The organism is Pusillimonas caeni, from assembly GCF_003545815.1.
GTDB classification, from domain to species: domain Bacteria; phylum Pseudomonadota; class Gammaproteobacteria; order Burkholderiales; family Burkholderiaceae_B; genus Pusillimonas; species Pusillimonas caeni.
The window spans coordinates 171792-228493 of record NZ_PDUW01000003.1 but is presented as its reverse complement, the minus strand read 5'-3'; the positions used below and the strand labels follow the sequence as shown (position 1 = coordinate 228493).

Genomic DNA, 56702 nt, shown 5'->3' with positions numbered 1-56702 from the left:
CGACGGCGTCATCGTCGGCATCGGAGACAACCGGCTCCGCGCCATGCTGCAGCAGCGCCTGCGCGAGGCGGGCGCGCCCTTGGCCTGCGTCATCCATCCCACCGCCATCGTCAGCCGCTACGCCAGCCTGGGCGCCGGATGCGCCGTATTCGCCCGGGCCATCGTCAATGCGGGCGCGCAGATAGGCGCCGGCGTCATCCTGAACTCCGGCTGCACGGTCGAACACGACTGCGTGCTGGAAGACTACGTGCACATCGGCCCGAACGCCGGCCTGGGCGGCGGCGTGCACATCGGCCAGCGAAGCTGGGTCGGCATAGGCGCCAATATCAATCACCTGATCCATATAGGCAGCGACAGCACCATAGGCAGCGGGGCCACGGTGATCCGCAACGTGGCGGACGCCATGGTCGCCGTCGGCACGCCTGCGCGTTCCCGGCCCCTGCGACATCCCGCAGCGCCCGACAGCCTTGGCGCCGCGCCCGGACACCCCTCCCGACACTCTTGAACATCAGCGTAAAGACCATGCTCAATACCTCTTTTTCGCCCTGGCCCAGCTACACCGACGAGGAAGTGCAGGCCGTCGGCAACGTACTGCTTTCCAACAAGGTCAATTACTGGACCGGCCAGGAATGCCGCCGGTTCGAAACGGAATTCGCCAGCTGGGCCGGCTGCGCCCACGCCGTGGCGCTGGGCAACGGCACCCAGGCACTCGAAGCCGCGCTAATGGCGCTGGACATCGGCCCGGGCGACGAAGTCATCGTCACCCCGCGCACCTTCCTGGCTTCGGCGTCATGCATCGTGCACACGGGTGCGACACCCGTGTTCGCCGATGTCGACCGCGATTCGCAAAACCTCACGGCGGCGTCGATCGCGGCCGCGCTCACGCCGCGCACGCGGGCCGTCATCTGCGTCCACCTGGCCGGCTGGCCCTGCGACATGGACCCCATCATGGAGCTTGCCCACAGCCACGACGTGGCCGTCATCGAGGACTGCGCCCAGGCCCACGGCGCCCGCTACAAGAACCGGCCGGTCGGCTCCATCGGCGACATCGGCGCCTGGTCCTTCTGCCAGGACAAGATCATGACGACGGGCGGCGAAGGCGGCATGGTCACCACCAACGATCCGGCGCTATGGCGCAAGATCTGGGCGTACAAAGACCACGGCAAAAGCTGGGATGCCGTCTACGAGCGCGAGCACCCTCCGGGCTTTCGCTGGCTGCACGAGAGCTTCGGCACCAACTGGCGCATGCAGGAGACCCAGGCCGCCATCGGCCGGATCCAGCTTCAGCGCATGCCCGAATGGCACGAGCGCAGGCTGGCGCACGCCCGGCGCATATGGAACGCGGCGCGCCGCATTCCGGGGCTGCGCGCGCCCAGGGTGCCGGGCTACTGCCAGCATGCCGCCTACAAGTGCTACGTCTTCATCGAGCCCGAAAACCTGGCCGAAGACTGGAACCGCGACCGCATCATCCACGAGATCACGGCGCGCGGCGTGCCCTGCTATCAGGGCTCGTGCTCCGAGGTCTACCTGGAAAAAGCCTTCGACGGCACGGGGTGGCGCCCGGCCCAACCCCTTCCGGTGGCCCACGAACTGGGGGAGACCTCGTTGATGTTCCTGGTGCATCCCACGCTCGAGGAACATGAAATCACGCAAACCTGCGTGGCGCTGGCCGAAGTCATGCGCCACGCGTCGACATCGGAAATCCACCATGGACAGTGAACGAATCCTGCACGTCCATAGCCATGCGCTGCGGGAACGGCTGCTGCGCCTGTCCCCGCGCAGCAAGCGCATGCTGCAGATCGCCGTGGACGTGCTGCTCATCTGGCTGGCGCTGTGGCTGGCCTTTGTCATACGGCTGGGCGATGCCCGCATCGTCCAGCCCTTCGGCGCCCACGCCTGGCTGTTCACCGCCGCGCCGCTGACCGCCATCCCCCTGTTCCTGCGCTGCGGCCTGTACCGCACCGTCATGCGCTACCTGGGCCCCCAGGCCCTGACCGCCATCGGCCGCGTCGTGACCGCCGCGGCCGCCTTGCTGGCCGCCGTCGTCTACCTGTATGGCGATTCGCCCGCCATCGTGCCGCGTTCGACCATCGTCATCTACTGGCTGCTCAGCCTGCTGTTCATCGGCGGCCTGCGGGTGCTGGTGCGCCACTACTTCAACAATGTGCAGTTCGGCGAAGACACCCTGCCCCTCATACCCAACGGCGGCCGCCGCAAGGAAGAACGCCCCAGGGTGGTGATCTACGGCGCCGGCGCCGCCGGCAACCAGCTGCTGCAGGCCCTGCGCCTGGGCGGCGAACTGCTGCCGGTGGGCTTCCTGGACGACAACAAAGAATTGGCCGGCCGCCTGATGGCCGGCCTGCAGGTGTATTCGCCGGACCAGCTCGACTTCATGCTGCGCGACACCGACGCGCAGGAGATCCTGCTGGCCATTCCGTCGGCGTCCCGTACGCGCCGCAACGAGATCATCGACATGCTGGCGTCGCATTCGGTGCCGGTCCGCACCCTGCCCGGGCTGATGGACCTGGCCTCCGGCCGAGTCCAGGTCGAAGACCTGCGCGAAGTACGTGTCGACGACCTGCTCGGGCGCGAGCCCGTGGCGCCGGACCAGACCCTGTTCGGCCGCTGCATAGACGATCAGGTCGTCATGGTGACCGGAGCGGGCGGCTCGATAGGTTCTGAATTGTGCAGGCAGATCGTGCGCCGTACGCCCCGCGCCCTGATCCTGTTCGAGCACTCCGAGTTCGGCCTGTACGCCATCCAGCGCGAGCTCGAAGAGCACGTCCGGCATGCCAAACTGGCGATACGCATCGTGCCCGTGCTGGGTTCGGTGCGCAACCCCAGCCGCCTGCTGGACGTCATGGACGCATGGCATGTGGATACCGTGTACCACGCCGCTGCCTACAAGCACGTGCCCATGGTCGAGAACAACATCGCCGAAGGCATCGTCAACAACACCTTCGGCACCCTCTACGCGGCGCAGGCCGCGCTGCGCGCCGGTGTAAGCAACTTCGTGCTGGTCTCCACCGACAAGGCCGTGCGCCCCACCAACGTCATGGGCGGCACCAAGCGCATGGCCGAACTGGTGCTGCAGGCCCTGGCCAAGGAAGCACGCCCGGTCCTGTACGGCAAGCGCGACGACGCCGTCGACAACCGCACCCGTTTCACCATGGTGCGCTTCGGCAACGTGCTGGGCTCGTCGGGCTCGGTCATCCCCCTGTTCAAGCAGCAGATCCGCCAGGGCGGACCCGTCACCGTCACCCATCCGGAGATCACGCGCTACTTCATGACCATACCCGAGGCCGCCCAGCTCGTGATCCAGGCCGGCTCCATGGGCCGGGGCGGCGACGTCTTCGTGCTGGACATGGGCGAGCCCGTCAAGATCGCCAGGCTGGCCGAGAAGATGATCCAGCTGTCGGGCCTGAGCGTGCGCCACGCCGGCAACGCCGACGGCGACATCGAGATCCGATACACCGGCCTGCGTCCCGGCGAGAAACTGTATGAAGAACTATTGATCGGCGACAACGTATCACCCACGGACCACCCCATGATCATGCGGGCCAACGAAAAAGACCTGTCCTGGGAGGCGCTGAAGAAATCCCTGGCCGAACTCGACGGCGCCATCCGCAGCGACGACTACCCCCGCTCGCGCCAGCTCTTCTACCGGCTCGTGGACGGCTACCAGGCCAGCGGCGAGATCGTTGATCTGATTTATCGGGAGCGGGGCGTGAAGGCGGCGAGCGCCGCGGCGGATTGAAGGAGTTAGCGGCCGCCTGTGCTTTCGCGTTCCGCGAACTCAACTCGGGCGGCTTGGTCCGTAACCGTTTTGAATGTCGGCTCTCGCAATGGCATTAGTCCGCATTCCCTACGCAAGGCGAGCACCTCGTTCCATCCATCCGTGGAAACCGCCAGATCGGATACGGCAAACTCTATTCTCCGCTGAGCTTCAATCATGGAGTAGCCCGCTTTCACAAGCGCGGAAACCGCCAGATTTTCATTATCGCTGGATAAGGCCCAACGATTGGCCATCAGAAGTGCCGACACATAGCGACGTACGAGGTCTCTGTTGGAAGCGACCCACTCCCGTCTCGCGACAACCACTTGGCCGGGATAATGCGGTGCGATGTCGACGCCCCGCCAAAGCACGTTGTACCCTTCTTTTTCGGCAAGAGAGTCGAAAGGAGGTATGAGAATTGTGGAGTGCGATTCGCCCCGCATGAGCGATTCGAATCGATGCCGGACTCCGCCGGCCTCGGCAAAGCGACAAGATCTCCAATCGATTCCAATCGTGGTAAGAGCCCGATAGAGAACCAAGACAAAGCCATTGGTCGTGGCGTCGACCGCAATAGGTTCTGTCGCCGCTTGCGCCAAAGTGCCAATATGACCAGTAGAAACAAAGCTCAATTCAGTAGAGCGCTCTAGCTGCACAAGCATGACCAGGTTTGCATCGTATTGGTCATTCCATGCAATGACATTGTCCATTACGCAGACACCCACGTCCCAAGTTCCGTCGGCGAGTCCTGACCCGATCTGTTCTGAGGAGACCGTCTGAGTCATGTCCAACGACAGCGACTGATCTTGAAATGAACCGATGGCTTGAGCCCAAACTAGAGGAGCAGGGGAAACAAATTGGATTTGTCTGATCGAATTATTCATGATGCGCCTATCTCGTTTAATTGGCGGCCTGAGAATCGATTGGCCAGCTCACAAAAAATATTTCAAGCCGCGTAAGCAGCGCATTCGTCACCAAGCCGATCACACCGAGTACAAGTATTCCGCTGAACACTTCCGTACTTTGAAAAGAGCGGGCTCCCATGAGCATCAGGTACCCGACGCCAGGCTGAGATGACAACATCTCAGCCGCGACGGTGACGATCAGAGCAATTGAAATTGAAACTCTTACACCGGAGAAAATGTGAGGTAAGGCATTCGGCAATTGCATCTTTATCGCACGTGCCAACGGCGCCATTTGAAGCACCGCGGCGACTTCCAGCAACCTAGGGTCAAGTGATCGGAAGCCATGGATCGAAGCCAGCAAAATCGGCCAAATTGAGCCGAGAATCACGACGACAATGATCATCCTTTCAGAATAGCCAAGCACCAGTATGACTACTGGTACCAAGGCAGAGGCCGGCAAAGGCCTTAAGAACTCAACCGTCGGCTCGAGGAGTTTTCGGAGCAAATCGGAAGAGGCTATTGCCCCGCCGGCCAATACCCCAGCAACGCAAGCAATCAGAAAGCCAGTGATCATTCTGCGCAGTGTTTCTGCTACAGAGACGATCATTTCTCCCGACAAAACAAGCGACTGTAATCTCCGGAGCGTATCCAGAGGGCTTGGAAACCAAAGCGGGTTAATCAATTCGTACTGCGCACATAGCTGCCACATTAAGGCAATGAGTACAAGAAAGGTAAAGCTGAAAGCCGGCCAACGCAGCTGTTTCATGCACGCACCTCCCAATACCAACTCAACCAGCGCCTTTCGGCGCTTGCAACTGAATAATTGAATAGCCAGCCGATCAAGCCCAGCCAGATTAAGGTAGCCCAGACGAGAGCAGCTTGAAGCGATTGCTGCGCCACGGTTAAGCCATAACCGAGTCCTATTGGATTAGCCACGACCTCAGTGGTGACCACCACCACTACGGCAATCCCCGCAGCCACACGAATTCCAACCATGATCCCCGGCGCCGCCGCGGGTAATGTAATTCTTCTTGTACGCTCCAGGAATGAGAGCTGCAGAAGCGCGCCGACTTCCTTCAATGTTCGATCCGTTGAGCGAATCGAGTCCGTCGTCATGATCAGAATTGGCCATACACTCGCAAATGCTGCGGTAAATGCGCTCATTCGATATCCAAACCCAAATATCAAAAGGCTCAAGGGAATCAACGCTACTGAAGGTATAGGTCTCAGCAGCTCAATGGTGAGCGATGAAATTTTTTCTAGTGAACGGGACAATCCCAGCAGCACGCCGCCAGTCACCCCTATGCAAATAGCTATAACCAGCGCCAATAACATAGAGGCCACGGTTTGCATCGTCTGGACAATAAGCTGTCCGTTCAGGATTGCTTTTATCCACGCAAGAATTATCTCGCTTGGCATCGAGAAACTCTCGGGAGGTAGAGCACCAAGCCTTGCCATTATTTCCCAACCCACAATAGCAACGGTGGGAACCAGACTGCCCAGCAATATCTGACTCAATGGTGAAGATGCTTGTATAGGCATGTTCGATATTCCAGAAAGCGAGGATTCTCGCGCGTGGCCAACTGATTTCTAGGATAAGGCAGGTCAATGTCGACGATCTCGGCGATACGCCCTGGGTTCGCGGCTAAAGCGATGACCCGGTTGCTTAGGTAAATCGCCTCCTCAATATCGTGTGTGACGAACAGAATCGAGCGCCCCTCTTCGCGTGACAACCGTAGAAGTTCATCTTGCAGATCCTGCCGGGTAAATGCATCTAGTGCTCCAAAGGGCTCGTCCATGAGGAGAACGCGAGGCTCCTGAGCCAGACAGCGGGCGATTTGAACGCGTTGTTGCATACCACCCGACAGCTGCGATGGATATTTTTGGGAATGCTCCTCGAGCCGCATCTTCCTGAGAAGCACGTTAATCCGGTCTCGATGCTCCGACTTCGGTACCGCGCGAGCCTCCAGTGCGAGACTCACGTTTTCGGCAACCGTACGCCATTGCAGTAGCGCCCTTCCATAGTCTTGAAAAACAAAAGCGATATCGAGCGACGGCGTGTTGATTTCACGACCGTTAAAATTTATCGTCCCCGATGTTGGCTCCATCAGACCTGCCATAGCCCGCAGAAGAGTCGTCTTTCCACAGCCCGACGGCCCAACCAGGCAAACAAACTCGTTATCCTTCACAGAGAAACTAGTTGTGCTTAGTATCTCTCGCCGGCTTTTACCTCCTCCGACTTCAAGAGTGATATCACATGCTTCCAGAATTGAAGTACGCATGGCTGTCATTTTGAGTCAGCCGGCGTTAGTATCAAGAATCTTGTCGGGCTTAACGGTTCCTTTTATTAAGCCTACTTCTTTACTCACGTCGATCCAGAACTGCAAATCTTCCCGTGTGACTTCCAAGCCTAGTGTCGATAATGGAATAGTCATTGCCAACTCTTCAGGGAACTTGAGATAGCCGACCTGTGTTCGACGCGCGGCAGCCTGGTTTTCCTTCATCCAAAGCATGGCCTCGCCAATGGCAGCTTTGAAGCTCTGGGCTGCTGTAGGGTTACGCTCAATGAACTCCTTGGTCATTGTGTAGAACGACTCGACATACCTGGGAGAAATGTCGGCCGTGTAAGACGCTACAAGATAGCCGGAGCCACCGCTTATAATGCGCCCTAGAAATGGCTCTACGGGCAATGCCGCATCCAACTGGCCAGCCCGAAGTAAATCAGACATTTGAGGAAAGAATGCCTCGACAAACCTGATCTGTTTACTGTCCACGCCGCGATCGGAAAGCCATTTCACAAAAGCAATGTGCTGCAGCGCGTTGATGCCTGGCACGCCCACTCGTTTACCAATGAAATCCTGGGCGCTCTTAATTTCGCTTTCGTTTCGCGCGACAACGCCCGCTGTGACATGATTCTTATCCTGGAATGAAGCGCCAGCGACAATCCTCAGATCGATGCCTCCTTCCTGGGCTACAAGCAAGGCCGACGGCGTGAGTGTTCCAACTTGCAACGAGCCGCCAGCCATTGCTCCGGCGATGGTGGAACCGACAGGTACGAGTTGCATGGTCACGTCCAACCCATGCTTCTCAAAGAAGCCCTGATCTTTGGCGACAAAGGCAGGAATAAATGCATTTGCGCCCGTATATCCCAATACAATCTTCACACCCGCATAGGCTTGGGACGTTGCGATTGACGCGCACAGCGCAATCAAGCCGGCAATCTGATGGATTTTCATTCGATTCCTCGATACACATAAGGGCAGCAGGCCAACGCCTGACACATTTACCGTTTGCTTAAGATAGGTTGCTATGCGCGATCCATGGGACTTCCTCGGCTTGTAGACCGTCATCGTGTGAAAGGCGTGGTCTCTCAGATTGAGCCATTTCCAAATTGCTCGGAGTGCTGTCCCGAACGCGCGAGTCAGCTACGTTGATCAGGAGACGATGATCTTCTGTAGTGAGCGCAACCTGAAAGACATCCGGGCGGTTGTAATGCCCCGCGAAATCATGGATAAGTTTCGGGATAATTACATCTTGAGTGTCGACATCGGCGTACACAATGCCCTCGCCGGGCTCCATCTCGGCTAGTATCTGACCCTTCGGGCCGATGATGGAAGCCCCCGCCCTCTCTTTTGCTTTCATTAAATAATCCCGGTCTTTGGCCGTAGCCGCATAGCGCTCGATCAACTCATCGTTGACGACGGCACAAGAGTTGATCACGAAAGACTTTAATGAGTACGCCAGCCCACGAGTCGCGACCAGAATAGACTCCTGCATGACGTAACTTGCATTGAAGTGAGCCGGCCAGGATGCAACATGCACCACTGGATAATGAACGGCAAGGGCGAAGGTCGCGAGTGGATTAGAGTTCTCGCCGCAAAGCATGCCGCTAATCGCCCCGAAGTCCGTTTGAAAGGCCCGCATAGTGCTGGCTTGGCCACCAGCATGAACGAGACGCTCGCCATTTGTAGGAACCATCTTCTGATGCTTGCCCAAGATCTGGCCCGATCTGCTGATGAACAGCTGCGTGTTGTACATCGTTCCCGTTGTACCGGAAATCTTCTCGTTGATTCCTACAACAGCAATTATGTTGGCGTCTCGACACGCGCGGCACAAAGCATCTGTGGACGGACCTGGTACCTCCACAGCGTTCTTGAACAGCTCCCGCGACATCAGAAGCGCCTCGTCGCCCACGTCCGGCAAGAAATTGAACCAGCCCGGATGCGTTGGAATGAAGCCTTCGGGGAAACCAATGAGATCGGCTCCATTTTCCCCAGCCTCGCGGATAAGCCGACAAGCTTTCTCGACGGATGCGTCTCTATCGAGGAACACGGGTGCTGCCTGTACAGCCGCAAGACGCAACTTCTTATATGTATCAGCCACTATGTCTACTCCGATGTCAAAAGAAATGCGCAGACAGGAAAAGGATCCATCTGCTTCTGGTCTGTCCGAGTTTTGGCGTCGAATTACGGCACCTCGAACATTACGGCGTCTCGAACGACTTCGGAACAGATTAAGTTGCGATCAAACTCCAGTCAATAGTGAATGCCTTTCATTTTTCAAAAAATAGACTAGCGTTTTCCCTATTAGTTATTTCACCAATAACGAATACCATTCACCTATAATCAAGAATGCCGTTTAAGAAGAGCAGTGAACGGAAATTAATTTGAATAGAAACACCGTACCTTCCTGTACGGTGTTTTCGCTAATTGGAGGTTGCAGCAATGTCACAGAGGAAGAAAGAAGGAGTTCGAGAGGCAATCTTGAGCTCAGCGTTCCGACTGTTCTCTGAAAGCGGTTATAACGAAACCTCAATCCCGGCCATTGCCCGCGCTGCAGGCATGTCTACGGCGAACGTCTATATCTACTTCAAGTCGAAACTTGACATTCTGTTCACGCTATATGAGCCGTGGTTAGTGAATTTTCTCGATCGACTGGACCGTTCCTTACAGCGCATCGAGGCCGAACCCAAGAAAATTGAACGCCTTCTCAAGGGACTGTGGCTTGAGCTTCCAAGGGAGTCCAACGGCTTTGCCAACAACATCATGCAAGCGCTATCAACAAGCCGTAGCGACCAATATGATCCACGCCTTCGGCTTTTACTGGAGCAACGCGTATCAGGCTGGATTACCGACTGTCTCGACGTTACACCGAGTACCGCATCCGCGATCGCTGAAGTAGTATTGGTGGCGTTTGATGGCTACGCAATGACCTACCATCTGGAACAGGGAGTGACATGCAATATGAAGACAGTACGGTTGTTTGCTCAGTATTTGCAGGATAATTAGCACAGCTACGCCTCGAAAAAAGCTCCGATCGCTTCCCAAGGGGCTTAAGAAGCTTTGCACCGGTTCGACGCGGACCCAGCACTTCTGCCAGCGCGCCTTGCTACGGCATGCCGTTGTACTTCTGAAACATGTCGTGAACATGAAGGGAAGCGCCATAATGAAAGAATGAGGTACTCGTTGCGGAAACATGGCTGTTGTTCCTTGCCGGGTTTACTACGCGGGCCGAACAGCCCCGCAAGCCCATCGCTCCTTTATCCATACAGTATCCCGACCTCAGTGAAGCGGACGCCTATCGAATCTCCGCAGCCAGGCTTCAATTGCGAAATCGCAAGACGACAGGCTCGCAATCCGATTGCATGAGGACTTGGCACTAGCGCCCAGCCGCTGGCGCGAAGCCGCACGTTCGACAGTCGTTTTCCGCTTGGCGCCTGCGGCCGCCGAACAGGCAAAGGCACGTCCATCATTCGCGCCAATGCCTGCCGGCCCGTAAACCGTCGAGCGAGCGTTGCCGCCCGGGGCCGTACAGGCCCGACAAACTCGTGATCCAGGCCGGCTCAATGGGCCGGGGCGGCGAGATCGTGGATCTGATTTATCGGGAGCGGGGCGTAAAGGTGGCGAGCGCCGAGGCGGATTGACGGTCTGCCCCGACCCTTTTTTCTCCAGAGGCGCAAATATTTGCAAGAGGCTATTATAAATAATAGAATAAGGGTAAACCCTAGTTTTGATGAAGAAGAGTCACATGGAACGCCAGGAAACCCTTTTAAACCCTGTTTTCAACCGCAAGCAAGCAAGGCAGCCGGAGGCTTTGTCCCAGGCTCCCGCCGCGACATCGACCAAACTGGCCGATTTCTGCGAGCGCCTCCACGCCATCCGCAGTAGCCGTCCCCAGTACGTCCGCTATCTCGAGACGATCTCCCCTCTATAGCGCGGCTGTCCTGCGGCGCGCTTCCGCGGGCCGCGCTACTGCGCCATTTGGCGAGGCAGCCAGAGAGCAAGATCGGAAAATGCGATCACCAGCCCCATGACCACCACGTTGCACAAAATAATGGGAACGGCGGCTTTGATGATGTCGCGGAACGCTATGTTGGGCAGGATTCCCTTCACGACGAATAACAAGATGCCAAACGGCGGGGTGATCTGTGCCAGTTCGACGTTGATCAGCATGGCGACGCAGAACCAGATGGGATCGTAGCCCAGCGACTTCACGATAGGAATGAAGACGGGTACCGTCATCATGATGAGCGGCACGCCTCCGATGGGCCCGCCCAGCAGCAATGTGATCAAGTGCATCAAGATGACGAGCAGCAGCGGCGAGATGCTGAGGGCCGACGCCCACACCACCAGCTCTTGGGTGGCTCCCGTGTAGGCCAGCAGCTGGGTGAACGCCTGCGACGCGGCCAGGATGGACAACACCATCACCGAAGTGCGCATGGTCGACACCAGCGCTTCTTTCATGGCCGCCCAGCTGCAGGCGCCATAGACCACCGTCAATAGAAAAGCTCCCAAGGTGCCCAAGGCGGCCGCCTCGGTGGGCGTCGCGATGCCGATAAAGACCGTGCCGATCACGCAAAAGATGACGATGGACAGCGGCAATACATATTTGCAGGTCAGAACCAGACGCTCTTTGATGGGTATCCTGTCCGAGTCGTACTTGGGCGCTGCCGTTTTATCCAGGGTGCAGCGCACCACGACATAAATAATGAAGGCCATCACGAGCAGCAGTCCGGGTATGACGATGGCGACCAGCAGCTTGCCCACCGACACTCCGGCGATGACCGCCAGAATGACGCCCAGTGCGCTCGGCGGTATCAAGATGGCGATGCCTCCGCTGCCCAATAGCGGGCCAATAGTCATTGCCGTGCTGTATCCACGCGATTGCATCATGGGGGCGAGCGTGCGGGTCAGCATGGCGGTCGAACCGATGCTCGCACCCGACAGAGTGGCCAACAACGCTCCCGAACCGACCGAAAGCAGCGACAGCCGGCCCGGCACATCGCTGAGCCATGTATCCAACGTCGCAATCATCCGGTGCGCAATTCCGGTCCGAAACATGATTTCGCCCATCAGGATAAACAAGGTAATGGGCAACAGCACAAAGTTCGACAGACTGCCGTACATGCTGTCTATAAAGAGCTCGAAGCCGGCGCTTCCCATGAAGTAGCCGAGGAAAACGATGTTGACTCCGAAGAACGAGAAGACCACCGGCACCCCCATCAGAACGAGGGTGAAGAAACTGCCCATCAACAAAAAAAACGCGGTATACCACTCCAAGGTCGTCTCCTTATCTATCGTGGTTGTGCTGCATTCAGTGTTTGCTTTGCGATTCTGAGACGAGTTCGCGGACGATCTGCAACAGCCACAAGAAACCGCCGAAGGGGATCACGACATACACGGCATAGAGCGGTATCGATTCCAGCTTGAAGAAGTCGTAGGTGTTTTTCTCGTACAGTTGCCACACCACGTAAGCACCGTAGACGAACAGGACACCGCAGGAGGCGATGGCGAGAATGACCCCGATCGACCTGAAGAACCTGCGGACGGAGGCCGGCAGCAACGAAGCGACCGAATCGTCCCCCACATGCCCTTTTTCCCGCTGCAGCCACGCCGCGCCCAGAAACGTCAGATAAACCAGGCCCCATTCGTTGATGGGCGTTACCCACAAGAACGAGATGTTGAAAAAATACCGGCTGAAGACATCGGCGGAGACGCTGAGCACCTGGAAGACCATGATCACGCAGCCCACGGCAAGAAAGAAATCAAGCAGGCGGTCGAATCCCACACCGAACTTTGAACGTTTATCCATCATGGTCCCTTGTCGCTTCTGAAACGCACGCACGCCCTCGAAAAACCGGAGATTCATTCCGTGGCGCGCGCGCCATGGGCGGGATTATTCGCCCATCAACATGGTCTTGATCTTGGCCAGCTGTTCCGGCGGCAGCTTGTCTTTCAAATCGTCGAAGCGCACGTCGACCGACAAACGTTCCCATTCCTTCGCCTCTTCGTCGGACAGCTTGGTAAAGGTAATGCCGGCTTCTTCCAGCTTCTTGCGCTCCTGTGCTTTCATCTCAGCCACGATTCCCGCCATTTCGGCTTCGTTCTCGATTTGTGCATCGATCAAGGCCTTCTGGGCGTCCGCCGGCAGGCTGTTAAACTTCTGCTTGTTCATCAGGATCATGGTCGTATGCGCCTTCCAGAAAGGATCGTCAAGCACATACTTTGTCACCTCCGCAATACCCATGTCGTGAACGAACAGGTTGTAGGGCGCCGCATCCACCAGTCCCCTTTCGAGCGCACCGTATATTTCGCTGATGCCTATCCCCACCGGATTGGCGCCGAGGGACCTGAAGAAAGGGTTGTAGCCGGTGTGGGAGCGGATTTTCATGCCTTTGAAATCTTCAAGGGAATGAATCGGCTTGCGCGAAAAAATATAGAAGCCGGAATTCGTGCTCGCCCGGCCTATATATTTCATATTGATCTTGTGATGCGCCTTGTCAAACAAGTCGGTATAGCCGTTTTCCCTTTCTTGCTGCGGCGTGACCTTGGACAGGAAAATCGTTTCCACCTCGGGGACGGCGGGAGCGTGCGCGGTAAAGGTCAGCACAATGTCGACCAGACCCTTGCTGCCGGCATTGACCTGGTCGTTGACCGGAAAGACTTCCGGGCCGCCGACGATCTTGATGTCCACCTTTCCGCCGGATTGCTCCTTGACCTTCTCTATCCACGACTTGAACACCGCCATGGAGTCTTCGAACTTGCTCGGCGGCATATAGGTTATGGCTTTGAGCGTAATATCGGCGGCCACGGCCGACGACGCGCACAACCAGGTCAGGGACGATACAGCTGCGGCGCGGATAAGCGCCTTGCAAATACTCGCGTTCATGCCTATCTCCATAAGTTCAGATACGCCTATGATTGGCGTATCTCAAAAAACGAGCCGATATTGGCTCTGACCGCACGATGAAACGCCTGGGCGGCGATAACGATATCGACACTGGCGATTCCACAAACCGCGACAAAGACTCTTCCTTGCGGGGCGCGTGGCGGACCATCGTGCTCCGCAACGAACTCCTGCGTATCGAGAATGGCCGTGTCAGGCATGTTCGGGCGTCCCACCTTCTTTTCCAGCAAAGCGCGAAAGTACGGAACGTTGTCCGCATAGAATGCGTTGAACTCGCCGACCACTGCCGGATCCCAGGAAAAGTCGACGTCCAGGGGAATGAATACGCTGTGGTCCTTGAGCATGCCCGCCTGCACCGGCGGAATGTCCACCGGCGGCAAAGAAGTCACGACCACATCGGACTCGGCCAGCAGCTGTCCGACATCGTCCACGGGCACCACACGACAAGAGTCGCTATCGAACTCCGCGCAGAACGCTTGCCGCGACTCTGCCTTTTTCGACGAAACGTACACTTGCTTCAATGAGGGAAACACGTGCCGCATCACGGCAAGGCTGGCCTTGCCCAACCCGCCGCAACCAATGAGCCCTAGCACTTGGGGCTGCGCCACCAAGCGTTTGGCCATGACCGCCGCACACGCCGCCGTGCGCAAGAACGTGATGTACATGCCCTCCATGAAGCAAACGGGCTCGCCTGTCTCTGGATCGTTGACCACAATCACGCCCCAGGAATCGGGCAGCTTGTGCTCGAGGTTTCCCGGGTGATAGGAAATCCACTTGACGCCCAGGGCAGGCTCGCCGCCTCCCACCCAGGCCGGCATCGCATGAGAAAAGCTATTGGGGTGATCGGGATGAACCCCGATTTTCGTGGGCACTTCCGCAAGGCCTCGCGCACTTTGCCGGTAAGCATGCTCCACCGCCGACACAACATCATTGTGCGTCAAGCCTAGAGTTCTCAAGTCCGCTTCACCCAGCAATCGAATGTATGCCATGAATCTTTTCCTTCTCTACCCGATCACCCGAAGGCGGTAGTCGCTGGAATCAGAGAGCAATTCGGCGCCGTCCGGCCGAATGACGACCTGCTCCTCCGGATTGACCAGGCCATCGACGCTCTCTATCTTGGGTTCGGGAGTCAGCACCATGCCCACCTGCAGCACGGTGTCGTCTACCCCGGACATGGAGGGAGGCTCGTTTTCCAGACCGATGCCGTGTCCGATGCGCAACGCCGGATGGGTCGAATAGTTCTTCCACTCGGGACGTTCGCTCAAGCGCTTCTGCGAATAGTCGAACAGCTCTTTCACCGGCACGCCCGGCTTCATGCGATCGATCACCTCGAACATGATTTCCCACATGCCGTCGTGTTCTTCCTGCTGACGCTTGGAAGGAGGGCCGAATACGCCGCGGCGCGTGTAGTCCATGCGATAGCCGAGATAGCCCGGACCGCCGTCCAGGTACAGCACATCGCCCCGTTGAAACGTGTTGTTGGGTCCCGTCGCCCCCAGCACGATCGGAGGTCCGGAGTTCAGGTCGGCGCCCTCTTCCATGTAATAAGCCAGAATGCGCTTCTGCACCGAAGCCAGGCTGTCCCCCTCTTTGACTTCGTTGAAAATACGGTCCCATGCGCGGCCGCCCATTTCGCAGGCCTTGCGCAGGCAGTCGATTTCCCACTCGGACTTGATCAGGCGGCAAGACCAGACCACCGGCCCTGAATCGACAAAGGTCGCATGGGGCAGCTCTTCCTTGAGACGCTCGAAGTCGACCAACGGAATGCCCAGCCAGCTTTCGCGGCCCAGCTCGATGCCCAACTTGGCATCGGTCAGCTTCCGTTCTTCGAGCACGCCGCGAAGCCCCCAGTCGACCCTCTCATCGCGCGTAAACGGCACGTCCGGATAGATGCGGCGGTCGTCGACCCACGACGGGTAATCGCGCCCGTAGAGCCGTGCGAACATACCCGGCCCCGACCAACTTATCATGGCGGGCTCGCCTTCCAGGGGCAGCACGAAGATGGACGCGCGGGACTTCATCCAGGCGGGCGTAGGCTGCCCCGTAAAGTACTGAAAGTTCAACGGATCGGTAACAATCAACCCCGCCATATCGAGCTCGCGCATTTTCTCGCGGGCCCGTGCGACGCGATTTTCATGTTCTGATCTGGGTACACTCATCATGGTCTCCTTGCCCTGTAAATTCATCGACGCTCCTCGGGCGCGGGCGCGTCCCGGCGTCTCGCATGCGGCTGTGGCCTCGCGCTGGGGGCCCGTCAAACGCCTTGTTCGTATACGCTCTCGCCGCCGATAAACACGCTGCGAATATTCTCCTGCTGGCTGAGCACCGAGATGTCCTTCAAGGGATCGCCCCGGACGACGATGAAATCGGCCAGCTTCCCTTTCTCGAGACTCCCGATCTCGTTTTCCCTCTGCAACAAGCCCGCCGAATGCAAGGTGGCCGTCATGATGGCCTGCATCGGACTCATGCCCATCTCGACCAGACAAGCGAGCTCCTCAAGATTCCGGCCGTGGCGCGTGAACGGCACGCCGGAGTCGGTTCCCATCGCCATCTTTACTCCTGCCGCGAGGGCTTTGCCAAAGCCCTGGATGTGCTGGTCGATAGCCGAACTCGCCTTGCGCACGGAATGCTCGGGAATGCCGGCATCGACGCCATGCTTGACGACATTCCTCACCGCGATCGAGGTCGCAACCAGGTAAGTGCCCCGGTCGACCATCATGTCAATGCCCTCATCGTCGATGAGATAGCCGTGTTCGATGGAATCGACGCCGGCCTGGATGGCGTTCTTGATGGCCGTCGCGCCATGGGCATGGGCGCAGGCCGTTTTTCCGGCCCGATGCGCCTCTTCGACGCCAGCCCGCATTTCCTCGACCGTGAATTGGGCGGCACCTATTTCGGTGCCCTGCGATAGGATGCCGCCGCTGGCCACCAGCTTGATATGGTCCGCGCCTTGCTTGAGCATCTGCCGGGCCGCCTTGCGCACGCCCTCGGGACCGTCGGCCTCGATGCCCGAGCCGACCCCGTGTCCACCTGTCATGCAGATCATGCAGCCGCACAGCAGCATGCGGGGCGCCACGCACAGTTTTTCCTGGGCCGCCCTTCTCAAGGCGAAATCGACCCCGTCGCGCGAACCACAATCCCGTACGGTGGTGATGCCCCCCTGGACCGTACGCATGGCATTCCTGGCCGCCCTCAGGGCGGACAAAGGCGCCGGCTCTTGCCGCGTGGCGGCCGGGTTGGCATCGCCGTCGCTATACAGGTGCACGTGACAATCGATCATTCCAGGCAGTAAGGCCAGGCCGCTCAGATCGCGAACCGAATCCGCCTTCATCCCTTCAGGCAGCTTGCCCGGCCCTACATCGAGGATGCGGCTGTCTTGGACGACGAGGTAGCCGGTAAACGACTGTCCCGTGCCGTCGATGATGTGTGCGTTGTGGTAGGCATTGATCATGTTTTGCTCCTTTTTTCGCCGACTAGAAGCCGACAGCCATGCCGTCTTTGCGATGATCCGATCCGGCAACGTAGCCATCGGCCGTACGCCGGATGATCTGGGCCCCGCCAAAAGAAAACACCGCCTCCCCCTGGTCGACCGACACTTCGTGTCCGCGCTGCCTGAGCCCTTCTACGACTTCCGCCGGCATGGCGCGCTCGACCAGCACTTCTTTGCCTGCCCGGTATTGCCACCGGGGCGCATCGATGGCCGCCTGCGGATTCTGTTTGAAGACGAGCGTACGCAGCGCGACCTGCATATGCCCCTGGGCCTGCATGGGGCCGCCCATGACGCCAAAGGCCATGAGAGGCGAATTGCCCTTTGTGGCAAAGCCCGGGATGATGGTGTGAAAAGGCCGCTTGCGCGGGCCGACGCAATTGGGATGCCCTGCCTGCAGAGAGAACCCCATGCCACGATTCTGCATGCTGATTCCCGTTTCCGGCACTACGACGCCCGAGCCGAAGCCCTCGTAGTTCGACTGGATGAACGACACCATCATGCCGTTCTCGTCCGCGGCGCATATATAGACCGTGCCGCCTTGCGCGGGCGCTCCCGCCGCATAGGTCTTGGCTGACGCCGGATCGATCAACGCGGCCCGGCCGGACAAGTACTCATCGGACAGCAGTGACTGGACGTCGAAAGAATTCAGATGCTGATCGGCGATGTAGGCTTCGGTATCGGCGAAGGCCAGCTTCATCGCCTCAATGCATAGATGAATGAACTCCGCGCTGTCGGGAGCGTATTGCCCCAAATCGAAGCGGCTCAGAATGCCAAGGCCGATAAGGGTTGCAATGCCCTGGGTGTTCGGCGGAATTTCATGGATGGTTGCGCCGCCCAGGTCCTTCTGTATGGTGCCGCACCAGAAAGGCTCGTAACCGGCCAGGTCCTCTTTGGACAACAGGCCGCCATGCAATTGGGACCACGCCAGCAGCTTTTCCGCCAAACCGCCGCGATAGAAGGCGTCGGAGCCTTCGCGGGCGATCATTTCCAGGGAAGCGGCCAAGCCGGGATTGGCGAACGCCTCGCCGGGCGCCGGGGCCCGGCCCGCGGGCAGGAAGCATTCCCGGAAGCCGGGCTGGTCCTGGTACTTGTGCGCGATCGCCGCCCATAGCGTCGCGATGACGGGGCTGACCATGAAGCCGTCGCGGGCGTAGGAGATGGCCGGTTCGAAAAGCCGCGCGAAGGGAAGCCTGCCAAAACGCCGGCTCAACGCTTCCCACGACGCCACCACGCCAGGCACGGTCACGCTGGCCCAGCCCCTGGACGGCATCTTCTGCAGGCCCTCGAAGACGCCGGCCTCCCAGCGCGCCGGGCTCGGGCCCGAGCCATTGAGTCCGTGTACTCTGGATCCGTCCCATACGATTGCAAATGCATCGCCGCCCAGGCCGCAACCGGTGGGCTCCACGACGGTCGCCGCCATGGCGGCGGCAAGCGCGGCGTCGACCGCGTTGCCGCCCGCCGCCAGCATTCGGGCTCCTGCCTGGGCCGCCAATGGCTGGGAGGTGGCAACAATGTTCTTCGCACAGACTATCGGACGCCGAGATGAGTATGGCAGGGAATAGTCGATGTCTGCGTCCATGCACTCTCCTTGGCTCTGGCCATGACGGCCGTTGAAACGTTGAAAAAACGCTTTATCTGCTCTTGTTCACCAGTGCCCGCCATTCGGGATGGGTGGCGGTATTGCCCCGCACCAGGTCGAAATAGATCTGCTGCAGCTTGCGGGTAAGGGGACCCGGCTTCCCGTCGCCGATCGGCCTGTCATCGAGCTCGACCACCGGAGTCACCTCGGCCCCCGTGCCGACGAAAATCATTTCGTCGGCCACATATACATAGTCGCGGGTGAAGAACTCTTCGCGCACGGCCCAGCCGTTCTCACGGGCGATCTTGATGACCGTATCCCGCGTAATGCCGTCGAGAATATGTGTGAGAGGCGGGGTGATCAGCTCGCCGTCCTTGACGATAAAGACGTTCTCGACAGAGCCTTCCGCCACATGGCCCTGTGCGTCGAGCAGCAGCGCTTCGTCATAGCCTTGCTGATGGGCCGTCACGCGCGCCATCTGGAACAGCATGTAATTGCCCGCCGCCTTTGCCTTGGACATATTCGAGTTGATGTGGTGCCGGGTAAAGGAAGAAGTCGCAACGCGTGTTCCTTTTTCGAGCTTGCCCTTGCCCAGGTACTCGCCCCAGAACCACGTTGCGATGCCGACGCTGACGTCACAGCCTTCCGGCGACAAGCCCATGCCTCCAGAGCCTATATACGCTACCGGCCTGATATAGCATTCGTCGAAACCGTTTTCCCGGATAGTCGCCAGGCACGCTTCGATAATCTCGCCTTGGGTATACGGGATTTTCAAGCCAATGATTTTTGCAGACTTGAACAAGCGCTCGATGTGCTCTTTCAGCCTGAAGACGGCGGGCCCCTTGTCGGTCTTGTAGGCCCTGATGCCTTCGAAAACCGAAAAGCCGTACTGGAAACTGTTGCTGATGAAGTCGACGCGCGCATCCCGTTCATCCACGAAGTTTCCGTCTATCCAGACTTTGGTTCCCGCTTGCTTCAATGTCATTTTGCCTCCAATGAATTCTCACCTGCTTGTGTTCAAAAAAGCGCCGAGTGCCGCACGCCGCCCGTCATTTGATGGGCGATTTCTTCAAGTTCGACAGCATTTTCTTTAGCGTTCGATGCATGGCCTCGAGATCCTTTGCATCAATGTCCTGAATGGCCCATTGGTATTGCGCGGCCGCCGACGGCAGAATCTCCGCCAAATGCTGCTCGCCTTTGGCGGTCATCGTGACCCTGAGCGCGCGGGCATCCCCCTCGTCGGGCTCGCAATGGACGCTTTGTGTTTGGCGCAGCAAGTCGACCGTGCGGCTGAGAGTTGAAGGCACCAATAAGGTCGCTTCGCCAAGATCTCGCATGCTGGACGGGTTCTGTCGCGCGAGTGCGATCAATACGCGATAGGCGCTTCTATTAGTTCCGAACGGCTTCAAGGCTTGCGCCAGGCTTATCGAAAGGCGTTCGGCAACCTGCCGCAAGTAATAGGCAGTGGCCACTTCGACAGGGCCATTTTCAGTCTTGGTTTCCATTGTTTTTCTTTAATTGCTTCAACGAAAAATTCCATAATACATGCCAAATATTGTCCCGTTTGGAACGATTTGTGCATACTATGGTTTTCCCGTAGGTAGAGCGGGAGGCGATATTACGGCCTGTCGATGTTGCCTAGGGAGCCCAGTACTTCCGCCAGCGCGCCTTGCTGCGGCATGCCGTTGCCCGCCGTCAACATGAAGGGAAGCGCCATAATGAAAGAATGAAGTGCTCGTTGTGAAAACGTGGCTGTCATTCCTTGCCGGTTTCGATCTGCCCGAAACGGCGCAACATCTTGTCTTTGAGACTGGGCATCGTGATCTCGCCCAGGTGCGAATCGACCAAACGGCCCCGCGCATCGTAGAAAAGCGTGGTTGGCAAGCCATGCGATCTCACTGCCAGCATGGCCTGGGAAGACGGGTCGAGCAGCACATCGGCCAGGCTCAGGCTTTCGCGCTTCAGAAAATCCTGAGCCTGCTCCGCACTCTCGCCCTGGTTGATCATGACAAAAGCGACGCCGGGGAAGTCTTTCTGGGCTCGTTCGAACACCGGCATCTCGCGCCGGCACGGCGGACACCAGCTCGCCCAAAGGTTGAGCACGACCGGGCGCCCCGCATATGCGTTCAGAGAAACCGGGCGTTCATCCAGTGTTGCCAGCTGCAAGTCGGGCAGAGGCTCGGCAGACCGAAGCGTCAAGCTGAGCGCGCTGTTGGCAAGCACCCAGATTACGACGCCGGCGGCGATGCCGGACAGAGCTGGGATTCTCATCGTCTTGGCCGAACGGGTTTCCCACCAGACGACAGCCAAGGAAACGGGTATGCCGGCCCACCAGGCAAACCCGCCGTCGCCAATAGCAATCATGGACATCGGTGCGGCCGAGTACTCTTTCCACCATAAAGCGATATAGCCCAGACGCGCGGCGACGAAACCCCAGAATGCGGCATCGAACAGCGCCCCGCCCGCCGCTTTGGGCGGTGTAACGGATAGCATTCGGGCAGTACTCCGGGCCATCGCCCATGCGCAGAACAAGGCGATCGCGACGATAATCACCTGGATGGAGAATGGGCCCACACCGATCATGATGTGTCAGCCGCGTCCAGCCAGACATTTCAGGGATCCATCCGCATCCATCTCGCTCACTACGCGCAGATCGCAGCGCTTCGTGCCGTCGGGCCCCACGAGTATCAGCGTAGGCGGCCCCATGACCCCCCAGTGCTCGAGCAGCGCGCGGTCCGTAGCGTCATTGCCCGTCACATCCGGCCGCACGAGCTGCATGCGAGCCAGATGTGGGCAAGACGCGCGCACCGAACACCGCGATCGCCAGCAGCGGCAAACCCATGCAGGCCAAGGGCGAACAGGGCCAGGCCCCTTGAACCGCACTGCCGGTTTGACGTCTTCGTCGGGTAGCCCAAGGTCCAGTATGCAGACGTCGAAATGCGAGGATATCAAGGCAGCATCCGCCAGGCTGGCGGTATCGACATGATCCACGGTGAGACCGTGCAGCCTCAGTCCCGTCACAATGCCGCTGGCCACAAGCGGGTCGTCTTCGACAAGCAGAACGTGCACCTAGATACTCCCTGACGTTGCCGGCACCGCGTTCAAAAAACCGCGTACCGCTTGCTACAGCGCAAATATCTTAGCAGCCTTTTCAGGCGCGAACCGCACTGCGGCCTCTTAATGCTGCCTTGGTTCGGTGCTCGGCGTCATTGCGTCCTTGAAACCGCACTGGCCGGATCGGCAAATAACATCGACCGAAACATGGAAAACCGAATAACATGAGAGGGACAGTCGTTGAGGAGCTCCCCGTGACCTTCGATTCCAATCGCATCCATCAATTGGCCCAAGCCCTTTGGCGGGCCGAACAGACCCGCAAGCCCATCGCCCCTTTATCCATACAGTATCCCGACCTCAGTGAAGCGGACGCCTATCGAATCTCCGCAGCCAGGCTTCAATTGCGAAATCGCAGGACGACGGGCTATAAGCTGGGCTACACCAGTGAAGCCATGCGGCGGCAAATGAACATTTCGACGCCGAACTACGGGGTGTTGACGGACGACCTGTTGGTCTGTGGCGGCGAGTTGCCTCACGACGCGCTGATTCATCCATTAGTCGAGCCCGAAATCGCAATCCGACTGCATGAAGACTTGGCGCTAGCGTCCAACCACGACAAAAACTCGGTGATGGCAGCCCGGCCCGAGTTTATGCTTGCAATCGAAGTGTGCGATACACGTTATCTAACGTACAAGTTTGCCGCCGTCGACAACATTGCCGACAACAGTTCCGCCTCTCGTTACGTGCTGGGGGCGTCGTCTCCTATAAGTCTCCGCACCGATCTGGAAACCTTGAGTATCGAGCTTTGGATAGACGGCGAAGCTAAAGACCAAGGGATCGGGGCCAACGCGTTGGGCAACCCCTTGCTTGCAGTAGCGTGGCTGGGCAACCGTCTGAGCCTCGAGAACACGACGCTCAAAGCCGGCGACATTATCTTGACCGGCGGGCTGACCAAGGGATATCGGGTGCAACGAGGCCAGACCGTGACCGTGACTAGCAAGGCCTCGGAGATCGCCGGCGTCTCGGTGCAGTTCACCTAAGGAAGATTGCGTTGCCGATATGGGCACACAGCCATGTGGTGCCCAGCCCACATCTACGCCGCAGAAACACGATGGAAAAGGCGATCGAAATACACGAGGCCGTCCCTGCTGTCCGAATGCAGGCCGATCTCGAGGGCCTCGACGAGCATAACGGTGTGGCTGCCCACTTCGTCGGCGCGCACAATCTCTCCCTGGAAAGTGGCAAGCGCGCTTTGCAGTATGGGCAGCCCCAAATATGAGCCGACCCAGTCGTCGTCCGCGAAACGATCGGCCATCGGTACGCCGGTCAGGCCGGCGAAGTCGCGAGCAAGCGCTTCGTGGTCGGCACTCAACACATTGACGCACAAGCGACCGTTGGCTTTGAAAACCGCGTTCATGGCGCTGGACCGGTTCAGGCAGACCAGCAGCGTGGGCGGCACGTCGGTTACCGAACAGACCGCCGTCGCGGTAACGCCGCAACGTCCCCCCACACCATCGCTGCTCACTATCGAGACGGCCGCGCTCATGCGGGCCATGGCGTTGCGGAACACCACGCGCCGCGTGTCCGTGGTTTCCATCAGCCCCTCTGAGATTGAGCGCTTGCGTACTGATCACGCAAGCGGCCCAGCACATTCAGGTCGTCATTGTTATGCAGATGCGGCACGCGCCAGCCGTCTTGATCGTAATCGGACAGGCACTGATCCACGAGTTCCGTCATTTTCCCGAGCGTTCCCGAGCCCTGCGCATGCCTCAGGCACTGCATGCGAACCTCGTCGTGGCTGCCCGCGTAGTTGATCTCGTAAAGCTCGTGGCGCCCGCCAAACTCGCTGCCGATGGCGTCCCACAACAACTTGAGGACCTTGATCCGCTCGACGTGGTCTATGCCGCCGGACCCGCGCACGTACTTCGCCAAATAGGCATCGATGGTTGGGTTCCGGATGTCGCGCGACCCTGAAGGCAGGTAGATCAGGCCGCTGGCCACGATCTCTTCGATGCTTTTCTTGATGGCGGGATAAGCCTGCGACGACAATACGCGGTAGCTGTGCTGCGCGGCCTGGCATGGCGTCCAGCTGCCGTTGTGCCACGAGTCGGCATTGCCCACCATGGCCTCGGTCAGGGACCAGAACATATTGCGCCAAGCGAAGATCTCGCCCACCGCGGCCTGCACACCGCGGAATTCCAGCGTGCCCGTGCACTTGAGCGCCTTCACCAGCAGGCCGCAGATGAAATCGAGCTTGACCGCGAACCGGGTGCACGCCTGCATGGGAAACAATCGGCCGAACCCGCCTTGCGGAAACCAGCTGCGGCATCGCTCCAGGTCGCGGTAGATGAGCACGTTCTCCCAAGGGATGAAGGCATTGTCGAATACAAGAATAGCGTCGTTCTCGTCGAAACGGCTTGAAAGTGGATAGTCGAAGGGCGAGCCCATGGCCCCCGCCGCCAGCTCGTACGAGGGCCGGCAAATAAGCTTCACTCCCGGCACGTCCATGCCGGCGATGAACATCAATGCCATATCGGTGTTGTCGCCCAGCAAGCCGGCCGAGCCCTGGCCGATGAAGTTGTAGTGTGTCAGGGCCGAACCGGTGGCCACCACCTTGGCCCCGCTTACATATATGCCTGCATCGGTTTCCCGGTCGACGGAGATGAAGACGTCCTTCACTTCTTCAACCGGTTTGTCCCGGTCGATGGGCGGATTGACGATGGCGTGGTTCAGGAACAGGCATGACTCTTGTATGCGCTTGTACCAAAGCCGGGCGTTGTCCTCGAAGGGGCCATAGTATTCGGGCACGATGCCCAAGGCGATACCGAAGGCCGCCTTGTAGTCGGGCGTGCGCCCCATCCAGCCGTAGCTCAAGCGCGACCAGTCGGCAATCGCATCGCGCTGTTCGCGCAGCTCTTGCACCGAGCGCGCAAAACGGAAGAATTTGTGGGTGTAGCCGTTATTGCCGGTATCGGTCGGGCAGCATAAAGCGTCTTTGTGCGCGGGGTCGTGCAGGGCGTCATAGATGCGCGCCATCGAGGCTGCCGAATTGCGGAAGGCGGGATGCGTGGTGACGTCGTCCACGCGATCCCCATAAATGTATATTTCGCGGCCATCGCGCAATGATTGAAGGTATTCGGCGCCCGTGAACGGGCGCGTCTTGTCGGCCCGGACGTCCTCGGGCAGCGTCTTGGGCAGCTCGGCTGGCTTCATGCATGTCTCCTGTTTTTTTAATGGAATATGGCTACATGATGCTATCGAACGGGCCAAGGCCCAATGCACACAAGCTGGAACCTTTGGTACTTTTCATGGATTTCGGCCTCGCATGCGGGCGCGCCAGGTTCCGGGCGGCAGCTGTGCATGCTGACGGAAGAAGCGGCTGAAATAGGACACGTCCCTGAACCCGAGGTCGTAGGCGATCTGCGTGACCGGAGCCGAAGAGAACAAGAGCAGGCGCTTGGCCTCCTGCATCAGGCGATCATGGATAAAGCGTTTGGAGGGCAAGTCGCCCACCCTGCGGCATATGTCGTTCAGACGGGTTTCAGTCACGTTCAGGGCTTGTGCGTAGCGGCTCAGCTGCCAGTGTTCCCGGAAGTTTGCTTCGATCAATTGGTTGAACTCGCGGAAGATCCGTACGTCCACATGCCGCAAGTCGCGGCTGGGCATCGCCCGTACCGCCGCGCTCGACAGGCGCGCCATGGTCACGAAGGCCAGCCGCGCCAAGGCCAGCAGATTCAGCTCGCGCACTGCCTCAGCCCCGGAAAACTCGGCGCGGATCAACTCGAAATAACCGAACAGGCGACGTACCTGGGGAGCGGACTCGTCGAGCTCCATGCAAAACGCCTGATTCAGGCGCTGCTCCACCATGCCGCCCGGGTCTTCGCTGAACAGAGAATGGAGCACGTGCTGCCGCACTGAAAGCACATGCCCCTCGGCATCGTCGCTGAGCACAAATGCATGCGTCATCGCGGGCGGGGTGAGGAAGAACGCGGGCGCCCGGGCGTAGTAATGCAGCTCATCCAGGCGCAGGCGTACCTCGCCCCTAAGCATCAGATGAACCTGGAAGACCCCGGCATGCCGATGCGCCGCCATATTGTGGCCAAAGAAGTCAGCCAACCGGCCCAGCCCCTCACAATGCACGTCGGCGTCTTCATCGCGAAGGTCGAAGACACGGCCGAAATCGATATTGGGAATGGAGTTGGCCATTACGACATCGGGCTTGCCCTGCTCTTGCCGCGGCGAACGCCGGCGGGGCCTCGCCTGCCGGCGGGATTGACGGGAGGACGCACGGCGGACTCCGGTAGATCCACCTGCGCCACCTGGCCATTGTCATGGGCAAGAAAGAGGTCCAGCGCTTCGTACAGATTGCGCACGGCGTCGATGCCCACGCTCTTCTCGAGATTGGCGTACTGCTGCTCGACCAAGGGGGCGATCGCAGCGATCAGGGCGCGGCTGTTGTCGGTCAATGCGACCAGGATGCGCCGCTGGTCGGTATCGACCCGATTGCGGTCGACCAGTTGCATTGCCTCCATGCGCGCCAGTACGCCCGCCAGGCTTGGGCTCAAGATGTGGCAGGTGGCGCAGATTTGCCACTGTTCCATGGGCGCCCCGTTATCGTAAATAGCCCGGATCACCCGCCACTGCTGTTCCGTCAAACCATGATGGTTCAAGATGCGGCGGAAATTTCCCATCAAGCGCTCGCGCGCCTGAAGCAGCAGCAAGGCCAGGTTACGGTGCTTCAGGGCGGGGTTGAATTCAGGAGTATTCATTCGTTGGGTCGCTTGCGCCATTGACAATCTAATATATTAGCAATTAAATTAAGGAACATATTAGTTAATTAACACACTCACCGCGAGGAAGACAAGCTTCATGCACGCTCCCAGAAACCCGGCGCTTCAAACGGGAACCGTCTACGGCGTCGTATTGAACGACCGCGGATCGGTCGAGCGCATGGGCGCCGCGCTGATCGAAGCGCCCTACAAAGCCGAACCCAAGGCTCCCATTCTGTACGTCAAGCCCGCCAACACATTCGCCGCCGACGGGGCGCAGGTGAGTCTTCCGGACGGCGCGGAAAAAGTGGAGATCGGCGCTACCGTGGGCTTGGTCATGGGCAGGCCGGCCTGCCGCGTCGCGGCTCACGACGCGCCGGCCTGCATCGCCAGCTATGTCGTGGCGGCGGACCTCAGCCTGCCCCACGCCAGCTACTATCGCCCCGCCATACGTGAAAAGTGCTTCGACGGTTCTTGCATACTGGGCGCCCCCGTAGCCGCCAGTCGCGTTGTCGATCCTGCCGGCCTATGCGTTCGCACCGTCATAAACGGCGTGGACGCCGATCAATTCGAGTTGGCCAGCCTGGTGCGCAGCGTCCCCGAACTGCTGCGCGACGTCAGCGGGTTCTTGACCCTGTCCGCCGGCGATGTATTGCTGGTAGGCGTGAAATGGCAGGCCCCGACGGCGGCGCCCGGCGATCATGTCTCTGTCGTCAGCGACGTCCTCGGCAAGATTCAGTTTTCCATCGTCCCGGCGCGCCGTCAGGAGACAGCATGAAAAGAGGCCGCATTTATTTCAATGGCGCCGTCCATCAGGTCACGCTTGCCGAAGACGGCGGCGTGCGGCTGCCCGACGGCACCACGTTGGCCGAAGAGCAGGCGCACTGGCTGCCCCCCGTGCAGGCGGGTACCATTTTTGCGCTGGGCCTGAATTACGCGGACCACGCCCGCGAACTGGCCTTCAAGGCCCCTGAGCAACCCCTGGTCTTTCTGAAAGGCCCCAATGCGCTGATCGGCCACCGGGCTCGTACGGCGCGCCCCCATGACGCCGAATACATGCATTACGAGTGCGAACTTGCCGTGGTGATCGGAAAGCACGCCCGCAACGTGTCGCAGAAAGACGCTTACGACTACATCGCCGGCTATACAGTGGCCAACGACTACGCTATTCGCGACTACCTCGAGAATTACTACCGTCCCAACCTGCGCGTGAAGAATCGTGACGGCTGCACTCCCATCGGCCCATGGCTGGTCGATGCGGCCGACATTCCCGACCCCATGAACCTCGCCCTTAGCACGTCGGTCAACGGCAAGGTCACTCAACGCGGAACGACCCGCGACATGGTCTTCGGCATTCCCTGGCTGATCGAATACCTTTCCGCCTTCATGACGCTTTCGCCCGGCGACATTATTCTCACCGGCACGCCCGAAGGCCTGGCCAATGTCGTGGCCGGCGACGAAGTGGCTACCGAAATCGAATGCGTTGGCCGCCTGGTCAATTTCCTGGCCGATTCCCCCACCTCTTCATCTTCTTCAGTCTGAACAGCGGGCCCATCATGATCAAACACCTCATCAACGGCAAAAAGGTCGAGAGCCGCGAGACCTTCGAAAGCCTCAACCCGGCCAACAACGAAGTGGTGGCCGAAGTCGCCCGCGGCGGCGAGGCTGAAATCAATGCGGCAGTCCAGGCCGCCAAAGAGGCCTTTCCAGCTTGGGCCGGCAAGCCCGCCGCCGAACGCGCACGGCTCATGCATCGCCTGGGCGAGTTGATAACGCAGAACGTGCCCGAGCTGGCCGAAATGGAGACCCGGGACACCGGTCAAGTGATCGGGCAGACCAAGAAGGCGCTGGTTCCTCGCGCCGCCGACAACTTCCATTTCTTCGCCGAACTTGCAAAGCATATGGACGGCGAAAGCTATCAGTCGGATACCGGACACCTGAACTACACCATGTGGAACCCGGTAGGCGTATGCGCACTGATTTCCCCCTGGAACGTGCCCTTCATGACCGCAACCTGGAAAACAGCCCCCTGCCTTGCATTGGGCAACACCGCGGTATTGAAGATGTCGGAACTCTCTCCCATGACAGCCGACCGGCTGGGCGAGCTGGCGCTGGAAGCCGGCATTCCGCCCGGGGTATTCAATATCGTCCATGGCTATGGCGCAGAAACCGGCGAACCCTTGGTGCGCCATCCCGACGTGCGCGCCGTGTCGTTCACGGGCAGCACCGCAACCGGCAACCGCATCGTGCAGCAGGCGGGTCTGAAGAAATTCTCGATGGAGCTCGGCGGAAAATCGCCTTTCATCGTCTTTGACGACGCCGACTATGAACGCGCGCTCGACGCCGCCGTGTTCATGATTTTTTCGAACAACGGCGAACGCTGCACAGCCGGTTCGCGCATTCTGGTTCAGCGCGGCATTTACGACAAGTTCGTGGCCGACTTCACCGCGCGCGCTTCGCGCCTGACAGTGGGCGACCCGCTCGATCCGGACACCATCATTGGTCCCATGATCAGCCGCGACCACTTGAAGAAGGTCGCGCACTACATAGAGCTGGGCCGGAACGAAGGAGCACGCATCACTTTCGGCGGCGGCCCGCCCGACCTTCCCGATCATCTCAAGAACGGCAACTGGGTCCAGCCCACGGTGTTCGCCGACGTGGACAACCGCATGCAGATCGCGCAAGACGAAATCTTCGGGCCGGTTCCCTGCCTCATCCCCTTCGCCACCGAAGAAGACGCGCTTCGCATCGCCAACGACACACAATATGGCCTTTCTTCTTATGTGTGGACCGAAAGCACGGGGCGTGCGCTGCGCATGGGCAAGGGGGTGGAGGCCGGCATGGTCTTCATCAACAGCCAGAACGTGCGCGACCTGCGCCAGCCTTTCGGCGGGGTAAAGGCCTCGGGCACAGGGCGCGAGGGCAACCACTACAGCTTCGAAGTATTTGCCGAAGCCAAGAATGTCTGCGTATCGTATGGCAGCCACCCCATTCCGCGCTGGGGCGTCTAGGGTCTTGTTAACAAGCCCCAGGCCCCTTGCAGCAAGCACGCAGTTCAGAACGGAGACACACACCATGGGCAAACTGGCCTTGGCAGCAAAAATCACCCACGTCCCATCGATGTACCTGTCAGAGCTCGACGGCCCCCACAAGGGCTGCCGCCAGGCCGCCATCGACGGGCACCACGAAATCGGCCGCCGCTGCCGCGAGCTGGGCGTGGACACCATCGTGGTCTTCGACGTGCACTGGCTGGTCAACTCCGAATATCACATCAACTGCGCGCCTCGGTTCCAGGGCGTCTATACCAGCAACGAGCTGCCGCACTTCATCAAGAACATGTCTTATGAATACCCCGGCAACCCCGAGCTGGGGCGCCTCATCGCCGACGTCGCCAACGAGATGGGCGTCGCCAGCCGGGCCCATAGCGAAACCACCCTGGGCCTGGAATATGGCACTTTGGTGCCCATGCGCTACATGAACGGCGACCAGCATTTCAAGGTGGTAAGCGTGTCGGGCTGGTGCGCCTGGCACGATCTTGAAGAAAGCGCAAAATTCGGGCTGGCCGTGCGCAGGGCCATCGAAGAGCGCTACGATGGCACCGTCGCAGTGTTCGCCAGCGGCTCGCTGTCCCATCATTTCGCCAACAATGGCACGGCGCCCGAATACATGCACAAGGTTTTCGACCCCTTCCTGGAAGCGGTCGATCATTCAGTCGTCGATATGTGGAAGAACGGCGACTGGGGCACGTTCCTCGATATGCTGCCCATGTATAACGAAAAGTGCTGGGGAGAAGGCGGCATGCACGACACCGCCATGCTGCTTGGGCTGCTGGGCGGCCGCCGCTACGACCAGGGCGTGGAAATCATCACCCCTTATTTCGGCAGCTCGGGCACCGGCCAGATCAACGCCGTTTTTCCGGTCACCCCCCTTACAACCACCGCCTGAGGCCGCCATGCCCCACCTGACCCTGGAGTATTCCGCCAACTTGCGCGACAAAGGTGAATTCAAGCTTTTGTGCGAGAAGCTTGCGCGCTGTCTCATTGAGCAGCGGGCTGACGGCCAGACCGTCTATCCGATCGGCGGCGTCCGCGCCCGGGCCTTGTGCGCGCACGACTATTGCGTGGGCGATGGAAGCCTGGACGCGGCTTTTGTCCACGCCACGCTCAAAATTGCCGCTGGACGCAGCGAACCGACCAAAACGGCAACGGGGGATGCGCTCTTTGCCGTCATGAAAGAACACTTCGCCTCAATCTATGAGCAGACCGGCCTGGCCCTGTCGCTGGAAATCGCCGAGTTCAGCGAAACGGGCACCTGGAAACACAACAACCTGCACGGCCGCTTCCGTGCATAAGCTCGCCATAGGCAGTGACCCTTCCGATCAACCTCCACCCATCATGACTATGCTCCCAGAAAGCACTATCAAAAACCTTGCCGCCCAGCTCCACCAGGCCGAGAAAGAACGCGTCCAGCTACGTCATTTCTCGCAGGCCCACCCCGAGATGACGATTGAAGACGGTTACGCGATCCAGCGCGAATGGGTCAAGCTCAAGCTGGCAGAGGGCCGGGTCGTGAAGGGGCGCAAGATCGGCCTGACCTCGCGCGCCATGCAGCAGTCTTCGCAAATCGATGAGCCCGACTACGCCCCACTGATGGACGACATGTTCTTCGAACAAGGCGCCGACATTCCCTTCGACCGCTTCATCGCACCCCGCATCGAAGTGGAGCTGGCCTTCATTCTAGGAAAACCGCTGGAAGGGCCCGGCGTCACTATTTTCGATGTGCTGTCCGCCACGGAGTACGTGACGCCGGCGCTCGAAATCATCGATGCGCGCATCGAACAATTCGATCGCGATACGAAGGCTCCCCGCAAGGTCTTCGACACAATATCCGACTTCGCGGCCAATGCAGGCATTGTCGTCGGCGGCCTGCCGGTCAAGCCGGACAGTATCGATCTACGGTGGGTCGGCGCCATGCTTTATCGTAACGGCGTCATCGAAGAGACCGGTCTGGCCGCTGGAGTGCTCGGCCACCCTGCTAGAGGATGTGCCTGGCTGGCCAATAAAATTGCTCCGTACGGCGAGCGCCTCGATGCCGGCGATGTAGTGCTTGGCGGCTCTTTCACGCGCCCGGTCACGGGTTCACGGGGCGACGTCTTCCAGGCCGACTACGGCAAACTGGGCCAGATCTCCTTCCGTTTCATCTAGCAAGCCCTAATTCCTGCAGGAACCTCCATGCACATGCCCCCCAATATGTTCAAGCAGGCGCTTGCGCAGCGCCGCACTCAGTTCGGCCTTTTCATGGGCCTGGCCAATCCGATCAGCGCGGAAATCCTGGCCACTTGCGGCTACGACTTCCTGCTGATCGACGCCGAACACGGACTGAACGACACGCGCAGCGTCCAGGCGCAGCTGCAGGCCATGGCGCCCCACCCCGTGCAATGCCTCGTACGCCCGGCCAGCCATGATCCGGCGCTGATCAAGCAATTGCTGGGAACAGGCGTCCAGACACTGCTCGTGCCCATGGTCGACACCGCCGAACAGGCCCGGGCGGTCGTCGCGTCGATGCATTATCCTCCCAAGGGCATACGCGGAGTCGGCACCGGGCTCGAGCGGGGCTCCCGCTGGAATGCAATCTCCGATTACTTCACCCAGGTCTCGGACAATCTCTGCCTGATCGTGCAGATAGAGTCCCGCACCGCGCTCGAGAACCTGGACGAGATCGCGGCAGTCGAAGGCGTCGATGCCGTGTTCATCGGTCCTTCCGATCTGGCTGCGTCACTGGGGCATCTGGGACAAATCTCTCATCCCGAGGTCAAGGCCGCCATTGCCGACGCGCTGGCGCGCATTTCGGCCAGCGGCAAGGCCGCCGGAATTTTCTGCGCCGACGCGACGCAGGCCGCCTCGTTCCAGGACAGCGGCGCAAGCTTCTTGGCCATGGGCGCCGACACGGGCCTGTTGCGCAGCGCCGCGATAAAGCTGCTCGACAGTCTCCGCCCCCGATCGGGCGGCGGCGCCGTGAGCGCGGGGTATTGATACCATGGCGAACAACGCCCTCGGCCTCGACGACAAGGGCCTGCTGCGCCAGCTTTGCTATATAGACGGGCAATGGTCGGGCGCTGACAACGGCGCCCTGCTCGACGTGTTCAATCCCGCCACGGGCGCACTGATCGCCCAGGTCCCTCTCTCTGGCGCCGCAGAGACCCGCCGCGCCATCCGGGCCGCCGAACTGGCCCTGCCCGGCTGGAAGCAGAAAACCGCCGCCGAGCGCGCCCGCATCCTGCAGAAATGGTTCCAGCTCTTGATGCGGCACCAGGAAGACCTTGCCCGCCTCATGACCCTGGAGCAAGGCAAGCCCCTTGCCGAGTCGCGCGCCGAAATCGCCTATGCCGCCTCTTTCATCGAATGGTTCGCCGAAGAGGGCAAGCGCGCCTATGGCGAAGTCATCCCTTCGCCCTTCCACGACCGGCGGCTGCTGGCCATCAAACAGCCGGTCGGCGTGTGCGCGGCCATTACGCCCTGGAACTTTCCCTCGGCCATGATCACCCGCAAGGCCGCGCCCGCATTGGCCGCGGGCTGCACCATCGTGGTCAAGCCGGCCGAGCTCACCCCGCTTTCCGCGCTGGCCCTGGCCGCGCTGGCCGAACGGGCGGGCATCCCGGCCGGCGTTTTCAACGTCGTCACCGGCGATCCTGCGGCGATCGGCGGCGCACTCACCTCCAGCCCGATCGTTCGCAAGCTTTCGTTCACGGGCTCTACGGAAGTGGGCCGACTGCTGATGGCTCAATGCGCGCCGACCATCAAGAAGCTGTCTCTCGAATTGGGCGGCAATGCCCCCTTCATCGTCTTCGATGACGCCGACGTGGACGCGGCGGTCGAAGGCGCCATCGCCTCCAAGTACCGCAACACGGGGCAGACCTGCGTCTGCAGCAACCGGTTCTTGGTCCAGGCAGGCGTCCATGACGAATTCGTGGAAAAACTGGCCCATACCGTCGCCGCGCTGCGGGTCGGAGACGGTATGGAAGAAGGCGTGGCGCAGGGCCCTCTCATCAACGAGGCCGCCGTCAGCAAAGTAGAGCGCCTGATCGGCGATGTCCAGGAAAAAGGCGGGCGCGTCGCCATCGGAGGCAAGCGCCACGCGCTGGGCGGTTTGTGGTTTGAACCCACCGTGCTCACGGGCGTCACGTCCGAAATGGAGGTGGCCCGGCAAGAAATATTCGGCCCGGTGGCTCCGGTCTTCAAGTTCCAGGACGAACGTCAGGCTATAGCCATGGCCAACGACACCGAGTTCGGCTTGGCCGCCTATCTGTATAGCCGCGACATGGCGCGTATCTGGCGGGCTTCAGAGGCCCTTGAATACGGCATGGTGGGCATCAACACCGGCCTGATCTCCACCGAAGTCGCTCCCTTCGGGGGCATCAAGAACTCCGGCCTGGGCCGCGAAGGCTCGCGCCACGGCTTGGACGACTACCTGGAGCTCAAGTACTTGGCCATAGGTGGATTGTAGGCATTCAGCTTGCCTCCGGAGGCAAGTTGAATGCCGAACGGCGCCTTGACCAAGGCTGGCTCAGCGCTCTCCGCTGGACACCGCCGACATCGCGCCCAGATAGCGGGCGAAGAGATCGCCAAGCGAGTTGACCTGAAGTTTCTTGTACAGGCGCTTGCGCAACGTACGCACGGTATGCGGACTGATTCCAAGGTCAAGCGCTACACCTTCGGTGCTGGCCCCGGCCAGCAACCGCCGGCAGATTTCGAACTCGCGCTGTGACAAGGCCGCCAAGGACCGGCGCTCGGCCTCTCCGGGCTCGGTGCTTACCCTCATGCTGGGCAGATTGACCTTGCCGGCTTCGCCCGCATGCCGCCACAAGGCGGCCATGAGCACGGGCGCCACTTGCGCGGCGCGCTCTACATTGTGCTCGTCAAACGGACCCGAAGCCTCGAGGCGGTATAAATTGCAGCACACCATGCTGCCGCCACGATTGCTCACGATCGAAAGCTTGTCGCACAAGCCCGTTCTCTCAAAAAAATAAGTACTGTAGGTGGGCGATTCGTTCAACTTGGGATCAAAGCGCGTCACGACCGGAGGACCCTCGCCCAAGTCTCGAAATGACGATAGGCTGCGATCGAGCATGTGATAGCGCTCTAGATAGCGTCGATTGACGGCATCGGCAATGCGCGCCAACACCTTGCCCTCGGTAAACAGCCCGCTGATGCGATGGCCTTCTACGAACTGCACCACAATATGGTCGGCCTGGATTTCCTGGCTGACCAGATCGAATGCGGCGGCGCCAAAATCGTCGCGGCCGATCGCGGTGATCAGCCGTGCAATCGCCTGATAGGACGCAGCCGTTTCCAGACTCGGCATCAGGCGGTTTCGGCCTTGTGGCGGGGCAGGCCGGCCGTAGACGCAGCTTGCACGGAAGCATCCGGCGCAGCGCGCGCGGCGGCTTCGGCATCGGCCCGCTGCTTGAGATAACGTCGCATGGCCACCGACGGGCCGTCGGACGCCACCGAGATCTCATACATATCGTCGGGATCGGTGGTGTCCCAGACCTGCTCGAGCGCCGCCATGCCGTCCACGTCTTCCTGGAAAGCCTTGAACAGGTGCTCGTGCATGAAGCCGGTGATGGTGTCGTCGTCCAAGCCGAAGTCGCGACCATGCACAATGAAGTAATGACAGCTGGAACGGGTTTGCGGTGTCAGGATGTGAGCCGTCTTGATGCGCGACACCTGTCGGTCTTGCTCGGGCAGCTTGCTGTCGTAGAACGAGACATTGACCTGGTGAAATGCCGGAGACTTGAACTCGGACTTTACGATGCGCGCAGCGGTGGCGCAGCCCTCGAGCCCCGTGGGCTTGGCCCATAGCGCCGGCAGCGTGGTGGGGACCACGTCGCGATGCAGCGCAAAATAGCCCGGGCCGATTTCAGACCTGAATTCGGCGCGCGCATAATCGGGGGTGCCGAAAGTAGCGGCATGCAGAAAAGACAGATGGGTCAGGTCGAGCAGGTTCTCATGCATGCTGACGTAGTTGGACTGCAGGTTGAAATAACCGCTTGACGTGGCCCACGCCGATTCATCACACAGCCATTCATGCTCGGGCAGGCGCGACTCGTCGGCCTGCTCGGGGTCGCCCATCCAGATCCACACCAGCGGGCCGCGCTCCGCCACCTTGTAGCGCGCCACTCCCAGGTCTTTCGGACACTTGGACGACGACGGTACCTCGATGCAATTTCCCTCTGTATTGAACCGGAAGCCATGGTAGCCGCACACAATGGTATCGCCGTCGAGCTTGCCCAGTGACAAAGGGTAGGCCCGGTGGGCGCAGCGGTCGGACAAGGCCACCGCCTGGCCCGTTTCAGTGCGAAACAGCACCACGCGCTTTCCAAGCAGGATGCGCGGCAGGAATTCGCGGCTGACCTCCTGCGCAAATGCGGCCACGTACCATTCGTTATGGACAAAAGGCGTATTGCGGTTGGCCATGGACGAGGCGCTTTTTTTAAGCGCCTGCAATACGGGGGAAGATGGAAGAGTCATGTCGGTTGCTCCTACTGTACTTGCCCTGTCAGGCCGCGCGGGATAAGGCTTGTTCGGACGAAACAAGCTTTTTCATCAAGGCCCTGAAGTTTCCCAAGGCATTGTCCACATTCAAGGGCATCATCTTGAAATCGGGGTCGAGGGCAAGGCTGGCCGCTTGCGCGTGAATCATGTCCCAGTCTTCTTTGAAGCCCGCCAGCAAGCCGGCGTGCAGCGTCTCGGTCACGCTCGGGTCGTCAATCGAGAAGTTGTGCGCCTGGGAGAAGAAATAATGCGTGCTGTGCTCGGTTTCGGGCGTAATGGCCTGGGCGCTGCGAAATTGCACCGCCTGGCTGCGATTGCCTTCGCGCGCCCCGGTGCCCACCGGGGCGCTGCCCGAATCCATCAGGAACACCCCGGGCACGACAAAGTCGTACATGTTCCAGCGGTCGACGTTATCGGTCCAGCCCACCAGATTCTTGACGAAAGGGGCGGGAGGCGAATCCATGTACCAGCGGCTGACTCGCAAGCCATTGTGCAGTCTTTCGATCTCGGGCCGCACATCGGCGTACCCCGCGCTGCCGCCCAGTGTTTTTTCGTGCACGAAAGCCAAGTGGGAAAAATCCAGCAGGTTGTCGGCAATGAGCAGATAGTTGACGCCGTAGTGCATGTAGTCGGGCTTGTAGCGCCACTCTGGGCTGTCGAGCCAATAGGTGTCGGGAATAAGCGAGGGATCGGCCTTGTCGGCCTCGCCCATCCAGATCCAGGCCCACTTGTTACGCTCCACCACTGGGAAGCGATGCAGATGGGCTGCAGGGGGAATGCGTTCCTGGCCACCCGGAACATAGGTACAGGTGCCCTGGCCATTGAAGGTCATTCCGTGATACATGCAGCGTAGCGTATCGCCTTCGACGCGGCCCTTCGACAAGGGCGCCCCGCGATGAGGACAGCGATCGGGGAAGGCCACCACTTCGCCGTCGGCATCGCGCCAGAACACCACCGGCGTGCCGATAATGGTACGCCCGAGCAAGGCCTCATTGTTTATTTCATGCGACCAGGCGGCCACATACCAAGTGTTTTTCAAGAACATGCTTGTCTCCTAGTTCTGATCGGCTTGTACTTTTATGGTAGGTCTGTACGCAGCGCGTCCCATGCTCCATTGGCCTCGGCGGGCCAAAGCTTGCCGTTTCAATACCGCACATAAAAAGTATATCGAGCAGCGGCAGGATTTCCATACCCTCAATAGGGTACAAAACCTTGTCTTTTCAACTTGATGGCCGCAAGAAAAACAATCCCAACACTTTGTTTTAAATTATTTTTTATGAATATCTTTTACCTGATCGGGAAGCTCACGCCACACTCAATAAGTTAATAGATTAATTAATTAGAAAATATATTAAGTATTCTCCCCAGTATAATCGGCGCTTACGCCCTCATCCACACCACCCCGTCCTTGCCGGAATCCATGAGCAACAAATTTCAGCACCGCAATCTACCCATGCTTCTGCTTCGGGCGCGAGAATCCGTCATGCGCTACTTTCGCAAATGTCTCAAGGACCATGGCCTGACCGAACAGCAATGGCGCGTAATCCGCGTATTGAACGAATGGGGCGAACTGGAGACCGGCCGCATCGCCGTAGAGTCATGCATTTTGGCCCCCAGCCTCAGCGGGGTGCTGGACCGCATGGAGCGCAACGACCTCATCGTGCGCCACCGGCTTGCCATTGACCAACGCAAAGTGTTCGTCGGCCTTACCGATCACAGCCGCGACCTGGTTGACCACATCAGCCGCTCTATCGAGTTGCAATACGGTACTCTCGAAAAGCAATTAGGGCGAGACGGCCTTTTGAACGCCTACGCCCTGCTGGACCAACTGATTTCGCTGCCCGGCCCGCTTGAAGAAATCAAGCCCCAAAAACGGATCCGCATCCGCTCCGGGCGACATGCTGAAAAAGCCGGCGCTTAGGCGCCGGCCCCTGCAGATTATTTATCTGCTTTATCCAGCACCCATTCACCGTCCTGAATCTTGACCATGACACGAGCGCGGGCGTCCAAACCCGAGTGATCGTCGGGCGTCATGTTGAAAACACCCGCGTTGGCGCGCAAATCGCTTGTGTTCTCGAGGGCATCGCGCAAGGCGATGCGAAACTCTTTGGTGCCCGGCTTGGCCGTTTTCGCCGCCTCGGGCAGAGCGCGCTCGAGAAGCAGCAGCACGTCATAAGCCTGCGCCGCGAAGTTCGAACGCGATTTTTCACCAAATTTGGCTTCGTACATGGGCACGAACTTGGCGCTCGCCGCTTTGGTGGGGTAGTCGTCGGGCAGTTGTTCCCAGACCAGGTTGGGACCGACCGGCAGGAAGCCGCCGTTCAAGGCCTTGCCCCCCACACGCAGGAAGTCTTCGTTGGCCGCGCCATGGGTCTGATACACCAAACCTTTGTAGCCCCGCTCCGTCAGGGTGGCATGGGGCAGCGCGGCGGGCGTTCCCGAGCTCGCCACCAGAATGGCGTCGACGTTGGCGGCGATAAGGCGCAATACCTGGCCGGTAACGCTATTGTCCTTGGAGTGGAAGCGTTCAGCCACGCGCAGGTCGATGCCGTGTTTTTTGGCCAGCGGCGTAATTTCATTGAGCCAGCTGTCGCCGTATGCATCGGCAAAACCTATGAACCCCAACGTCTTGATGTTGTGGCCCGCCATGTGTTCGATGATGGCCTGCGCCATCAGCGAGTCGTTGGCCGCGGTCTTGAACACCCATTTTCGCTTGTCGTCCATGGGCTGGACCAATCGGGACGAAGCGCCCAGGGCGATCAAGGGGGTTTCTCTTCCGGCAATGGCTTCAATGATGGCCAGCGATTGCGGCGAAGTGGAAGAGCCGACGATCAGATCGACCCCTTCACTCAAGAACTGATTGGCATTCTTGACTGATGTGGTGGTGTCGCTGGCATCGTCAAGCACTTTGAAATTGACATCGAAACCCGCAACCTGCTTGGGAAAAAGACTTATAGCATTACGGGCGCCGATTCCCAGAATGGCAGCCGGGCCGGTAGTGGGCACGGTAACGCCCACATTGACAGTTTCCGCCTGGGCACCCACGGCAAACGCCGCAAGCACAGCGGTAGCGGTAGATGCGCAAAGCGCGCGCCAAGTTTGTCTCATCTCACCCTCTTCTCGTGATGGTTAATATGTTAGATAATTAGATAATATATTAAGTATCTGGTCAAGATTTTCGCACCTCGCGCAAACCCCAATACATCACCTCACGAGCGACACAACCCTGGATGAACGACACAGTTCCCGCACTGGAAATCTCATCGATGCAATACGCGGCCACCGCATTGGGCGAGCCCGGCTTCGAGCCGATATTCAATATTGGGACCCTACTGAAGCGAGAGGCTGTTGCCCGTCTGCATAGGCTGCCGCACGAAGACGAGACATGGCCCCGGCAGGCGGCAATGGACGGCCATGATTGCCGATCAGCCGAACAGCTTTCATTTTCTGTGCGCCATTTGCTGGCGCGGGACGAAACTTAAGATAGAGAATCGGCCCCGCTTCCGGGCCGCGCAAACAGCCTTCATCCGAGCGATTCTGACGAGGCGTCGGCTTCGATCAAAGATCGATATGAGGGGGCATGCAATATCTGAATGTATTGCAGAAAAATGGCGCGTCAGGAGGGTCTCGAACCCCCGACCTCAGGCTTAGAAGGCCCGTGCTCTATCCAACTGAGCTACTGACGCGTGCGAAGGGCGCCCCGCATTTTACCGTGCCGGCGGAAAACTTGAAAAACAACACTGCAATACGCCTCATACCTAGGCGCGGACGGGTGAAAGATAAAATATTTACAAGCGGTAGCGACGCTCCGGCGGGCAGGTGCTAAAGTTTCCGGCAACAGAATACTGAATAACCTGCACGCCATGACACAACCCTCTATAAAACGGCCCGGCGCGGCGCGCCGCGGTAATCGCTCCTCTTCCACCCGCCTTCGCATCGCGACTCCCCTGCTCGCCCTGGCGCTGGCAAGCGGCCTGTACACCGGCGTCGCCTCGGCCGGCATGAGCTATCAGCTCGACGCCACACAGGCGTCGCCCGGTGAAACGGTGCGCATCAAGGGCATGCTGTTCAACGACACTGACAATGCGCTGAGCTGGACCCCGCCTCAGAACCTGGTGCTGCAATGGCGCAACGAACAAGGAAAGGTCATACGCAGCCTCGCCTACCTGGACACGCCGGCCCAGCAGGTCGAGCTGCCGATCAACAATTTTGCGGCGTTTTCGTGGAAGGCGGTCGTGCCCACAGAAGCCAGGGGCTTGCAGGCTCTTAACATCGAGGGCGAATCGGTGCTGCTGGCGCTGGACACCAGCCCCTTGCAGGAAAGCCAGGTGGCGGGCACGCCCGCGTTTACCCCGGTCGTGGATGCCGGCGCAGCGCCCCCCGGCTCGACCCAGGACCCGCCGCTGCCCGACAGTGTGGTAGCGGCCGCGGGCGCCAATGCCGAACAAGGCCCCCGCCCCGCCGCGCCGACCACGATGGCGGCCGCGGATTCGAGCTCGGCGGCGTTCGAGAATTTCCGCAATGCCATCTCGACCTACGAACCGATCTACTTCGACGTAGGGCAAAAGGGCGGCACCAATGCGCGCTTCCAGCTCAGCTTCAAGTACCGCCTGGCCACGCCCAAAGATCCGGCCCGGCCGGGCTTTTTCAATCATCTTTATCTGGGCTATACCCAGCTGGCGCTGTGGGATCTGGACGGCGACTCCAAACCCTTCGTCGACGTTACCTACAACCCCAGTCTGTTCTGGCACAAAGAGCGCGTCTGGAGCCCCGCCGAGCACAGTCCCTTCTACGTAGGCCTGGCCACCGGCGTGGAGCACAAGTCCAACGGCAAGAGCGGCGCCGACTCGCGCTCGGTCAACGATTTGTTCATACAGCCTGAATTCCGGTATCGCTTCAGCGGCGGCAGCACCCTGGCGTTCGCGCCCCGCGTCAAGGCCTATTTCGGCAAGCCAGACAATGACGACTACGCCCACTACGCAGGGCATGTGGACTGGAAGCTGCGCTGGGCGCAGGACAATGGCCTGGTCCTTACCGGCCTGTACCGCCAGGGCACCGAGGGGCGCAACGCCATGCAGTTCGAAGCCGCCTGGCCCCTGCGCCGCACCTTCCTGGACATGAACGGCTATCTGCACGTTCAGTACTTCAAGGGCTACGGCGAGACGCTGATGGGCTACAACCAGAAGAGCTCGGGACAGGTGCGCGTGGGACTGGCCCTGGTGCCTTGAGCCGGCGCTGTTGCGCGGCCCGCGCTGCGGCGCCTCCGGAGCGCAGCGTGCCGCGCCCGGACACGTCTCGGCGACTCAGGCCAGCGCTTCGGCGGCGCCGGCCTTTTCAAGCGCCCGCAGTATCTTGTCGGGTGTGAACGGCGCGGTGCGGAACCGCTGGCCCGTCGCATCGAACAGCGCATTGGCGATGGCGGCGGGTGCCGGCACCGACGACGACTCACCCGCCCCCATGGGCGGTTCGTCCTGGCGGTCGACCAGCACCACCTCGATGGGCGGGATGTCGGTGAACGAAATAATGGGGTAGGCGCCCCACTCCAGGTCGACGACGCCGCGCTTATTGAAGGCCACCTCTTCCTTCAGCGTGCGGCTGAGCATCTGGATGATGTTGCCCCGGATCTGATGCCGCACGCCGTCGGGATTGACGATCATGCCGGTATCCTGGCCTACCACGACGCGAGTGACGGTGACCCGCCCCGTCGCGGCATTGACTGAAAGATCGATGACCCAGGCATTCCAGGAAGCGCCGAAACCCGGGAAGCGGCTGTGCGTGTATCGGGCATAGGCGACGCCGCGCCCATGCAGCATGCCTTCGGCATCGGGACGGCCGCGCGAGCCCTGCCGGCCGGCTTGCCAGCCCGCATGGCGTGCCGTTGCGAGGATGACGTCGCGCGCCCGCTCGTCTTTCAAGTTACGCACCCGGAAGTCGACGGAGTCCTGCCCCGCCTCGGCGGCGAGCTCGTCGATGAAAGAGTCGTGCGCGAAGGAATTGGGTAGTGCCGAGACGCCCCGCAGCCAAGCCGACCGCACGATGGCGGCCATGTCGTGGCAGGCGATGCGCATATTGGGATAGGCGTACGGCGGCACGGCGGTGCGGTCGCCCATCTCGAGCACGCGCGGCTCGGCGCTGGTGGCCCCCGTAAGCAGCAGGGCCAGGGTGGGCGCGTCGTTGGACGGATAGCGCGTAGTGAAGTCGTAAGAGCGCAGTTCGCCGCGCTCGTCCAGGCCGCCGACCACGTCGATGAGCTGGGCCGAGCCTTTGGGCTCCCAGCCATGCTCTTGTTCGCGGCTCAGCTGCACCCGCACGGGCCTGCCGATGGCGCGCGATACCAGGGCGGCGTCGGCGCAGACGTCGTCGGCGCAGTTGCGGCCATAGCAGCCCGAGGCCTCCATGCGGATGATTTCGACCTCGCCTTCGTCGAGTTCGAGCAGGCGGCCGAGTTCGACCCGCAGCATGTGCGGATTCTGGCTTCCGGACCAGACGCGCACATGCCCTTCTTGATAATCGGCCACCGAACAGGAGGGGCCCACCGAGGCGTGCATCTGGTAGGGCCAGACGTAGCTGCGTTCCAGCAATGCGCCGGCCGGGGTTTCGGCGCCGACCTGCTCTTGCTCGAGCAGCAGGCGCTCTTGATAGGGTTGGCTGCGCAGTGCGGCGTCGAGGTCGGACAGGTCGACCAGGTCGGGCGGCGGCTGCCATGTCACCTTCAGCGCCTTGGCGGCCTTGATGGCGTGCTCTTCGCGCTGTGCCGCCACGGCGACGAAATCGCCGATGGCGACCACGCGTATCCCGGGCGCAATATGCGCGACCGACGATTCGTCGATGGAGATCAGGCTTTTGCCGACGAAGTCGCCGCTGTCGCGGCCCACGTAGGGCGGCCGCACTACCCGGGCGTGCCACATGCCCGGAACCCGGACGTCGTGCACGAAAACGAGCCGGCCCGTGGCCTTGGCCGGGATGTCGACCCGGGGAATGGATTGGCCGATGAGCGTGTAGCGGGAAGCGGGCTTGGTGGGCGTCTGGGCGTCGTGCTCCAGCCTGATCTGCTCGCCTTTCAGCAAAGACCGGTATGGGGCCGAGCGTCCGTCGGGCGCGCTGATGAGACCATTCGAGACGGATAACGACCCGACGTCCACGCCCCATTGCTCCGCTGCCTTGGCCACCAGATAATGCCGGGCCCGGGCCGCCGCCTGGCGCAGCGGCACGGCCGATATCTGCAGCGTGGCGCTGGCGATGGTGGGCCCCTGGTTCGGCGTGGCCGACGTATGGCCCAGAACCATGTCCACGCAGCCGAAATCGATGTCGAGCTCTTCGGCCACGACCTGGGCCAGCGCAGTGCGCACACCGGTTCCGAGGTCGACATGGCCATTGAACGCTTGAACCGATCCATCGGGCAGCATGGCGATGAAAATGTCGTCGTAGGGCTGAAGATAGTCGGATGCGATGCCGGGCTGGCGGGGAGGCGGCTTGGGCGACTTTCCCGGCGAGCGTGTTACCAGCAAAGTGTCGGGGCGGCCGAAAAGGGCCTGGAGCTGTTCTTTGGGCCGAGCGAACGACATAGTGCACACCTTTATATTGGCCGAGAGGCGGCGCAGGGCGCGTCGCTGATGAAGCAATTCAACGTATACATTGAACTTTCACCATACTGCAAATAGGCCGGGAAATAAAGTTGCCGAGCGCGATCCATGCAGAGCAATAAGGGTAATCCACTACAACAAAACTCTATTCTCTCACCCTTATTTTCGGGCCGCACGTTAATCTCATACTCTGCGTCCCAATTCTCAAAACCGCTTTACCTAAAAAATTAACACGCATACACTTTAATCGTCCATCCACTCGTGAGCGCACTCGCGCATACTTGAAGAAGAGCATGAACCGCCGCACAGAGAGACAAACCCTCGTCGTCAACGGGCAAACGCATCAGATCGAGGTCGAAGCCGACACGCCTCTCCTCTATGTGCTGCGCAACGACCTGCAGCTGAACGGCCCCAAGTTCGGTTGCGGCCTGGGCGAGTGCGGCGCCTGTACGGTGCTGGTGGACGGCGTCGCCGCGCGCTCCTGCGTCATACCGGTCAAGGGCGTGGCGGGCCACGAGGTCACCACGCTCGAGGGCCTGGGCACGCTGGACCGGCTCGCTCCCATTCAGCGGGCCTTCATCGAACAGCAGGGCGCGCAATGCGGCTATTGCCTCAACGGCATGATCATGACGCTGCAGGCATTGCTCAACCGCAATCCGCATCCGACCGAGCAACAGATCCGCAACGAGCTCAAGTTCAATCTGTGCCGTTGCGGCACCCACGTTGAAATCATGGCGTCGGCGCTTCAGGCCGCACAAGCCCGGTCATGACGGCCCCGGTGCACAGGCCCGCGCAGGGCGCGCCCTCCCATGCCGGCTCCTCCAGCATCGCTCCGCCCTCCGCGGGCGAACTGCTGCATGCCGTCACCCTGCGTCCGACGGACATCGCCTGGGACGGCTCGAACTATACAGGCGCCCGCCTCAGCCATCTCGACGCCGAAGCGGCCCGCGGCACGCCGGGCGTGGTCGACGTCGTGGTGCGCCAGGATTTTATCGGCATCATCGCCTCGCAGCCCGGGCAAGCGCGGCAAGCCCGGACACGGCTTCAGCCGGGCTGGGCGGTGCCGGTCACGGCGCCGGGAATTTCGGCCGCCGACACCGCGGGTTCGGCCACGGGCCGGGAAACCGCTGCGCCATCGCAAAGCGAAGGCGGGCTTTCTCGAACCTACTTCTGGCCCGCCCCGCAGCAACAGGCTCCGGCGTGGGCCATCGCCCAGTATTCCGGCGACGCCCTGGTCGTGTGGACCTGCACCCGCCACAGCGATGCGCTGCGCCGCGAGCTGTCCCAATTGTGCGGACTGCCGCAAGAGGCGGTGCGCATCATCGCGAACGGCCAGATCGATACCGAAGGCTACGACGTCGCTGCGGACGCCGCCCTGCTTTCCCGCTCCTGCGGGCGGCCAGTACGGGTGCAGCAAGATCCGGATGCGTTGAATGCGCAGCCCATAAGCGTCAGTGTGTCGGGAACGCCCGCCCCGGCCGGCGCATCGCGGGACTCCGCCGGCGGCAGCGGCTCGCCTCTGCCAGTAAGCGAGCTCATCGTTTCCTCCGATCTGCATCCGGGCCGCCGCCCTTCGATCGCGGCCCTGCTGTGCGGCTTTGAAATCCAGCATCGGCCCGAGCATGTCGTGTGCATGGCCGACTGCGCCCCACAGGCGCGCCACCTGCCGGCCTCGAGCGATGCTCGCCCGCAGGCGGGCATGCTGGGCCTGCCCGCCGCCGCACAGGTATTCGCGCAAGAATCCTTCTTCGACGAAGCCTGTGCATTGCGCGGCCACGATCCGGTCCAGGCCCGGCTCGACGCGATCGACGATGCGACGGGCCGCGAGCTGATTGCTTCGGTGGCGACGCGCGCAAAATGGTCGCAGGCCCGCCGCAAGCATTCCTACGAGGGCCGGGGCTTCGCCTATGCCCATGTCATCGATCAGACCCGGCAGCCGCCCCAGGAAGTGTGGTCCGCCTGGGTGGCCGACATCCGCGTAGACCCCGCCACGGGCGCCATCGATCTCACAGGACTGACCGTCGGCCACAATACCGGCGCCTTGCAGGCTTCACCTGCGCCGCGCATCGAAGAAGACGTGCGCAAGGCCGCGACGCGCTGGCTGCGGGATGCCTCGAGCCACGATAGTTGGGGCGCCTCTCCGGAAACCGATTTTCCGCTTGCCCGCTCCGCCACCCAGGTGCAGCTCGTCGAACAGGGCCCCGTGGGGCTGGCCTGGAGCCGCGACGCTGAACTGCCCGCGGCGGCGGCCATCGCCAACGCCATTCACGATGCCACCGGCATACGCCTTCGCCAGCCGCCCTTCGACGCCGGCGAACTCAAGCGGCAATTGTCGCTTGCCGGGAGTGGCGGCCGCTCCAGGAAGGCGGCTTACGGTCTATTGGGCGGCATGGCCGCGGCGGCCGGCAGCCTGCTGGTCGCGGCCATGCCCTGGAGGCCCGCCGTCGCGCCGGTGGCAAACATCGACACCTCCATCTATTCGGCGGCGGCGATCGAGCGCGGCCGCCTCGTCGCGGCGGCCGGCGACTGCATGGTCTGCCACACCGCCGAGGGCGGCGTGCCCAACGCGGGCGGCTTGGCGCTGGAAACGCCATTCGGAAAGATCTACACCACCAACATCACGCCCGATAAAGAGACGGGCATAGGCGCATGGTCGTACGCCGCCTTCGAGCGCGCCATGCGCGAGGGCATACACCGCGACGGCCGCCACCTGTATCCGGCCTTTCCGTACACGGCATTTGCAAAGATGTCGGACGCGGACATGCAGTCGCTGTACGCCTACCTGATGACGCAGGAGCCCGTGACGAACCGGGTCGAGCCGACGCAATTGTCTTTTCCGTACAGCATGCGGCCGCTGCTGGCGGGATGGAATCTGCTCTTTCACAAGAACGAAACCTATCAGCCCGATCCATCGCAAACCGCGCTGTGGAATCGCGGCGCCTACCTGGTGCAGGGCATGGGCCACTGCGCGGCCTGCCATTCTCCGCGCAATGCGCTGGGGGCCGAGAAGTCGGGCGAGCAGAATTTCCTGGCGGGCGGCTTTGCCGAGGGCTGGGAGGCTCCGGCATTGAATGCGCTTTCAAAGGCGCCCATTCCCTGGACCGAGGAGGAGCTGTACGGCTATCTGCGCACGGGCTACTCGTCTTTGCATGGCGTGGCGTCGGGCCCGATGGCGCCCGTCATACAAAGCATGGCCGAGCTGCCCGACCAGGATGTGCGCGCCATTGCCCACTACCTGGGCACTCTGGCGCCCGCGCCGTCTGCCGGAGTCAGCCCGGCGCTGCAGGCGGCCCATCTGGAAGAGCAGAGCCGCAACGATCAAAGGGTGCTGTCGCTGGCGGGTGAAAACCTGTTCCAGGGCGCCTGCGCGGTCTGCCACGATGCGCGCGAAGGCCCGCCGCTGTTCGGCGCCCGGCCCTCGCTGGCGCTGAACACCAATCTGCACAGCGACAGTCCGGACAACGCCATCCAGATCCTGCTGCACGGCATCGACAATCCGGCCATGGCGGAGCTGGGCTATATGCCGGGCTTCGGCGACAGCATGAACGACGAGCAGCTGGAAACGCTGCTCGAGTATCTGCGGATGCGGTTTGCGCCGGACAAACCGGCCTGGGAAGGTCTGCCGGAGAAGATTCGCTCGCTGCGAGAAGGGGCGGAGGGCTGACGGTTGCTGATTTGATGGCCGTATTGAATCTTTAACCCGCCTGGCCGGGTAGCACTACCTAAAATGTGCGCGTCATGCGGTCCGGCTTCGCCGGACTTCCCGGGTCTGCCTCGTCCAGGCGGGCGGTGAAAAAACTCAACCTCGTCGCTACGCTCCTCGGGATTCAAACAGTTTTCACCGACTGCCCCCGCCTTCCCTTCGTCAGCACCCGGCGCATGCCGAACGCACATTTTAGGTAGTGCTACCCGGCCAGGCTCACAGTCTCGTGTATTGGGCGGCTCATTACACCCCATCGGTAGGGGTGGGGTGGTGTACGGGGTAACGGGCCGTTCAGCATGCGCCGAATTTTTCTGTTTCGGACGGGGGGCAGTCGGCGAGAGCCTGTCTGAGTCCCGAGCCGCGCAGCGGCGAGGTCGAGTTCTCCCGCCGCCCGGCCGGAACAGAAAAATTCGGGGAGTGCCGCGTAGCGGGACCGCATGGTGCGGCCCGTTACCCCGTACACCGCCCCGCCCCGGTCATAAGAAAGATGAAATCGTCAGAGAGGCTCAAGACGCCGCCATTTCGGGCTCCGACATCCCTACGAGAAAACTTAGCCGAAAAAACGCAGTAGGAAACACCCACGCGTGTCAGCTGCCCCTACACCGTCAAATAAGCCCGACGCACTTCCTCGTTCGCGGCAAGCTCGTCCATCGATCCGCTATAGCGTATCTGACCCTTCTCGAGTACATAGACCCGATCGGACACCAGTTCGGCGAAGTGCACGTTCTGCTCGGACAGCAGGATGCTGACGCCCTGCTCTTTCAGCGCGATGATCATATTGGCCATCTGCTCGACGATGACCGGCGCCACGCCTTCGGAGGGTTCGTCCAGCAGCACCAGGAAAGGGTTGCCCATGAGCGTGCGGGCCACGGTCAGCATCTGCTGTTCGCCGCCGCTCATGTGGCCGCCGGGGCGGTCCTGCATGGCGCCCAGGTTGGGAAACAGCTGGTACAAAGCCTCGGGAGTCCAGGTTGGCGCCGCGGAGCCGTCCGGCCATTTGCGCGCCGGCTGGCGGCCCACCTCGAGGTTCTCAGTGACCGTCAGGTCGGTGAAGACGCGGCGGTCTTCGGGCACGAAGCCCAGGCCCGCGCGCGCTATCTCGTACGGCTGCTGGCCGGTAATGCGCTTGCCCATGAAGGTGACTTCGCCCTTCCACTTGGCCATCAGGCCCATGATGGACTTGAACGTCGTCGACTTGCCGGCGCCGTTGCGGCCCATCAGCGCCACCACTTCGCCCCGCTTCACGTTCAGGCTGACGTCGAAGAGGATGTGAGCGGCGCCGTACCAGGCGTTCAGGCCGGATACCTCGAGCAAGGGCTGGCCGGTGTCGGTGGCTGTCTGGTTCATGTCGTTGCCTGCGCGTTCTGGTTCTTTTCGAATGTCTTGCCGGTGCCGAAGTAGACTTCCTGCACCTTGGGATGGTTGCGGATATGGTCGGCGTTGCCTTCGGCGATGAGCTTGCCCCGGGCCAGGACGATCATGCGGTCGGCGTAGGCGAACACCACGTCCATGCTGTGCTCGGTGAACAGCACGGCCATGTTGCGTTCGACCACCAGCTTCTTGGTCAGCGCCATGAGCTCGTTGCGCTCTTTGGGCGCCATGCCGGCGGTGGGCTCGTCCATAAGCAGCAGCTTGGGGTTGTTGGCCAGGCCCATGGCCAGCTCGACCCGCTTGACGTCGCCATAGGCCAGTTCGCTGCAGGGGCGGTCGGCCTGGGTCTCCATGCCGACCTGCCCGAGCAAGCCCAGGGCCTCGTCGCGGTACTGATCGGCCGCCACGCTGAGAAAGGAATACACCTTGCGGTGATGCGACAGCAGCGCCATTTGCACGTTTTCGACCACGGTCAGCGAGGCGAAGGTCGCGGCGATCTGGAAAGTGCGGCCCACGCCCATATGCGCGATCTTGCGCGGCGCCAGGCCGATCAGCTCGGTGTCTTGCAGACGCACCGAACCCGCCGTGGCGTTCAACTGGCCGTTGACCATATTGAAGGTGGTGGTCTTGCCCGCGCCGTTGGGGCCTATCAGGGCAAGCAGCTCGCCTTCGTGAAGGTCGAAGCTGATATCGTCCACGGCGACGTTGCCGCCGAACTTCTTGGAAAGGTTTCTGACTTCGAGCAGGCTCATGCCGCTTTCTCCTTGACCTTCAGGCGACGGGCGTCCCCGTTCTCGAACAGCTGCTTGAAGAAGCCCGCGATGCCTTGCGGGAAGGCCAGCACAAGTAACAATATGACCCCGCCGAACATGGCGTGCCAGTATTGCGTGGCGCCCAGGAAGTAGTCCTGCAGCACTTTGAAGGTAGCCGCGCCCACGACCGGTCCGATCAGGGTCTGCACGCCGCCGAGCAACACCATGACCAGGGCGTCGACCGACTTGCTGATGGAAATGACTTCAGGCGCCGCGCTGCCTTTGGAAAACACGAACAGTGCGCCGGCCAGGCCGGCAAAAACGCCCGCTATCACGAAGGTGATCCACTGCACGCGCTTGACGTCGATGCCGACCGCGTCGGCCCGCAGGGTGGAGTCGCGGCATGAACGCATGGCGTAGCCGAAGGGCGAGAACAGTATGCGACGCAGCAACAGGGCTGCGGCCAGCACGATGGCCAGTGCGAAATAGTAGTACGTGTCGCCTTCGAGCCACGCGGGCGGCCAGATGCCGATGAGTCCGTTCGAGCCGCCGGTGAAGTCGTCCCACTGGAAAACGATGGACCAGACGATCTGGGCGAAGGCCAGGGTGAGCATGGCCAGATAGACGCCCGACAGCCGGATGCAGAACCAGCCGAATACGAGCGCGCCTACCCCGGCGATGAGCGGTGCCGTTGCAATGGCCCAGCCCATCGAGAAAGCGGCCTCTTTGAGCAGCAGGGCGGCTCCGTAGGCGCCCAAGCCGTAATAAGCGGCATGGCCGAACGAATTCATGCCGCCGGGACCCATCATAAAGTGCAGGCTGAGGGCGAACAAGGCGGCAATAATGATGTCCAGCATCAGCACCGGCGCATACGGGAACCACTCGGACAACAGAGGAATGGCGATCAGCACGGCGATCACCGCCGCGATGAACACCTTGAACGGCGTAGTCGAGCGCCTCAGCGGCGCCTCGATGGGCGCCGAATTGCGGCTGTGGCCCTGCGGCCGACCGAACAGACCCCACGGCCGGAACACCAGCACGATGGCCATGAAGATGAATTCAACCACCAAAGTGAGCTTGGGAAAGGCGAAGCTGACACCCGCGAAGGAGACCGTGCCCAGGGCGATGCAGAGCGCCTTGAGCTCGGCGATGATCAGCGCTGCGATATAGGCGCCGGGAATGGAGCCCATGCCTCCCACCACCACGATGACGAAGGCGTCGCCGATGACGCTGATGTCCAGGGTAAGGTTGGCGGGAACGCGGGGGATCTGCACCGCCCCGCCAAGGCCCGCAAGGAAGGCGCCCAGGGCGAACACGCCCGTGAACAGCCAGGCCTGGTTCACGCCCAGCGCTCCCAGCATCTCGCGGTCTTGCGTGGCGGCGCGCACCAGCGTCCCCCAGCGGGTACGGGTCAGCAGCAGCCACAGCAGGCCCAACACGACCGGCCCGATGAAGATCAGCACCAGGTCGTACCACGGGAAGTAGCGGCCCAGGATCTGGAAGGAGCCGTTCAACCCGGGCGCCAGCGGACCCAGGAGGTCTTCGGGCCCCCACAGCCACAGCGCGGCGTCGTTGAATATGAGCACCAGCGCAAAGGTGGCCAGCAACTGGAACAGCTCCGGCGCGCGATAGATGCGCCGCAACAAGATGATTTCGATGGCGGCGCCCAGGGCGCCGATCAGCAGGGCCGCGGCAATGAGCCCGGCCCAGAAACCCAGCGGCGTCTGGCCGATGGATTGAACCAGCGTGTAGGCGACATAAAGGCCCAGCATGTAGAGCGAGCCGTGCGCGAAGTTGACGATGCGCGTGACGCCGAAGATCAGCGACAGGCCCGCGGCAACCAGGAACAGCGATGACGCTTCAGCCAGCCCGTTCAGGAGCTGGACGATCAAACCCGACAAATCCATTTTTCTTCATACCTCGTGGTCGAAGAAGCGCGCCGCGAGGCGGCGCGCTCTTGCGTGGTCAATCGGCCGGGCGCATCTTCTTGATTTCTTCGTCGGAAGGCTGGACGTCCGCACCGTCGATATAGCGTATGTCGGTCATGATGCCCTTGCCGTCTTTTTTGGCCAGTTTGCCCACGTAGGCGCCCATGGTCGACTGATGGTCGATGGGGCGGTAGACGATCTGGCCGAAGGGCGTCTCGACCTCGAGACCCTTGAAGGCCTTGATCATGTCCTCGGTGTCGGTGGAGCCGCCAGCCTTCTTGATGCCGGCCGCCAGCGACTTGATCGCGCTGTAGCCCACGATGGTGCCCAGGCGCGGATAGTCGTTGAACTTGGCCTGATAGGCATCAAGGAACTTCTTGTGCTCGGGTGTATCGATGGCGTACCAGGGATAGCCGGTGACCACCCAGCCTTCGGGGGTTTCATTGCCCAGCGGATCGAGGTACTCGGGCTCGCCGGTCAGCAGGCTGACCACCGAAAGGTCTTTGAAGAAGTTGCGCTGGGTTCCGGCGCGCACCAGCTTGGCCAGGTCGGCGGCGAACAGCACGTTGAACATGGCGTCGGGCTTGGCGTCGGCAAGCGCCTGGATGACGTTGGCGGCGTCGACCTTGCCCAGCGGCGTGGCCTGTTCGGCGACGAACTCGACGTCGGGCTGGGCCTCTTTGAGCAGCTTCTTGAAGGTTGCCACGGCGGACTGGCCATACTCGTAGTTGGGATACACCAGGGCCCAGCGCTTTTTGTTCATCTTTACCGCCTCAGGCACCAGCATGGCCACCTGCATATAGGTGGAAGCGCGCAGCCTGAACGTGTAGCGGTTGCCGTCTTCCCAGACGATCTTGTCGGTGAGCGGCTCGCTGGCCAGGAAGAACACTTTCTTGTGCTTGGCATAGTCGGTGACGGCCAGACCGATGTGGGACAGGAAGGTGCCGGTCAGCACGTCGACCTTGTCGCGCGCCAGCAGGTCTTCGACCGCGCGGACCGCATCGCCCGTATTCGAGTTGTCGTCGCGGATGACGAGCTCGACCTTCTTGCCGTCGATTCCGCCCTCTTTGTTGATTTCCTCGATGGCCAGGTCCATGCCGTTCTTGTAGGGGCCCAGGAATGCAGGCTGTGTCTTGTAGCTGTTGATCTCCCCGATCTTGAGCGTTTCTTGCGCCGAGGCCGACATGGATAGTGAAACACCCACTATTGCGGCCATCAGTATTGAACAAACTCTCGAGCCTTTCATGGAAATTCCTTATTCAATGCACGATTCCGGACAGGGCCGGAGGTCGCGCGACATTGAAGGGTTAGGTGCATCGATTGAAGTGTACACATGTAATTTTTTGAACAAAAGGTTGTACTCATAGGGATAAACCCTTTATTCAATTGTGGATTCCCTCACCGCTCACCCGCTTGAAACTGCGAAAAATACAACAAAGCGATATGAAACAAAATGAACGAGGCCAGCCCAGATCGGCGTCGACGCGGGGCAACAGTCGCGATTTTTAAGCGTATACGCGATAAATTCAGGGTTCTGGCCCTGTGCGGACCAACCGCCCCCGTCACTCTTCTTCATCGACATCGGCCGCGCACATCTTGTTGAGCAGATAGAGCAGGGCCATCCGCTCGGCCGGATTAAATCCGTTGAAGGTCTTTTCGGTGATCTCGAACGCGAACGGCACCATGGACTCGACCAGGCGCTCGCCCGCCTCGGTGAGGCTGACCAGCACCTTGCGGCGGTCCATTTCGTCGTGACGCACGGAAACGAACTTTCGCGCCTTGAGCCGGTCTATGACTCCACGTATGGTGGCCTGGTCGATGGCCGTCTGCTTGACGATGTGGCTGAGCGAACAGGCGCCGCTGTCTCTCACGGCGCACAGCACGACGAATTGCGCCGCGGTAAGCTGGGTGTCGGGAATGATCTGCTGGAAAAGCGCCGTATGCCGCTGATAGGCGCGGCGCAGCAGGTGCCCCACCTGCTCGGAGAAATCGTAGCTTTCGGATGCCGGAAAGCCGGGTGAGCGACGCGTGTTTTTGGTCATCGATCTAGGCCTGAAAGTATCATCAATCGCGCTTTTTCCGTCGCATTGTTATATATTACGCCATCCTTTTCAATGTCCGTGGCAGTCTCACCACCACCGACGCCAGGCGCCCGCGGCATGTCCACGCGGGTGCGCGCCCAACCGGCGGCCCTCGCCCGCCCTACGAATCATGCGCCAACTCGTCCTCGTTTTCATGGTCTCGAGCCTGTGTCTTTTGACGTTGAGCCGCTGCCTGCTCGCAGCATGGCAATGGCGTCGGGTCGAGCGGGCGGGCGGACTCCTGCCCGTGCTTCGGGGCGGGCTGCGCATCGATGCGCACCAGATCGCCATCTTCGCCGGCATTCCCGCCCTGCTCGCCCCGTGGCTGGGCCACATGCCGATGGCGGTGGCCGCCACGGGATGGTGGTTCGAGCTCGCCTGGCTGCTGCTCGTCCTGCTGGAGCTTTCCACACCGCAGTTCATCACCGAGTACGACACGCGTCCCAACCGGCTCTACATCGAATACCTGCGCCATCCGCAAGAGGTCTTCGGCATGCTGTGGAAGGGCTACAAGGGTCTGCTCGTCGCCGCCGCGGCGGGCATCGCGGCGTTCGCCTGGATGGGCCACGAGATGTTTCAGGATGTGCGCCCCGACTGGGCCATGCCCTGGTGGCAGGCGCTGCTGGTATCTCTGGCCGTCCTGGCCGTCAGCTTTCTGGCCATACGCGGCACGCTGGGCCATCGCCCCATGAACCCCTCGACGGTCGCCTACTGCGGCGACAGCATGCTCAACACCCTTCCGCTCAACTCGTTCTATAACGTCTGCTACGCGGTGTACAGCATGAAGAACGAGCGCTCCGCCGCCGACGTCTACGGCGACATGGACGCCGCCGAAATGCACGCCACCGTATGCAAAAGCGCGGGCATCCAGCCCTACGGCGGCGAACTGCCCACGCTCCATCGGCAATCGTCCCGGCAGCCACGCCCCCGGCCGCTCAACATCGTCCTCATCGTGCAGGAAAGCCTGGGCGCGCAGTATGTCGGCAATCTGGGCGGGTCGGACCTGACGCCGCAGCTCGATGCCCTGGCCCGGACAGGCTGGAACTTCACCCGCGCCTACGCGACCGGAACACGCTCGGTGCGCGGCCTGGAAGCCGTGACCGCCGGGTTTCCCCCCACCATCGCCGACGCGGCGCTGCGGCTGCCGGGCGCCCAAAGCAATTTCTTCACCCTGGCGCAGCTGCTCGGCACGCATGGCTACCGCTCCCGCTTCATCTACGGCGGAGAGGCGCACTTCGACAACATGAAGAGCTTCTTTCTGGGCAACGGCTTCAACGACCTGTACGACCGCCCCACCTTCCAGGCGCCCAAGTTCGTCGGCACCTGGGGCGCTTCGGACGAAGACATGTTCGACCGCCTGCACGAGATGCTCAGCGCTCCGCCGGCGCAGCCCACGCTCACGCTGGCTTTCTCGGTCAGCAACCATTCCCCCTGGGAGTACCCCTCGGGCCGCATCGACCCCATCGGCGACCCGGCCACCGTCGAGAACACGGTGCGCTACGCCGATTGGGCCATGGGCCGGTTCTTCGAACAGGCGCGCCGCAGCGCCTATTGGCAGGACACGGTGTTCCTGGTGGTGGCCGACCACGATTCCCGGGTCGGCGGCGCAAGTCTGGTGCCGCTGCGGCATTTCCACATTCCGGCGCTCATCGTGGGCGCCGACGTTGCCGCGCGGCGCGACGATCGCCTCATCAGCCAGATCGACCTGGCGCCCACCCTGCTTTCAGTGGCCGGGCTGGACACCGAACATCCCATGATCGGGCACGACCTGACCGGCGAGGGCGGCGGCCGCGCCATGATGCAGTACAGCGAAAACTATGGGTATCTGAAGGGCGACCGGCTGGTCGTGCTGGAGCCGCACAAAGAGGCGCGGCAATTCCGCTATCTGGCGCCAGACCAGTACGAGCCGCAGGCGCTGGACGAATCGCTGGCGCGGGAAGCCCTGGCGCATGCGCTTTGGCCGTCCTGGTCATATCGCCACGGCGCTTATTCGCTGCCTCATCTGCAGCGCAGGTCCGCCAAAGCGGCCTGAGGGCCTCAGCGGGCGCCGGAACCCGGCGGCGCGGCAATGCCCGCCGTAACGAAGGCCGTGATCTGCTCGAAGACCTCTTCCGTATCGTTGACGTCGCACACGTCCGGGGCCAGTTGTTCGAGGCGGTGCGTATCCGAAAACGCATACATGTAGGCGCCGATCATGAGCGCCATGCGCCAGTTGACCTCTTTGGCCGAGAGCTGGGGGCACACCTTGGCCATCATCTGCACGTAGGCGCGCGTCGAAGCATCGTAGGCCTCGCCGCGCAGCTTGTATGAGATCTCGGCCGGCTCGGTGTGCAGCCTGGCCTGCAGCCGCAAAAACAGCCTGCCCCCCGGCGTATCGCGCAGGGCGATGGTGGGCGCCAGAAACGCCTTGACGACGTCGCGCACAGAAACGTCGTCGCGCTGCTTCAACTCTTCGAGAAGCTTCATGCGCCCCTCGGAAATTACCCGGCCCCGGCGTATGAACACCGCTTCGTAAAGGCCGTACTTGCTGCCGAAGTAATAATTGATCAGGGCCTGGGTGACGTCGGCGCGGGCGGCGACCATGCGCAGCGTCGCGCCGGAGTATCCGACCTCGGCGAATACTTCTTCGGCCGCATCCAGGATGCGCTCGGACGTGTTGTCGCCCGTTCCGCCGCCCTCCGGACGACCGGGGCGGCGGCCCGCCGCCCGGGCGGATATTTCCGAACGCCGTCTGATTTGAGTCATTGCCTAAGGAACAGGAGTGAAGTCGGTAGCATTGTACGCGTAGACCCAGTTCGCCTTGATGCCGCCCGCATGGGGATCTTTTTTCTGCTGTTCGCGATATTCGGCGTCTCGCTTGGCCTGCTCCTCTTTCGAGGAGAGGTGATACGTCTTGCCACGCTCACGCGCCTCGAGCTGCACCCGGCTGGTGCGCGGCAGGCGCTCGGCTTCGTACTGGGCCAGGGCCTTGTCCA

The 56702-nt window shown here is 60.9% G+C and carries 52 protein-coding genes and 1 tRNA gene (2 of these 53 cut by a window edge); 20 read left to right on the top strand and 33 right to left on the bottom strand.

The window, feature by feature from the left end; all coding sequences use genetic code 11:
* The 3 genes in view from CSC67_RS08245 to CSC67_RS08235 are tightly spaced (at most 17 nt apart) and all read left to right on the top strand, a layout consistent with a single transcriptional unit that may run on beyond the window.
* Positions 1-505: the 3' portion of an acetyltransferase gene (locus CSC67_RS08245; RefSeq protein ID WP_118994037.1), read on the top strand. Its footprint begins 182 nt before the window's first position; 505 of the gene's 687 nt are visible here — the last part of the coding sequence; its start codon lies off the left edge, out of view; it ends in the stop codon at positions 503-505.
* A 17-nt stretch (positions 506-522) separates the two neighbouring features.
* Positions 523-1719 (top strand): DegT/DnrJ/EryC1/StrS family aminotransferase, encoded by a 1197-nt coding sequence (locus tag CSC67_RS08240; protein ID WP_118994346.1) that lies wholly within the window; start codon positions 523-525, stop codon positions 1717-1719.
* A complete protein-coding gene (locus CSC67_RS08235; RefSeq protein WP_118994036.1) occupies positions 1709-3757 on the top strand; it encodes a polysaccharide biosynthesis protein in 2049 nt (682 codons plus the stop codon). Before CSC67_RS08240 ends, CSC67_RS08235 begins: the two co-directional genes overlap by 11 nt.
* A gap of 5 nt (positions 3758-3762) precedes the next feature.
* On the opposite strand, the gene CSC67_RS08230 is transcribed toward CSC67_RS08235, so the two are convergent.
* From CSC67_RS08230 to CSC67_RS08205, 6 genes are read right to left on the bottom strand one after another with little or no spacing between them, the layout of a single operon-like run.
* A complete protein-coding gene (locus CSC67_RS08230; protein ID WP_118994035.1) occupies positions 3763-4656 on the bottom strand; it encodes an ABC transporter substrate-binding protein in 894 nt (297 codons plus the stop codon).
* Between the two features lie 16 nt (positions 4657-4672).
* Positions 4673-5443 (bottom strand): ABC transporter permease, encoded by a 771-nt coding sequence (locus CSC67_RS08225; protein ID WP_118994034.1) that lies wholly within the window; start codon positions 5441-5443, stop codon positions 4673-4675.
* A complete protein-coding gene (locus CSC67_RS08220) occupies positions 5440-6219 on the bottom strand; it encodes an ABC transporter permease (protein ID WP_118994033.1) in 780 nt (259 codons plus the stop codon). Before CSC67_RS08220 ends, CSC67_RS08225 begins: the two co-directional genes overlap by 4 nt.
* Positions 6192-6959 (bottom strand): ABC transporter ATP-binding protein, encoded by a 768-nt coding sequence (locus CSC67_RS08215; RefSeq protein ID WP_245220172.1) that lies wholly within the window; start codon positions 6957-6959, stop codon positions 6192-6194. The genes CSC67_RS08220 and CSC67_RS08215 overlap by 28 nt, the downstream gene beginning before the upstream one ends.
* A gap of 15 nt (positions 6960-6974) precedes the next feature.
* On the bottom strand, positions 6975-7913 hold the full coding sequence (locus tag CSC67_RS08210; RefSeq protein WP_167752810.1) for an ABC transporter substrate-binding protein: 939 nt from the start codon (positions 7911-7913) through the stop codon (positions 6975-6977).
* 58 nt (positions 7914-7971) lie between these two features.
* Entirely contained in the window at positions 7972-9060 is a 1089-nt protein-coding gene (locus tag CSC67_RS08205) for a carbon-nitrogen hydrolase family protein (RefSeq protein WP_209304297.1), read from the bottom strand.
* A 380-nt stretch (positions 9061-9440) separates the two neighbouring features.
* On the opposite strand from CSC67_RS08205, the gene CSC67_RS08200 reads away from it, so the two are divergent.
* A complete protein-coding gene (locus CSC67_RS08200) occupies positions 9441-9965 on the top strand; it encodes a TetR/AcrR family transcriptional regulator (protein ID WP_167752809.1) in 525 nt (174 codons plus the stop codon).
* A 739-nt stretch (positions 9966-10704) separates the two neighbouring features.
* Positions 10705-10890 (top strand): hypothetical protein, encoded by a 186-nt coding sequence (locus CSC67_RS08195; RefSeq protein WP_135227449.1) that lies wholly within the window; start codon positions 10705-10707, stop codon positions 10888-10890.
* A gap of 35 nt (positions 10891-10925) precedes the next feature.
* Here the strand turns inward: CSC67_RS08195 and CSC67_RS08190 are convergent, their stop codons facing one another.
* The 10 genes from CSC67_RS08190 to CSC67_RS08145 form a co-directional block, all read right to left on the bottom strand.
* The gene (locus tag CSC67_RS08190) at positions 10926-12236 is read right to left on the bottom strand and encodes a TRAP transporter large permease (protein WP_118994027.1); all 1311 of its coding nucleotides are present in this window, start codon (positions 12234-12236) and stop codon (positions 10926-10928) included.
* A 34-nt stretch (positions 12237-12270) separates the two neighbouring features.
* Entirely contained in the window at positions 12271-12771 is a 501-nt protein-coding gene (locus CSC67_RS08185) for a TRAP transporter small permease (RefSeq protein ID WP_167752808.1), read from the bottom strand.
* An 81-nt stretch (positions 12772-12852) separates the two neighbouring features.
* Positions 12853-13845 carry a TRAP transporter substrate-binding protein DctP gene (gene dctP / locus CSC67_RS08180; RefSeq protein WP_167752807.1) on the bottom strand — a complete coding sequence of 331 codons (993 nt, stop codon included), beginning with the start codon at positions 13843-13845 and terminating at the stop codon, positions 12853-12855.
* Between the two features lie 26 nt (positions 13846-13871).
* Complete coding sequence (locus CSC67_RS08175; RefSeq protein WP_118994024.1) at positions 13872-14852, bottom strand: NAD(P)-binding domain-containing protein; 981 nt, start codon at positions 14850-14852, stop codon at positions 13872-13874.
* Between the two features lie 15 nt (positions 14853-14867).
* Positions 14868-16022 (bottom strand): M24 family metallopeptidase, encoded by a 1155-nt coding sequence (locus tag CSC67_RS08170; RefSeq protein ID WP_167752806.1) that lies wholly within the window; start codon positions 16020-16022, stop codon positions 14868-14870.
* A gap of 95 nt (positions 16023-16117) precedes the next feature.
* Positions 16118-17314 carry a metal-dependent hydrolase family protein gene (locus CSC67_RS08165; protein ID WP_167752805.1) on the bottom strand — a complete coding sequence of 399 codons (1197 nt, stop codon included), beginning with the start codon at positions 17312-17314 and terminating at the stop codon, positions 16118-16120.
* 22 nt (positions 17315-17336) lie between these two features.
* Positions 17337-18932, bottom strand: a complete 1596-nt coding sequence (locus CSC67_RS08160) for a gamma-glutamyltransferase family protein (protein WP_118994021.1) — start codon at positions 18930-18932, stop codon at positions 17337-17339.
* 52 nt (positions 18933-18984) lie between these two features.
* Positions 18985-19917 carry a branched-chain-amino-acid transaminase gene (gene ilvE, locus CSC67_RS08155; protein WP_118994020.1) on the bottom strand — a complete coding sequence of 311 codons (933 nt, stop codon included), beginning with the start codon at positions 19915-19917 and terminating at the stop codon, positions 18985-18987.
* A gap of 64 nt (positions 19918-19981) precedes the next feature.
* Complete coding sequence (locus tag CSC67_RS08150; protein ID WP_118994019.1) at positions 19982-20437, bottom strand: MarR family winged helix-turn-helix transcriptional regulator; 456 nt, start codon at positions 20435-20437, stop codon at positions 19982-19984.
* A 250-nt stretch (positions 20438-20687) separates the two neighbouring features.
* Positions 20688-21515, bottom strand: coding sequence for a TlpA disulfide reductase family protein (locus CSC67_RS08145; protein WP_118994018.1), 828 nt, complete (start codon positions 21513-21515; stop codon positions 20688-20690).
* A 725-nt stretch (positions 21516-22240) separates the two neighbouring features.
* On the opposite strand from CSC67_RS08145, the gene CSC67_RS08130 reads away from it, so the two are divergent.
* Positions 22241-23026 carry a 2-keto-4-pentenoate hydratase gene (locus CSC67_RS08130; RefSeq protein ID WP_135227448.1) on the top strand — a complete coding sequence of 262 codons (786 nt, stop codon included), beginning with the start codon at positions 22241-22243 and terminating at the stop codon, positions 23024-23026.
* 53 nt (positions 23027-23079) lie between these two features.
* Here the strand turns inward: CSC67_RS08130 and CSC67_RS08125 are convergent, their stop codons facing one another.
* The 4 genes from CSC67_RS08125 to hpaR (CSC67_RS08110) all read right to left on the bottom strand — a co-directional run bounded on the left by CSC67_RS08125 (position 23080) and on the right by hpaR (CSC67_RS08110) (position 26755).
* A complete protein-coding gene (locus tag CSC67_RS08125; protein ID WP_118994016.1) occupies positions 23080-23583 on the bottom strand; it encodes a flavin reductase in 504 nt (167 codons plus the stop codon).
* Entirely contained in the window at positions 23583-25199 is a 1617-nt protein-coding gene (gene hpaB / locus CSC67_RS08120) for a 4-hydroxyphenylacetate 3-monooxygenase, oxygenase component (RefSeq protein ID WP_118994015.1), read from the bottom strand. Before hpaB ends, CSC67_RS08125 begins: the two co-directional genes overlap by 1 nt.
* 93 nt (positions 25200-25292) lie before the next feature.
* Entirely contained in the window at positions 25293-26192 is a 900-nt protein-coding gene (gene hpaA, locus CSC67_RS08115; RefSeq protein ID WP_118994014.1) for a 4-hydroxyphenylacetate catabolism regulatory protein HpaA, read from the bottom strand.
* A complete protein-coding gene (hpaR, locus tag CSC67_RS08110; protein WP_167752804.1) occupies positions 26192-26755 on the bottom strand; it encodes a homoprotocatechuate degradation operon regulator HpaR in 564 nt (187 codons plus the stop codon). The genes hpaA and hpaR (CSC67_RS08110) overlap by 1 nt, the downstream gene beginning before the upstream one ends.
* 100 nt (positions 26756-26855) lie before the next feature.
* On the opposite strand from hpaR (CSC67_RS08110), the gene CSC67_RS08105 reads away from it, so the two are divergent.
* The 8 genes from CSC67_RS08105 (at position 26856) to CSC67_RS08070 (ending at position 34258) form a co-directional block, all read left to right on the top strand.
* Positions 26856-27533, top strand: coding sequence for a fumarylacetoacetate hydrolase family protein (locus tag CSC67_RS08105; RefSeq protein WP_118994013.1), 678 nt, complete (start codon positions 26856-26858; stop codon positions 27531-27533).
* Positions 27530-28297 (top strand): fumarylacetoacetate hydrolase family protein, encoded by a 768-nt coding sequence (locus CSC67_RS08100; protein WP_118994012.1) that lies wholly within the window; start codon positions 27530-27532, stop codon positions 28295-28297. Before CSC67_RS08105 ends, CSC67_RS08100 begins: the two co-directional genes overlap by 4 nt.
* Positions 28298-28308: 11 nt before the next feature.
* Positions 28309-29766 (top strand): 5-carboxymethyl-2-hydroxymuconate semialdehyde dehydrogenase, encoded by a 1458-nt coding sequence (gene hpaE, locus CSC67_RS08095; RefSeq protein WP_118994344.1) that lies wholly within the window; start codon positions 28309-28311, stop codon positions 29764-29766.
* Positions 29767-29830: 64 nt separating this feature from the next.
* Positions 29831-30700, top strand: a complete 870-nt coding sequence (gene hpaD / locus CSC67_RS08090; protein ID WP_118994011.1) for a 3,4-dihydroxyphenylacetate 2,3-dioxygenase — start codon at positions 29831-29833, stop codon at positions 30698-30700.
* A 7-nt stretch (positions 30701-30707) separates the two neighbouring features.
* Complete coding sequence (locus CSC67_RS08085; RefSeq protein ID WP_118994010.1) at positions 30708-31106, top strand: 5-carboxymethyl-2-hydroxymuconate Delta-isomerase; 399 nt, start codon at positions 30708-30710, stop codon at positions 31104-31106.
* A 49-nt stretch (positions 31107-31155) separates the two neighbouring features.
* Entirely contained in the window at positions 31156-31959 is an 804-nt protein-coding gene (gene hpaH, locus CSC67_RS08080; protein WP_118994009.1) for a 2-oxo-hept-4-ene-1,7-dioate hydratase, read from the top strand.
* A 27-nt stretch (positions 31960-31986) separates the two neighbouring features.
* Positions 31987-32787: an HpcH/HpaI aldolase family protein gene (locus tag CSC67_RS08075; RefSeq protein ID WP_118994008.1), complete on the top strand. Its 801-nt coding sequence runs from the start codon at positions 31987-31989 to the stop codon at positions 32785-32787.
* Positions 32788-32791: 4 nt separating this feature from the next.
* Complete coding sequence (locus tag CSC67_RS08070; RefSeq protein WP_118994007.1) at positions 32792-34258, top strand: NAD-dependent succinate-semialdehyde dehydrogenase; 1467 nt, start codon at positions 32792-32794, stop codon at positions 34256-34258.
* Between the two features lie 60 nt (positions 34259-34318).
* Here CSC67_RS08070 and CSC67_RS08065 read toward each other — a convergent pair whose 3' ends face one another.
* The 3 genes from CSC67_RS08065 to CSC67_RS08055 are packed head-to-tail and all read right to left on the bottom strand — an operon-like array spanning position 34319 to position 37354.
* Positions 34319-35116, bottom strand: coding sequence for a helix-turn-helix domain-containing protein (locus CSC67_RS08065; RefSeq protein WP_118994006.1), 798 nt, complete (start codon positions 35114-35116; stop codon positions 34319-34321).
* Positions 35116-36285, bottom strand: a complete 1170-nt coding sequence (locus CSC67_RS08060) for an aromatic ring-hydroxylating oxygenase subunit alpha (RefSeq protein ID WP_118994005.1) — start codon at positions 36283-36285, stop codon at positions 35116-35118. Before CSC67_RS08060 ends, CSC67_RS08065 begins: the two co-directional genes overlap by 1 nt.
* Before the next feature lie 28 nt (positions 36286-36313).
* Positions 36314-37354 carry an aromatic ring-hydroxylating dioxygenase subunit alpha gene (locus CSC67_RS08055; protein WP_118994004.1) on the bottom strand — a complete coding sequence of 347 codons (1041 nt, stop codon included), beginning with the start codon at positions 37352-37354 and terminating at the stop codon, positions 36314-36316.
* 375 nt (positions 37355-37729) lie between these two features.
* Here CSC67_RS08055 and hpaR (CSC67_RS08050) point away from each other — a divergent pair, with 375 nt between their 5' ends.
* Positions 37730-38230, top strand: coding sequence for a homoprotocatechuate degradation operon regulator HpaR (gene hpaR, locus CSC67_RS08050; protein WP_118994003.1), 501 nt, complete (start codon positions 37730-37732; stop codon positions 38228-38230).
* Positions 38231-38247: 17 nt separating this feature from the next.
* Here the strand turns inward: hpaR (CSC67_RS08050) and CSC67_RS08045 are convergent, their stop codons facing one another.
* Entirely contained in the window at positions 38248-39417 is a 1170-nt protein-coding gene (locus tag CSC67_RS08045) for an ABC transporter substrate-binding protein (RefSeq protein ID WP_118994002.1), read from the bottom strand.
* Positions 39418-39539: 122 nt separating this feature from the next.
* Here CSC67_RS08045 and CSC67_RS08040 point away from each other — a divergent pair, with 122 nt between their 5' ends.
* Positions 39540-39791, top strand: a complete 252-nt coding sequence (locus CSC67_RS08040) for a hypothetical protein (RefSeq protein WP_135227447.1) — start codon at positions 39540-39542, stop codon at positions 39789-39791.
* A 127-nt stretch (positions 39792-39918) separates the two neighbouring features.
* On the opposite strand, the gene CSC67_RS08035 is transcribed toward CSC67_RS08040, so the two are convergent.
* Positions 39919-39995: transfer RNA gene (locus CSC67_RS08035), tRNA-Arg, on the bottom strand.
* Positions 39996-40172: 177 nt separating this feature from the next.
* On the opposite strand from CSC67_RS08035, the gene CSC67_RS08030 reads away from it, so the two are divergent.
* Positions 40173-41537, top strand: a complete 1365-nt coding sequence (locus tag CSC67_RS08030; RefSeq protein WP_167752803.1) for a phospholipase A — start codon at positions 40173-40175, stop codon at positions 41535-41537.
* 75 nt (positions 41538-41612) lie between these two features.
* On the opposite strand, the gene CSC67_RS08025 is transcribed toward CSC67_RS08030, so the two are convergent.
* The gene (locus CSC67_RS08025) at positions 41613-43874 is read right to left on the bottom strand and encodes a xanthine dehydrogenase family protein molybdopterin-binding subunit (RefSeq protein WP_118994000.1); all 2262 of its coding nucleotides are present in this window, start codon (positions 43872-43874) and stop codon (positions 41613-41615) included.
* Positions 43875-44185: 311 nt separating this feature from the next.
* Here CSC67_RS08025 and CSC67_RS08020 point away from each other — a divergent pair, with 311 nt between their 5' ends.
* A complete protein-coding gene (locus CSC67_RS08020) occupies positions 44186-44662 on the top strand; it encodes a (2Fe-2S)-binding protein (RefSeq protein WP_118993999.1) in 477 nt (158 codons plus the stop codon).
* On the top strand, positions 44659-47556 hold the full coding sequence (locus CSC67_RS08015) for a cytochrome c (RefSeq protein WP_118993998.1): 2898 nt from the start codon (positions 44659-44661) through the stop codon (positions 47554-47556). Before CSC67_RS08020 ends, CSC67_RS08015 begins: the two co-directional genes overlap by 4 nt.
* 636 nt (positions 47557-48192) lie before the next feature.
* Here CSC67_RS08015 and CSC67_RS08010 read toward each other — a convergent pair.
* The 5 genes from CSC67_RS08010 to CSC67_RS07990 form a co-directional block, all read right to left on the bottom strand.
* Positions 48193-48942: an ABC transporter ATP-binding protein gene (locus CSC67_RS08010; RefSeq protein WP_118993997.1), complete on the bottom strand. Its 750-nt coding sequence runs from the start codon at positions 48940-48942 to the stop codon at positions 48193-48195.
* Positions 48939-49718 (bottom strand): ABC transporter ATP-binding protein, encoded by a 780-nt coding sequence (locus CSC67_RS08005; protein ID WP_118993996.1) that lies wholly within the window; start codon positions 49716-49718, stop codon positions 48939-48941. Before CSC67_RS08005 ends, CSC67_RS08010 begins: the two co-directional genes overlap by 4 nt.
* On the bottom strand, positions 49715-51625 hold the full coding sequence (locus tag CSC67_RS08000; RefSeq protein WP_118993995.1) for an ABC transporter permease: 1911 nt from the start codon (positions 51623-51625) through the stop codon (positions 49715-49717). Before CSC67_RS08000 ends, CSC67_RS08005 begins: the two co-directional genes overlap by 4 nt.
* 58 nt (positions 51626-51683) lie before the next feature.
* Entirely contained in the window at positions 51684-52862 is a 1179-nt protein-coding gene (locus tag CSC67_RS07995) for an ABC transporter substrate-binding protein (protein WP_167752835.1), read from the bottom strand.
* 346 nt (positions 52863-53208) lie between these two features.
* Positions 53209-53688, bottom strand: coding sequence for a MarR family winged helix-turn-helix transcriptional regulator (locus CSC67_RS07990; protein WP_118993993.1), 480 nt, complete (start codon positions 53686-53688; stop codon positions 53209-53211).
* 169 nt (positions 53689-53857) lie between these two features.
* On the opposite strand from CSC67_RS07990, the gene CSC67_RS07985 reads away from it, so the two are divergent.
* On the top strand, positions 53858-55759 hold the full coding sequence (locus tag CSC67_RS07985) for an LTA synthase family protein (RefSeq protein WP_118993992.1): 1902 nt from the start codon (positions 53858-53860) through the stop codon (positions 55757-55759).
* Between the two features lie 5 nt (positions 55760-55764).
* Here the strand turns inward: CSC67_RS07985 and CSC67_RS07980 are convergent, their stop codons facing one another.
* Both CSC67_RS07980 and CSC67_RS07975 read right to left on the bottom strand, forming a co-directional pair.
* Positions 55765-56472: a TetR/AcrR family transcriptional regulator gene (locus tag CSC67_RS07980; RefSeq protein WP_118993991.1), complete on the bottom strand. Its 708-nt coding sequence runs from the start codon at positions 56470-56472 to the stop codon at positions 55765-55767.
* A gap of 3 nt (positions 56473-56475) precedes the next feature.
* Positions 56476-56702: the end of an FAD-dependent monooxygenase gene (locus tag CSC67_RS07975; protein WP_167752802.1), read on the bottom strand. The gene runs 973 nt beyond the window's last position; the window shows 227 of its 1200 coding nt (coding positions 974-1200); its start codon lies off the right edge, out of view — the gene reads right to left on this strand; the stop codon is at positions 56476-56478.

Excerpts from the sequence above, each read along its gene's own strand:
- CSC67_RS08060 (WP_118994005.1), bottom strand. The coding sequence starts at position 36,285 with ATGACTCTTCCATCTTCCCCCGTATTGCAGGCGCTTAAAAAAAGCGCC.
- hpaH (WP_118994009.1), top strand. The coding sequence starts at position 31,156 with ATGCTCCCAGAAAGCACTATCAAAAACCTTGCCGCCCAGCTCCACCAG.
- CSC67_RS08065 (WP_118994006.1), bottom strand. The coding sequence starts at position 35,116 with ATGCCGAGTCTGGAAACGGCTGCGTCCTATCAGGCGATTGCACGGCTG.
- CSC67_RS08040 (WP_135227447.1), top strand. The coding sequence starts at position 39,540 with ATGAACGACACAGTTCCCGCACTGGAAATCTCATCGATGCAATACGCG.
- CSC67_RS08185 (WP_167752808.1), bottom strand. The coding sequence starts at position 12,771 with ATGATGGATAAACGTTCAAAGTTCGGTGTGGGATTCGACCGCCTGCTT.
- CSC67_RS08170 (WP_167752806.1), bottom strand. The coding sequence starts at position 16,022 with ATGAGTGTACCCAGATCAGAACATGAAAATCGCGTCGCACGGGCCCGC.
- hpaD (WP_118994011.1), top strand. The coding sequence starts at position 29,831 with ATGGGCAAACTGGCCTTGGCAGCAAAAATCACCCACGTCCCATCGATG.
- CSC67_RS07980 (WP_118993991.1), bottom strand. The coding sequence starts at position 56,472 with ATGACTCAAATCAGACGGCGTTCGGAAATATCCGCCCGGGCGGCGGGC.
- CSC67_RS08005 (WP_118993996.1), bottom strand. The coding sequence starts at position 49,718 with ATGAGCCTGCTCGAAGTCAGAAACCTTTCCAAGAAGTTCGGCGGCAAC.
- hpaR (WP_167752804.1), bottom strand. The coding sequence starts at position 26,755 with ATGAATACTCCTGAATTCAACCCCGCCCTGAAGCACCGTAACCTGGCC.
- CSC67_RS08195 (WP_135227449.1), top strand. The coding sequence starts at position 10,705 with ATGGAACGCCAGGAAACCCTTTTAAACCCTGTTTTCAACCGCAAGCAA.
- CSC67_RS08070 (WP_118994007.1), top strand. The coding sequence starts at position 32,792 with ATGGCGAACAACGCCCTCGGCCTCGACGACAAGGGCCTGCTGCGCCAG.
- CSC67_RS08220 (WP_118994033.1), bottom strand. The coding sequence starts at position 6,219 with ATGCCTATACAAGCATCTTCACCATTGAGTCAGATATTGCTGGGCAGT.
- CSC67_RS08025 (WP_118994000.1), bottom strand. The coding sequence starts at position 43,874 with ATGTCGTTCGCTCGGCCCAAAGAACAGCTCCAGGCCCTTTTCGGCCGC.
- CSC67_RS08145 (WP_118994018.1), bottom strand. The coding sequence starts at position 21,515 with ATGATCGGTGTGGGCCCATTCTCCATCCAGGTGATTATCGTCGCGATC.
- CSC67_RS08160 (WP_118994021.1), bottom strand. The coding sequence starts at position 18,932 with ATGGACGCAGACATCGACTATTCCCTGCCATACTCATCTCGGCGTCCG.
- dctP (WP_167752807.1), bottom strand. The coding sequence starts at position 13,845 with ATGAACGCGAGTATTTGCAAGGCGCTTATCCGCGCCGCAGCTGTATCG.
- hpaB (WP_118994015.1), bottom strand. The coding sequence starts at position 25,199 with ATGAAGCCAGCCGAGCTGCCCAAGACGCTGCCCGAGGACGTCCGGGCC.
- CSC67_RS08000 (WP_118993995.1), bottom strand. The coding sequence starts at position 51,625 with ATGGATTTGTCGGGTTTGATCGTCCAGCTCCTGAACGGGCTGGCTGAA.
- CSC67_RS08230 (WP_118994035.1), bottom strand. The coding sequence starts at position 4,656 with ATGAATAATTCGATCAGACAAATCCAATTTGTTTCCCCTGCTCCTCTA.
- CSC67_RS08175 (WP_118994024.1), bottom strand. The coding sequence starts at position 14,852 with ATGGCATACATTCGATTGCTGGGTGAAGCGGACTTGAGAACTCTAGGC.
- CSC67_RS08150 (WP_118994019.1), bottom strand. The coding sequence starts at position 20,437 with ATGGAAACCAAGACTGAAAATGGCCCTGTCGAAGTGGCCACTGCCTAT.
- CSC67_RS08235 (WP_118994036.1), top strand. The coding sequence starts at position 1,709 with ATGGACAGTGAACGAATCCTGCACGTCCATAGCCATGCGCTGCGGGAA.
- CSC67_RS08105 (WP_118994013.1), top strand. The coding sequence starts at position 26,856 with ATGCACGCTCCCAGAAACCCGGCGCTTCAAACGGGAACCGTCTACGGC.
- CSC67_RS08085 (WP_118994010.1), top strand. The coding sequence starts at position 30,708 with ATGCCCCACCTGACCCTGGAGTATTCCGCCAACTTGCGCGACAAAGGT.
- CSC67_RS08210 (WP_167752810.1), bottom strand. The coding sequence starts at position 7,913 with ATGAAAATCCATCAGATTGCCGGCTTGATTGCGCTGTGCGCGTCAATC.
- CSC67_RS08165 (WP_167752805.1), bottom strand. The coding sequence starts at position 17,314 with ATGATCAATGCCTACCACAACGCACACATCATCGACGGCACGGGACAG.
- ilvE (WP_118994020.1), bottom strand. The coding sequence starts at position 19,917 with ATGACATTGAAGCAAGCGGGAACCAAAGTCTGGATAGACGGAAACTTC.
- hpaR (WP_118994003.1), top strand. The coding sequence starts at position 37,730 with ATGAGCAACAAATTTCAGCACCGCAATCTACCCATGCTTCTGCTTCGG.
- CSC67_RS08240 (WP_118994346.1), top strand. The coding sequence starts at position 523 with ATGCTCAATACCTCTTTTTCGCCCTGGCCCAGCTACACCGACGAGGAA.
- CSC67_RS08015 (WP_118993998.1), top strand. The coding sequence starts at position 44,659 with ATGACGGCCCCGGTGCACAGGCCCGCGCAGGGCGCGCCCTCCCATGCC.
- CSC67_RS08100 (WP_118994012.1), top strand. The coding sequence starts at position 27,530 with ATGAAAAGAGGCCGCATTTATTTCAATGGCGCCGTCCATCAGGTCACG.
- CSC67_RS08045 (WP_118994002.1), bottom strand. The coding sequence starts at position 39,417 with ATGAGACAAACTTGGCGCGCGCTTTGCGCATCTACCGCTACCGCTGTG.
- CSC67_RS07985 (WP_118993992.1), top strand. The coding sequence starts at position 53,858 with ATGCGCCAACTCGTCCTCGTTTTCATGGTCTCGAGCCTGTGTCTTTTG.
- CSC67_RS07990 (WP_118993993.1), bottom strand. The coding sequence starts at position 53,688 with ATGACCAAAAACACGCGTCGCTCACCCGGCTTTCCGGCATCCGAAAGC.
- CSC67_RS08010 (WP_118993997.1), bottom strand. The coding sequence starts at position 48,942 with ATGAACCAGACAGCCACCGACACCGGCCAGCCCTTGCTCGAGGTATCC.
- CSC67_RS07995 (WP_167752835.1), bottom strand. The coding sequence starts at position 52,862 with ATGGCCGCAATAGTGGGTGTTTCACTATCCATGTCGGCCTCGGCGCAA.
- CSC67_RS08075 (WP_118994008.1), top strand. The coding sequence starts at position 31,987 with ATGCACATGCCCCCCAATATGTTCAAGCAGGCGCTTGCGCAGCGCCGC.
- CSC67_RS08055 (WP_118994004.1), bottom strand. The coding sequence starts at position 37,354 with ATGTTCTTGAAAAACACTTGGTATGTGGCCGCCTGGTCGCATGAAATA.
- CSC67_RS08125 (WP_118994016.1), bottom strand. The coding sequence starts at position 23,583 with ATGGAAACCACGGACACGCGGCGCGTGGTGTTCCGCAACGCCATGGCC.
- CSC67_RS08020 (WP_118993999.1), top strand. The coding sequence starts at position 44,186 with ATGAACCGCCGCACAGAGAGACAAACCCTCGTCGTCAACGGGCAAACG.
- CSC67_RS08225 (WP_118994034.1), bottom strand. The coding sequence starts at position 5,443 with ATGAAACAGCTGCGTTGGCCGGCTTTCAGCTTTACCTTTCTTGTACTC.
- hpaA (WP_118994014.1), bottom strand. The coding sequence starts at position 26,192 with ATGGCCAACTCCATTCCCAATATCGATTTCGGCCGTGTCTTCGACCTT.
- CSC67_RS08215 (WP_245220172.1), bottom strand. The coding sequence starts at position 6,959 with ATGCGTACTTCAATTCTGGAAGCATGTGATATCACTCTTGAAGTCGGA.
- CSC67_RS08030 (WP_167752803.1), top strand. The coding sequence starts at position 40,173 with ATGACACAACCCTCTATAAAACGGCCCGGCGCGGCGCGCCGCGGTAAT.